Raw genomic sequence first — 57,494 nt, 5'->3', positions numbered from 1 at the left:
CATCGTCCTGTTTGGACTGTTGTGCACTTCTGCGCCCCATGTACCAGCCATACGCTGCGGCAACGGGCAAAAGCAGAAACAACAACTCCAGCATAAATGATTATTCCTTCACCGCAGGAACACCGGCTTCCGCAGGCGTAGCGCTGGCTGGCGCGATCTGATGCTCCAGACGCTTAATTTTACGCTCAGCGCGCGCCAGAGAGACGCGAACGCGTAGCCAGAAAAGACCGCAGATCAGCCAGCCGATAGCAAAACCGGCAGCAAAAAGCACGGCCAGCAGCGTCGAAATACGGAACTCACCCTGCGCGAGGAGATAGTTGAACGTGACCACCTGGTCATTCTGCGCGCCCAGCGTCACTGAAATGACGAAGATGGCTAACACCAGTAAGAAAATAAGAAAATATTTCACATGACTTCCCGTTCTGTGGGTTGCGCGAAAAAATCCCGCGTTCAGCCCTATAAAGTACCATTTTCGCCGCAGCGGTGAAATGGAAATGCATGACACCAGTACAGGATATGCGGCCTGACAGGGGTAATATCAACATTATTCCGGCGCTGCCGCCCTTTTTTTAATATCCTGCGCCTCTTCTCCCGGCGGCGATAGCGGGCCGCAGAACCGCTGGGCAAGCCAGGTCGCCAGGGTCACCAGCAGCCAGGAAATCAGCGTTGCGACGATCAGATCCTGCGGCCAGTGCATGCCCAGCGCCAGGCGGCTGCCCATCACCGCCGTCGCCCACGTTAGCAGCAGCGCCAGGGTGACCCAGCGACGCCGCGGCCACAGCAAACCAACGCCGAGCAGCGCCCAGCTGGCAGCGAACATCGTATGGCCAGATGGGAAAGCGAAGCCGGTCTCTTTTTGCCAGTGCTTGCGCAAAAATCCGGGGATTTGCTGCTCTTGCGCCAGCTGCTCATGCACCAGTTTAGCGCGTTCTTTGCGTTTCAACGCGTAGAATTGCGTGACCGGCACCTGCTGCGTCTGCTCCAGCCAGATGACAAAGGGACGAGGCTCCTGAACGCGGCCTTTAATCCACGTCTTCATTCCCTGCCCAACCAGTATCGCTGCGGCCAGAATGAGAAACAGCATTATCGCCGCTCGCAGACGAAAACGCAGGCACCACAGAAACCAGGCGCATAAGATAACGTGCGTAATGATGCCCCATGGCTGCGTCACCGTTTCGGTCACCCAGTACAGCAGCTTCATCGTCCCTGCCGACAGCCCGGGATGCCATTTCCAGCCCGAAATCCAGATCGCAGCAGGCATGATTAATAACAGGGCCGCGCCAACGGCGGTTCGTCTGGCAATCAACAGCATCTCGTCTCCTTATTCATTAACCTCAATATCATAACGGAAAGTAGTTCGTTTGTGCGCTTTGCGCGCAGGTAACCCTACGCAATTAGGAGAACGTCGCGCCATTGTGGCAAAATAGCGGCAAACAGAAGCACAGTCAGGTGCTGATAGAATCTGGAGAATCACATGCAGCTTAAACGTGTGGCAGAAGCCAAACTGCCAACCCCATGGGGCGATTTTCTCATGGTGGGTTTTGAAGAACTGGCAACCGGGCAGGATCACGTCGCGCTGGTATTTGGCGATATTTCGGGGCAATCCCCGGTTCTGGCTCGCGTACACTCTGAGTGTTTAACGGGCGACGCCCTTTTTAGCCTGCGCTGTGATTGCGGATTTCAACTGGAAGCGGCGTTGTCGCATATTGCCGAAGAGGGGCGCGGCATTCTGCTGTATCACCGCCAGGAAGGGCGCAATATCGGTCTGCTGAACAAAATCCGCGCCTACGCGTTACAGGATCAAGGCTATGACACCGTGGAAGCCAACCATCAGCTGGGCTTTGCCGCCGATGAACGCGACTTCACGCTGTGCGCAGATATGTTTAAGCTGCTCAACGTCGACCAGGTACGCCTGTTGACCAACAACCCGAAGAAGGTCGAAATTCTGACTGAAGCGGGAATTAACATTGTGGAACGCGTGCCGCTGATTGTGGGACGCAACCCGAAAAATGCCCACTATCTGGATACTAAGGCTGCCAAAATGGGGCACCTGCTGAGCAAGTAATTCCGTTGAAAAATGAAGGGCCAGCCTGTGCTGGCCCCTTTTATATCAGACGCGGGTTTACAGCATATTGCGGATCACATAGTGCAAAATACCGTCGTTCTGATAGTAGGTCAGCTCAGTCGCGGTATCGATGCGGCAGCGGCATTCAATCACTTCCTGCCGGCCATCCGCACGCGTCAGCGTGACCGGCACCGTCATACCGGGCTGCAGAGCCTGCAGGTTGCTGATATCTATCCGCTCCTCGCCGCTCAGTCCCAGCGTTTTACGCGTCACCCCCTGCGGGAATTCCAGCGGTAAAATCCCCATTCCAATCAGGTTGGAGCGGTGGATACGCTCGAAAGACTCGGCAATCACCACCCTAACGCCGAGCAAACGCGGTCCTTTAGCCGCCCAGTCGCGGCTGGAGCCGGAACCGTACTCTTTGCCTGCGATCACCGCCAGCGGCGTGCCCTCCGCTTTGTAGAGCATAGCGGCATCGTAAATAGCGATAGGTTGGCTATCAGGAAGATGACGGGTCATCCCCCCTTCCACGCCGGGGACCATTTCGTTACGAATACGAATATTGGCAAACGTCCCGCGCATCATCACCTCATGGTTGCCGCGACGGGAGCCGTAGGAGTTAAAATCAATGCGTTCGACGCCGTGATTTTGCAGATAACGGCCCGCGGGGCTGTCGGCTTTAATGCTGCCCGCCGGGGAGATATGGTCGGTGGTAACCGAGTCGCCCAACATGGCCAGAATGCGCGCGCCGTGAATATCCTCTACCGGTTTAGGCTCAACGCCCATCTCATCAAAGAACGGCGACAGGCGAATGTAGGTGGAATCATCCTGCCAGTCGTAGGTATCAGAGCGATCCACTTTAATCGCCTTCCACTCGGCTGTCCCTTCAAACACTTCGGCGTACTCTTTACGGAACATCTCCGTTGAGACTTGCTCTACCGCCTGCGCGACTTCGATTCCGCTCGGCCAGATATCCTTCAGATACACCGGCTGACCATCTTTACCCGTCCCTAACGGCTCACGGGTCAGGTCGAGATTCATATTCCCCGCCAGGGCGTAGGCAACCACCAGCGGCGGCGACGCCAGCCAGTTGGTTTTTACTAGCGGATGAATACGTCCTTCAAAGTTGCGGTTGCCGGAGAGCACAGCCCCGACGGTCAGATCGCCCTGCTTGATTGCGCGCTCGATCGGGTCCGGCAGCGGTCCGGAGTTACCGATACAGGTGGTACAGCCATAGCCGACCAGGTTGAAGCCCAGTTCATCAAGATACGGCGTCAGCTTTGCGTGGGCCAGATAGTCGGAAACGACCTTCGACCCGGGAGCCAGCGACGCTTTAACCCACGGCTGCGGCTTCAGCCCCCGCTCAACGGCTTTTTTGGCCAGCAAGCCGGCGGCCATCAGGACGCTGGGGTTCGACGTGTTAGTACAGGAGGTAATGGCGGCAATCACCACCGCGCCGTCAGGCAGCGAATACTGCTGTCCGTTCAGCGTGTAGTCAATTGGCCGTTTATCTTTCTGCGCGTGATTAACTTCCAGCTCGGTGCTGGCGGCAAAGGCCTGGGGCACATCGCCGAGCGCTACGCGGTCCTGCGGGCGTTTCGGCCCGGCCAGGCTGGCTTCAACGGTTCCCATATCCAGCGCCAGCGTGCTGGTGAATACCGGTTCATCTCCGGGCTGACGCCACATACCCTGCGCTTTCGCATAGGCCTCTACCAGCGCCACCTGCTCTTCGCTGCGGCCGGTCAGACGCATATAGTCAAGCGTTACCGCATCGATCGGGAAAAAGCCGCAGGTCGCGCCATACTCCGGCGACATATTGGCAATCGTCGCGCGGTCCGCCAGCGGCAGAGAATCGAGGCCATCGCCGTAGAATTCAACAAACTTACCCACAACGCCGTGTTTACGCAGCATTTGGGTGACCGTCAGGACCAGGTCCGTCGCGGTAATGCCTTCACGCAGCTTGCCGCTCAGCTTGAAGCCAACAACGTCCGGGATCAGCATGGAAACCGGCTGACCGAGCATGGCGGCTTCCGCTTCGATACCGCCGACGCCCCAGCCCAGAACGCCTAAACCGTTAATCATCGTGGTATGGGAATCGGTGCCGACCAGGGTGTCGGGGAAAGCCACCCACTCGCCGTTTTGCTGTTCGCTCCACACCGCCCGGCCAAGGTATTCGAGGTTTACCTGGTGGCAAATACCGGTACCCGGCGGTACTACGCTGAAGCGGCTGAAAGCCTGTTGTCCCCAACGTAAGAAGACATAGCGCTCATGGTTACGCTCCATCTCAAGCCGGACGTTTTCTTCAAAGGCATCATCATCGCCGAAACGGTCTACCGTAACCGAATGGTCAATGACCAGGTCGACAGGAGAAAGCGGGTTCACTTTGGCGGTATCGCCGCCCAGGCGTTTGACCGCTTCGCGCATCGCCGCCAGGTCCACCACGGCAGGAACCCCGGTAAAGTCCTGCATCAGGACGCGCGCCGGACGGTAGGCAATCTCCCTGTCGGCATGGGCATGCTTCAGCCATCCGGCCAGGGCATGAATATCTTCAGCGGTCACGGAATCGCCGTCCTGCCAGCGCAGCAGGTTTTCCAGTAGCACTTTGAGCGATTTGGGCAAGCGCGAGAGATCGCCCAGTTGTTTAGCGGCCAGCGGTAAGCTGTAGTAATGCCAGGTTTTATCTTTAACCTGGAGCGTATCCTTACTGGCTGCTCGTAGGGTTGACGACATAGCTCCTCCTTTACCTTAGGGATAGCATCCCCTGATCCTCCTCAGGGTCATTATTAAAGATAACACATCTTTGATGTAACATTTTGATAACAACCCAAATTGCTAAAATAGGCGTAACGCATTAAGACAGGAAATTTGAATAATGAGGGCGGATATATTGAGAGGGATTGAAGAAGTCAGGTTTGCGTCGGCGAGCGCGTCGTATTAGTACACGAGTACAAAGAAAGACTAATCGCCATTATTCTGGCGATTAGTCCAATAGAGAAAATTTATCGAGCGAGTCTAAAAAGGGAAAAATTATATCCTCCTTATTACCGCTATTTTATCAGATACAAATAATTCTCAATAATTCACTTGTCATAAAACTAACATAACTGCTGTGACTGGAAGGTGCTCTAGCTTAGTAACCAAACGTTGCAGACAACCAGAGCAATGACGCTCCAGAACATCGCAAGCCCAAGGATAACGGCGCTCCAGGCCTTACTTCTCAAAACTGGATCTATCTCAGTCTTGTCACGTTCCTGTGACATCGCAAACTTCATATAATCGATATCACTAATCATTTTTTCACCACCAATCGCTAATAATTACTAACCACAGATAAATCTTAATTATGGATTGACTATTAATCCAGTGAATTCGCTTTTCAGCAGATATCTTTCATCATTAATTTGATCGCGGCAGGTATATTTGCAAATGTGGTACGAGGAGTTAACAAAAATTGTGATTCAGACGAGGTTTAGATATTCCATTTCAGGCCATTATAGGCTTTGGCATCCCCGAGAGGATGCCATTATTTTTTCTGTGGTTATTTTTCCGGTAATTTAATATCTTTGAACATCGCTTCAATATCTTCATTTGAGCGCAAGGCAACGGCGGTATCGACCACATCCCGGGTCAGATGCGGCGCAAATCGCTGAATAAAATCATACATATAGCTTCGCAAGAAGGTACTGCGACGGAAACCTATTTTCGTGGTGCTGTGGCTGAAAATACCATTGGCGTCCAGCTTCACCAGGTCCGGGTCGGAAACCGGATCCACCGCCATACTGGCAATTACCCCTACCCCAAGGCCCAGACGCACGTAGGTTTTAATCACATCGGCGTCGGTGGCGGTGAAAACGATGCGCGGCGTTAAGCCGGCGCGATTAAAGGCGGTATCCAGCTCGGAGCGGCCGGTGAAGCCGAAGGTGTAAGTCACCAGCGGATACTGCGCCAGCTCCTCAATCGATACCGACTCTCGCGACGCCAGCGGATGCTCTGGCGTGACGACCACGGAGCGGTTCCAGTGGTAGCACGGCAGCATCACCAAATCATCATAAAGATGAAGCGCTTCGGTCGCGATAGCGAAGTCAGCATTGCCTTTCGACACCGCCTCGGCGATTTGCGTTGGCGACCCCTGATGCATGTGCAAGGAGACGCGGGGATAGCGTTCGATAAAGCCTTTGATAACGCCCGGTAGCGCGTAGCGGGCCTGGGTGTGGGTAGTTGCTACGTACAGCGACCCCTTATCAGGCCAGGTATGCTCACCCGCTACCGATTTTATCGCATCGACCTTCGACAGGACCTCGCGAGCGATGCGTATGATCTCCTGGCCTGCAGGCGTGACCTGGGTCAAATGTTTGCCGCTGCGGGCGAAAATCTGAATTCCCAGCTCATCCTCCAGCATGCGAACCTGCTTGCTGATGCCCGGCTGTGAGGTGTACAGGCCTTCGGCCGTGGAGGAGACGTTCAGATTATGGTTAACAACCTCAACGATATAGCGGAGCTGCTGTAGTTTCATGGCTGATATCCGATAGCACGTAAAATAAACCCGCTTAATACATTTTACGCTCAGGTCACTTGGCGGTGGACGGGCTAGCCCGAACCTCCCTGCGACTCGCCGTGTTGGCGCCACAACGTATCCTGATGACGGTGATGTATAAGACGATAAGATAATAAAAAAGGGATTAGCTATAACCACTATATCATTTATATCTACAGTGTATAGATACTAACAAAAAATAATAAGGCGGTTATAAGGCGAGAGGAGGAACAGAGTAATATCTTGGATATCAACAACATGTGATGTCAAAAAAGGGCCGCGGCGCGGCCCTTTTATCAGATGATAGCAGTTACTTCTTTGCTTCAGTCCATTTGCCATCTATATAGAAAGCTGACCAGCCGGTGGCTTTGCCATCTTTCTCTGAGGCAACGTACTGCTGCTTAGTTTTACGGCTAAAACGCACCATCGTTTTGTTGCCTTCCGGATCCTGCTGCGGCGCATCGGCCAGATAGCGCAGCTTCTCTGCCAGACGGTCGCGGAAGCGGTACAGTTCTTCCACCAGCGGCGCGCGGGTTTCGCGCGATTTCGGGAAGGTGTTGGCGGCCAGGAAGACGCCCGCCGCGCCATCGCGCAGAACAAAGTAAGCGTCCGATTTCTCGCACGGCAGCTCCGGCAGCGGCACCGGATCTTCTTTCGGCGGCGCCACTTCCCCGTTACGCAGGATCTTACGGGTGTTTTTACACTCGTCGTTGGTGCAGGCCATATACTTACCAAAACGCCCCATCTTCAGGTGCATTTCGGAGCCACATTTTTCACACTCAACGATCGGGCCGTCATAGCCCTTGATGCGGAACTCGCCCTCTTCGATCTCGTAGCCATCGCAGGTCGGGTTATTACCGCAGACGTGCAGCTTGCGCTTCGGATCGATGAGGTAGCTGTCCATCGCCGTGCCGCATTTTTTACAGCGGCGTTTAGCGCGCAGCGCGTTGGTTTCAGCGTCATCGCCTTCCAGCACGTTGAGCACTTCGTTTTCCGGCACCAGGTTAATGGTGGTTTTACAGCGCTCTTTTGGCGACAGCGCGTAGCCCGAGCAGCCGAGGAATACGCCGGTGCTGGCGGTACGGATCCCCATCTTGCGCCCGCAGGTTGGGCAGTCGATGGTGGTCAGCACCATTGGGTTCGGCTGCATGCCGCCCTCTTCCGGATCTTTCTCTGCCGTCTGCAGCTGCGAGGTAAAGTCTCCGAAGAAGCTGTCGAGGACCTGCTTCCACTCGGCCTGATGGTTAGCCACCTGGTCGAGGCGGTCTTCCATCTGCGCGGTGAAATCATAGTTCATCAGATCGCGGAAGTTCTCTTCCAGACGATCGGTGACGATTTCGCCCATCTTTTCCGCATAGAAGCGGCGGTTTTCCACCCGCACGTAGCCGCGATCCTGAATGGTCGAAATGATCGACGCATAGGTGGACGGACGGCCGATGCCGCGTTTTTCCAGCTCTTTAACCAGCGAAGCTTCGCTAAAACGCGCCGGCGGCTTGGTAAAGTGCTGCGCAGGGGTCAGCTCGACCAGGCTCAGGCTGTCGCCCTTATTGACCATCGGTAAAGTACGGTCTTCATCGCCTTTACGCAGAGCTGGCATTACTTTGGTCCAGCCGTCAAAGCGTAGGGTACGGCCGCGGGCTTTCAGTTTGAAATCGCCGGCTTTCACCGTCAGCGTGGTGGAGTCGTACTGCGCAGGCGTCATCTGACAGGCGACAAACTGGCGCCAGATCAGCTGATACAGTTTCTGCGCATCAGATTCCATATCTTTTAACGTTTCGGCCAGCACGTTGACGTCGGATGGACGAATCGCCTCGTGCGCTTCCTGCGAGTTTTCTTTGCTGGCGTACTGATTCGCGCTCTCCGGCAGATATTTCTTACCGAAGTTGTCGCCAATGTAGCCGCGCACCATGCTCAGCGCGTCCTGGCTCAGGTTCGTCGAGTCGGTACGCATATAGGTAATGTGGCCCGCTTCGTAGAGACGCTGCGCCATCATCATGGTTTTCTTCACGCCGAAGCCAAGACGCGTGCTGGCGGCCTGCTGCAGCGTGGAGGTGATAAATGGCGCGCCCGGCTTGCTGCTGGTCGGCTTGTCTTCACGCTCCAGCACGCTGTAGCTGGCTTTCTCAAGCAGCGCGACCGCCGCCATGGTTTCATCACGGTTTACCGGACGGAACGGCTTATCGCCGTTATGCGTGACCTGCAGCGGTAACGCATCGCCGCCAGGGGTCGTGGTGCTGGCGTCAACTTCCCAGTACTCTTCCGGAACGAACGCTTTAATTTCGCGCTCGCGCTCGACCACCAGACGCACCGCAACCGACTGGACGCGGCCTGCTGACAGACCGCGGGCAATTTTTTTCCACAGCAGTGGAGAGACCATGTAGCCCACCACGCGATCCATAAAACGGCGCGCCTGCTGAGCGTTGACACGGTCAATATTCAGTTCGCCCGGCTTTTCGAAAGCCTGACGAATCGCATTCTTCGTGATCTCGTTGAACACCACGCGGCTATAGCGCTGTTCATCACCGCCGATAACTTCCCGCAGGTGCCATGCGATGGCTTCCCCTTCGCGGTCAAGGTCGGTTGCGAGATAGATGTGGTCAGCTTTTTCCGCCAACTGTTTGAGTTCAGAAACGACCTTTTCTTTACCCGGGAGTATTTCATAGTGCGCATTCCAGTCATGCCACGGGTCCACGCCCATACGGTTGACCAGAGCGCCGCGTTCATCCTTCTTAGGCTTTTTAGCCCCTTTGGTGGAGGTAGAGTCGGCGCTCTTTTTGGAAGCTGAGCCACTGGTCGGCAAATCGCGGATATGACCGACGCTGGACTTAACCACGTAGTCATTACCCAGATACTTATTGATCGTTTTGGCTTTTGCCGGGGACTCAACGATAACGAGAGCTTTACCCATATTCACCTTTACCTAATTTGATTCATCCAGGAATACATCGCACATTGATTCACCATCCACTGGCGACACGTCACAACCTATGTTGCGTCGTTATCGATGGATATCAACCCCTTGCACCGGTTTCGCATCCATAAAACCAGATAGCTGAGTTTGCTGGCTTTTTCTCGCCAGGCGACATAGCACGAATAATTTTTGGCCGAATGTCAAGCAAATCTGTTGCCAGATCGCTGAAAGCGTCACACTGTACCTGATAAAATTCGTTACGCAACTTTATTAGCATGCAAAAGCAAATCCCGCCACTAAACTGATGTTTATTAGGCTTCTGCGATTACCCCTGCAAGATCAATGGAAAATTTGCCCCTCGCCGCCGCGCGGCGTAGACTAGCCGCGAAGAAACACAGGAGGCATTTATGCAAGGTACAACCCAACCCATCGATCGCCAGACGCTTCTGGAAAAAGCCAACAAACTCATTCGCGAACATGAAGATACGTTAGCCGGGATCGAGGCCACCGACGTCGTTCAGCGTAACGGCGTGCTGGTGTTCAGCGGCGAGTTCTATCTTGACGAGCAGGGTCTGCCAACGGCGAAGAGTACGGCGGTATTTAATATGTTTAAATACCTCGCACACGAGCTGTCTGATAAGTACCACCTGGCGGATTAACCGCTGCCTGCAGGGCCATGACAACAACGCGAGGCCGAAGCCTCGCGTTGTTTGTTTACATCAGCGGCTTTTGCCCGCGCTGCCACCAGCGCAGCAGAAGTTTATCGGCGCTTTCCGCCGCGCTGCCGGTAAACCGCTCGAGCATTTTCTTACGCTGCTGATAGCGCACGCTGATAACCTCGTGCTTATCCATCAGCCCCAGCAGAAGTTCATCGCTGGTTTCCACCGCGTCCACAAGGCCTTTTTCCAGCGCCTGAACGCCGTACCAGTGTTCACCCGTCGCTACCTGCTCGATATCCAGCCCGGGGCGCATCTGGTGGACAAAATCTTTGAATAGCCGATGAGTATCGTTGAGGTCTTCGCGAAATTTCTGCCGCCCTTCTTCGGTATTTTCACCCAGCATCGTCAGGGTGCGTTTGTACTGCCCGGCCGTATGCAGCTCAATGTCGATATCTTTATTTTTCAGGAAGCGATTGATGTTGGGAATTTGCGCCACAACGCCAATAGAGCCCAGGATAGCAAAGGGTGCACTGACGATTTTGTTCGCCACGCAGGCCATCATATAGCCGCCGCTGGCCGCGACTTTATCGACCGCGACCGTTAACGGGATCTGCTTGTCGCGCAGGCGCTGCAGCTGTGAAGCCGCCAGGCCGTAACCGTGAACCACGCCGCCTGGGCTTTCAAGGCGAATGACGACCTGGTCGCGCGCTTTTGCCGCCGCCAGAACGGCGGTGATTTCTTCGCGCAGGCTGCTGACTTCATGGGCATCCATACTGCCTTTAAAATCCAGCACCCAAACGCGCGGCTTGACGTCCGGCTCCGGTGTGCCGAGCTTCGCCCGCGCCTTTGACGCCTTTGCTTCCTGCTTGAGCTTTTTCTTTTGCGCTTTATGCCACAGCTTCTGCTGCGGCCCATCGAGCAACGAAACCGCCAGCTCTTCCTTCATCTCCTTATATTGCTCGCTAAGATTGGTGACCCGCAGCTCGCCGCGCTGTTTTTTGCGCTGAGTCAGGTTAACAATAATGGCGACGATAACCGCAATTGCGACAACGATGGTCGCGATTTTGGCCAAAAACAGGCCATATTGAGCAAGTAATTCCACGTTTTCACCTTGTGTAAACCGCTGACGTTGGCGCACAGTGTACATCAGCCGTCGGCGAGAAGTCTTTGTGCTTTGTGTCGCACGCGAGGCGCCTTCCTGTTTTTTTCAGCGACGATGAAATCGTTGCAAGATATTAATTCCGCGAAGAGTTTCCGCTTCGCCGATTGCAATAGCGGGCGCTTTCAGGCATAAAGCGCAAAAGTGAGATACCGAACAGCAAGCGCGATCGTCAGCAGATCGCCCGAGGAGTCGCCGTGCACTATCAACCGCAACGTCACCTGTTACAGGACCGCATCATCCTGGTTACCGGCGCCAGCGACGGCATTGGCCGTGAAGCCGCCCTGACCTATTCCCGCTATAGCGCCAGCGTTATCCTGGTCGGCCGCAACGAAGAAAAGCTGCGCAGCGTCGCGCACGAAATTCAGCAGGCGGGCGGCATTCCCGCCCGCTGGTTTACTCTCGACCTGTTAACCTGCACGCCGCAGGAGTGCCAGCAGCTGGCGCAGAAAATAGCCATCCACTACCCGCGCCTCGACGGGGTGCTGCACAACGCGGGTCTGTTGGGCGACGTGTGCCCGATGGATCAACAAAAGCCGGAAGTATGGCAGCAGGTGATGCAGGTGAACGTGAACGGCACCTTTATGCTCACCCAGGCGCTGCTTCCTTTATTACTTAAATCCGAATCGGGTTCGCTGGTCTTTACCTCTTCCAGCGTCGGCCGCCAGGGACGCGCGAACTGGGGCGCGTACGCCGCGTCGAAATTCGCCACCGAGGGCATGATGCAGGTGCTGGCCGAGGAGTATCAGAACCGTCATCTGCGGGTCAACTGCATTAACCCAGGCGGCACGCGCACCAAAATGCGCGCCAATGCGTTCCCGACGGAAGATCCGCAAAAATTGAAAACCCCCGCTGATATCATGCCGGTTTACCTGTGGCTGATGGGCGACGACAGTCGTCGCAAAACGGGAATGACCTTTGACGCCCAGCCGGGCCGCAAACCAGGAATCGCACAATGAGTGATGAACGCCACCGCGAACGCCAGCAGCGGGTAAAAGATAAAGTTGACGCTCGCGTCGCCGCCGCGCAGGAAGAGCGCGGCATCGTGATCGTCTTTACCGGCAACGGTAAAGGCAAAACCACCGCCGCTTTTGGCACCGTCACCCGCGCCGTCGGGCACGGTAAAAAAGCCGCCGTCGTGCAGTTTATTAAAGGTACCTGGCCAAACGGCGAGCGCAACCTGCTTGAGCCGCACGGCGTTGAGTTTCAGGTGATGGCGACCGGTTTTACCTGGAATACGCAGGATCGCGAAAGCGACACCGCCGCCTGCCTCGCGGTCTGGGAGCACGGGCGCCGCATGCTGGCTGATGAAAGCCTCGACCTCGTTTTGCTGGACGAGCTAACCTACATGGTGGCTTATGATTACCTGCCGCTGGAAGAGGTGCTTACCGCGCTGCGCAACCGCCCGGCGCACCAGACGGTGATTATTACCGGCCGCGGCTGCCACCGTGAGATTACCGAACTGGCCGATACCGTCAGCGAGCTGCGCCCGGTGAAGCACGCCTTTGACGCCGGAATCAAAGCGCAGATGGGGATCGACTACTAGCCGTCAGCCGCTTGAGCAGCGCATGATTCAGCGGCAGGCACAGGCAATCCTCCCCCAGCGCCAGTTCGCTTTCGCGCATATTTTGCCGCGAGACGAAGCGCTTGCGGTATTCGGTTGGCGTGACGCCGCAGTATTTATTAAAGGCGGCGATCAGATACTTGTGTTCCTGAAAGCCGCAGCTGTGGCTAATCTCCGTGATCGGGGTGCGGGTATCGCGCAACAGGGTGCGGGCTTTATTTAGCCGCACCAGCGTCAGATACTCTTTAAAATTATACCGGCTCACCTTTTTGAACAGCCGCGAGAACCAGGAGTAGCTCATCCCGCTATGGCAGGCGACCTCGCTCAGCGTCAGCGGCTGATCAAAGTGTTGATTGATAAAATCAATGCCTTTTTTGATCATCGCCTCGTCGCGCAGCGAGCTTTCGGCCCGCCGCGTCGGCTTTCCGGCGGAGACGACCGCATCCAGCAGCAGATAAATCGCCGCGATACGCTGAAACGGCGCGTGGTTATCGATCAGCTGTTCCAGTAGCTTCGCCAGCCGCTGGCGTACCTCGCTGTCTGCCGGAGAGTAAGGTCGTCCGCAGGTACTCCAGTCCAGCTGCGGCGAGGGATGAAGTTCATCAAACAGGCCGGGTGAAAACTGTACGGTGAGCAGTTGGCTGCCCGCCTCCTCGGCGCTCAGCGAATGGACCTCTTCGGCATTGATATACAGCATGTCTCCCTGCGCCAGCTCCAGGCTTTGCTGGCCGACGACGAGGGTAAATCGCCCCGCCAGCACGGTAATCAGCTCCGGAGCCGGATGCCAGTGAGGCTCGCAGTAGCGAACCTCCGCGGCAAACACGTTCAGCTTCTCCGCGTCAAAGGCAATCAGCTCGTAGCCGCTGTTCGCCGTTTGTCGTCCGCTCTGGGTGACCGAGCGAGGGTGAGTCACTGAAAAAGGAAACATGCGCACTCTCCTGTCATTGGCAATGATGAGCGCCGGCCAGCACGGCGTTAAGCTCGTCGCGTTCGATATCCAGCGCCAGGAATTCGGTCAGCGCAATCAGCAGCCCGCAGAACAGATCCGGCGCCAGGCGAATCAGTTTTTCACGCACCTGCTCCGCCGGCATCTGGCTCTTATCGGCAATCAGCTTCACTACGCGAGCAAAGGCCTCCGGCTGCTGGATCAGCTGTTGTAGAGAGTTATCATCGCGCAGCGGGACGTACCGCTGCGGACAATCTACCTCAATCTCCGCGATCAACGGCAGATCCCGGGATGAGGCGCCGACGCGAACCTGCCAGATGCCCGGCGTCACGACCCAATCACCCAGGCCCGGATGATAGCAGGCCAGCTCGCCAATGGGCAGCTGCAGGCTCACGCGACGGGTCTCTCCGGCGGCCAGCGCCACTTTGCTGAACGCTTTTAATGACTGCACTTCGCGAATCAGCTCCCCCTTCGGCGCGCTAACGTACAGCTGGAAGATCTCTTTGCCCGCATACTCTCCGCAGTTGGTCAGGTCGAACGACACGGTAAGCGTCTCGCCTGCGCCTGCACGGCAGGCTGACAGCGCGATATTATCGTACGCAAACCGGGTATAGCTTAAGCCAAAGCCAAACGGAAACTGCGGCGTCATACGACGTTTATCATAATAGCGATAGCCGACAAAAAGCCCTTCTCCGTAATGATGACGCAGGTTTTCGCCCGGATAGTGCAGCCAGGCCGGCGTTTCCTCCAGGGAATTAGGTACCGTTACCGTCAGTTTGCCGCAGGGGTTACGCTGGCCGAAGAGGATTTCCGCCACCGCGCGCCCCATCCCTTGCCCGGCAAAGAACGTTTCCAGCAGCGCTTTGCACTCGCCGAGCCACGGCATCACCACCGCATCGCTATTCGCCAACACCACCACGATATTCGGCTGGACCGTCGCCACTTCGCGAATTAACCGTTCGTGCACCGGCAGAATATGCAGATCCTGACGATCGCCGTTTTCGCCATCTTCGCCTACGGCGGTGCTGACGAAGATCACCGCCACGTCGGCCTCCTGCGCGACGCGGCAGGCCTGCGCCAGCGCCTGTTCATCGCAGCGCAGATCGTCCGGCGCGCCTACGGCCCAGGAGACGCTGAAGTCGTCGCCGGCGAGGTCGAAAATTTCATCCAGCGGCCGATCGAGCAGATACGGCACCGTGGTCGCGCATCCGGACCCCTGGATCACCGGCTCCTGAGCCGGTTTACCCAGCACCGCGACGCGCGGCGTTTTCTCCGGACGCAGCGGCAGCAGATTATCTTCATTTTTCAGCAAGACAATGGATTCACCGGCAAGCCGCTGCGCCAGCGCGTGGTGCGCCGTAAAATCGGCTCGCGTTTGCGGGCGGCGATGGCGCTGGACCTTGTCGAGCAGTTCCAGCATGCGGAGACAGGCGCGGTCCACCACCTCCATCGGCACCTCTCCGGCTTCAATCGCCGCCAGCAGAGTTTGTTTATCGCGGCGGGTTTCGGGCATCGCCAGATCGTTACCCGCCATCAGCGATGCGGGGCGATCTTTAATACCGTACCAGTCGGACATCACCAGCCCTTCATATCCCCACTCATCGCGCAAAACCTGAGTGAGCAAAAACGGATCCTGGGAGGTTTGCATGCCGTTAAGACGATTGTAGGAAGACATCACCGTCCACGGCCGGGATTTCGCAATCGCGCGCTGGAAACCCGCCAGATAGATTTCCCGCAGCGCCCGTTCTTCAATAATCGAATCCATTTCCGTGCGGCGGTACTCCGAGTTGTTCGCCGCAAAGTGTTTCAGGCTGGCACCAACCCCCTCCTGCTGCAGGCCGTTGATCAGCGCAGCGGCAATATCGCCGCTGACCACCGGGTCTTCGGCGTAATATTCATAGCCTCGCCCGGCCAGCGGCGTACGGCGAATGTTAATCCCCGGCCCGAGCAGAATCCCGACGCCCATTTGCTGACACTCCCGCCCCAGCGCTTCCCCCATCTGATGCACCAGCTCCACGTCCCAGCTGCAGGCCAGGCTGGAACCATTAGGAAAGCAGGTCGCCGGTAGCGAAGTGCTGAATAGCGCCTCACTCCCCCCTTTCGCGGCGGGCTCTTCCGCGCTGGCCTGGTCTGCGGTTTGGGTGATGACCGAGATAAAATCATCCATGCTCCACTTTTCCCGGCCATCAATCTGCGCGCTGCTGTAGCGCACGCCGTAGGTGCCGTCGGTCATAATGATATCTTCGATACCGTGCTGCGGCAGCGAGGCCGTCCGCCACAGGCCGCTGCCGGTCAGCAGCGCCACTTTTTCTTCCGCGCTCATCGCGGCGAGGGTGGTGTTAAAATCGTTATTCATCTCTCTGGCTCCCTGAGGTTAAAGCGCGTTCTGTTTGCGCAGGCTGATTTTTTGCACAATATCGCGATAGGTTTTTTCATCCAGCGAATAGCAGGCGACAAACAGTGCGCTGAGCGCAAACATCGCGCCGGGAAATAGCGTCATCAGTACGTTAATGCCGTTAATCGCGCTGGCGGTAATGTTGCCCGCGTCATAGTGGTAATAGTCCAGCATCCAGCCCGCGCAGCCGCCGCCGATGGCCATCGCTATTTTGGTGATGAAATTAAAGAAACCGTAAATTGCGCCTTCGGTGCGCACCCCATGGTGCCACTCGGCATATTCCACGGTATCGGCAATCATTGACCACATTGAAACAAAGCCCATCCCCAGCGTAATACTGTACAGACACACGCCAGTCATGATCAGCCAGATATTGTCGCCAGCGATAAAATATTGCATCAGTACGCCCGCAATGCCGATCAACAGCGCCACCAGCGTCATTTTCTTTTTACCTATCAACGCAATGATTTTTTCCGAAATAACGGTACCGACAATATAAGCCGCCGACTGAATCATAAAGAAGGTGGAGGTAAAGCCTTCGCTACCAATTATATATTTGATAAAGTAAATAGCGATCGCCATCCACACGGTATAGGCAATATAAAAAAAGACGGTGAACATGGAAAGGTTAATTAGCGGCGCGTTGCCTGCCACCGCCTTCAACATTTCCCTCAGCGTTGGCGCCGGAGTCTCTTCCTCTTCTTCACCAACGCGCTCTTTGGTCATCCCGAAGCAGGCAAGGAACAAAAATGTCGCCAGCAGCGCAAAGCAAGAGACGGCGAAGACGTACCCCAGCTGTTTATCGCTAAACGGGGAAATCAGCCTGTCCGCGGTAGTGGACACAATCAGATAGCCAACAATCGCCAGGACAAACCGGTATACCGACAGCGATGAGCGGGAGGCTTCATGCTGGGTTAAACGGTTGGTCAGCGCCGAATAAGGCGTATTTACCGCCGTATAGGCCAGGCAATAAATAGTATAGGAAATCAGTGCGAAGTAGAATTTGGCCTCACCGCCGAAAGGCACAAAGCAGAGCACCGTTAAGAAGCCGAGCGGAATTGAACCATACAACAACCAGGGTCGAAGCTTACCGTAGCGGCTGTGGGTTTTATCGATGGCAAAACCAATCAGAATATTAAATGCCGCATCAACCACGCGGGCAATAACAAAGATCAGGCTCGCCTGTACGGCGCTAATGCCGTAAATATTGGTATAGAAAAAAAGTAAAAACAGAGAAACGAAGCCGAAGGATAAATTAGAGGCGAAATCGCCAAAACCATACCCTATTTTTTCTTTAACGCCGATAACCACATAGCTTGCCGAAAGTTTTCCTGCTGTTTCCATTTTAGGCTACCTGTTAATGTAATCAGTGGCCTCAGTATATGGCGTCGCCTGGCGCACCGCTTTGCGTTATTTGTCCGGGCATTTCCTGTTTTTTGTCTTTATGCAGAAGTGTGAAAGGAGTCACAGGAGGGAGAATTCCGGCGGTGACCGCCGGAACTGGAATAATTAACCGTTACCGTTATTACGGCTGCTGGAACGACGGTTGTTATTATTATTGCTCACCTGGCTGTGGCGCTTAACCGCGCGGCGAATCTGATTCGCCTTCATGCGACGGCGATCCTTTTCGACGGCGACCTTAGAGGTGGTTTCCGGCGTAAGCTCAACCAGTTCGCGCAGGTAGTTGGTTTGCGCCAGGTCCAGCTCGGTGTAGCCGCCGCGCGGCAGGCCTTTCGGCAGCAGAATATCGCCGTAGCGCACGCGGATCAGGCGGCTGACCTGTACGCCAACGGCTTCCCACAGGCGGCGAACTTCGCGGTTACGGCCTTCGGTCAGCGTGACGTTGTACCACTGGTTAATCCCTTCTCCACCGGTAAACTTGATGGTTTTGAACGCCGCCGGGCCGTCTTCCAGCTGCACGCCGCGAGAGAGCTGGCGCAGCTTATCATCATCTATCTGGCCAAATACGCGCACCGCGTATTCACGTTCCACTTCGCGGCTCGGGTGCATCAGGCGGTTCGCCAGTTCACCGTCGGTGGTAAACAGCAGCAGGCCGCAGGTGTTGACGTCAAGACGACCGACGGCAATCCAGCGCGCGCCGCGCAGCTTTGGCAGACGATCGAACACCGTCGGTCGCCCTTCCGGGTCGTTACGGGTACAGAGTTCGCCTTCCGGCTTGTAGTAAGCCAGCACGCGACAAATCTGTTCCGCAGACTCTTTCACCGAAATCAGATGACCGTCGATGCGAATTTTTAAACCCGGGACAATTTCAACGCGATCGCCAAGCGTGGCGATTTTGCCATCGACGCTGACGCGGCCAGCTTCGATTTTGGCTTCGATTTCACGGCGGGAGCCGTGGCCAGCGCGGGCCAGCACTTTTTGTAATTTCTCGCTCATTGAGCTTCCTTAAGGTGTCGCCTTCCCAGGCGTCTGGTATACTTCGAAAAACAGGGCGCGAGGAAAAATGAAACCTAACACCCTGTTCTGTAAAAATTTTTTGCATCAGCGCGTGCCGTTATCTATGTTGCTACAGCAGACATAACAGAGACACGCCTTCTCGCGTGGGCGAACATGGTACACGAACTTTAAGATGAATGCTTCTTTGCGTTACGAGCATAGCACAACTTACCGCGCACCTCCGTCCGGGCGCATGGCGCGCTGATGGAAGCCAGGTAGCACAATAGGGTCTTTTGCAGAGGATGAACCATCAAAAGGCGCGCGGCATTACGCCGCGTTAAACGGCGGCAAATAAAAGCGGCGAGCGGGTATTCATTACATGACGATTCCTTCCATGGAAACAGACGTCATTACAGGAACGGCGTTACGTCCCCCACGCCTTCACGCACCACAACCGGCGCATCTTCAGTGAGGTCGATAACCGTGGTCGGCTGCTGGCCCAGATAGCCGCCGTGAATAATCAGGTCAACCTGCTTCTCCAGACGATCTTTGATCTCTTCCGGGTCGGATTCGGTAAAGTCGCTTCCCGGCAGCATCAACGAAGTGGAGAGCATCGGCTCGCCCAACGTTTCCAGCAGCATTTGCGCAATCGGGTTGGACGGCACGCGCATACCGATGGTCTTACGCTTATCCTGCAGCAGACGGCGCGGAACTTCTTTGGTGCCCTTGAGGATAAACGTGTAGTTACCCGGGGTATTGTTTTTAATCAGACGAAAGGCCACGTTATCAACGAATGAATAGGTCGACAGTTCGGACAAATCGCGGCACATCAGGGTGAAGTTGTGGCCGTTTGGCAGATTACGGATCCGGCAAATCCGCTCCATCGCGCCTTTATCTTCAATTTTGCAGCCTAACGCGTAGCCGGAGTCGGTCGGATAGACGATGACCCCGCCTTTACGCACAATGTCCACCGCCTGGTTAATTAACCGCGCCTGTGGATTTTCCGGATGGATATAAAAAAACTGGCTCATACTTCCCTCTCAATTTTGTTCTACGGCCACTTCCCAACTGCGCCAGATCCCTTCCACGCCCGCGGGTAGCCAAAGTTTGCGGCCCAGTTCGATCCACGGGCAGGGCTGATGAAAATCAGACCCCTGCGAGGCATCCAGGCCATACTGCACGGCGTAAGCGGCAAGCTGTGCGCGCTCGTGAGGCGCCTGCTGACACTGCGCCACCTCCATCGCATCGCCCCCCTGCTCGCTAAAATGGGCCAACAGCCGTTTTAACCACTTGGCGGAGAGATCGTAGCGCCCGGGATGGGCAATGACCGCTTTACCGCCAGAATGATGAATGACATCAATCGCTTGTTTTATTGTACACCACTGAGGCGGAACGTAACCGGTTTTCCCGCGCGCCAGATACTTCTTAAATACGTCAGCCATATTGTTGGCATAGCCGGCCTCCACCAGAAAACGGGCAAAATGGCCGCGCGTCACCGCACCGCCGTCCGCCAGCTTCAGCGCCCCTTCCCAGGCGCCAGGGATCCGCGCTTTTTCCAGCCGCTCGGCGATCTGCTGACCCCGCATCTGGCGACGCGCTTTCTGTTCATCGAGCAGCGCGGTCATCTCCGGATGGTGGATATCGATATTCAGCCCGACAATATGAATTTCATGATTTTCCCACAGCGTGGAAATTTCCACCCCGGTTATCAGCGCCAACGGTAAACCAGCACGTTCAATTTCACGCTGAGCCGCGGGAATTGCCGCCACGGTATCGTGGTCGGTAATCGCCAGGGTGCCGACGCGCATCTGGTGGGCGCGATGGACAAGTTCTTCTGGAGTCAGACGCCCGTCAGAGGCGATGGTATGGCTGTGCAGGTCGTAAATCACTGCGTAATTGGTGTTGCTCAAGATGACTCCTGCTGGACATGAACCGGTACCCGTCATACTTTAAGTCACAGGCAGATTGACTGTGGTTCTGCAGCTTAAGTGATTAAGGATAGTAATAAGCGCATTATCATACCGACTGATAGAGAAAATCTGCAAACAGGGGTTGACTTTAATCCCTCGGACTAGTTAACTAGTACGCAAGTTCACATGAAGGGGTATCAACAATGAAAACGCAATTCATCACTCTGCACGGCTGGTGGCGCACCTCCTGTTATCGGGCGGCGTGATCGCGTTTTGCACTCAGCATACAGATACCCGGCCCGCCAATGAGCGGGCTTTTTATTGGACAAATTATTATAGCGAACAGGCGACAACAATAATGCAAACATCAAAACCGGCACTCGAGCTTCTCACCAGCGACGCCATCTATCGGGAAAACCCCACGGCGCTGTTCCACCAGCTATGCGGCGCGCGTCCAGCCACCCTGCTGCTGGAATCCGCGGATATCGACAGTAAGGATGATTTAAAGAGCCTGCTGCTGGTGGATAGCGCGCTGCGCATTACCGCGCTAGGTGACACTGTCACTATTCACGCATTTTCCGCCAACGGTACGGCGTTACTCGAACTGCTGGATAGCGCGCTGCCATCCGGCATCGATAACCAGCGTCAGCCAAATAGCCGGGTATTAACCTTCCCGCCGGTCAGCGCGCTGTTGGATGAAGATGCTCGCCTGTGTTCACTTTCGGTATTCGACGCTTTTCGCCTGCTGCAGGATCTGATAACCGTCCCGCAGGAGGAGCGCGAAGCGATGTTCTTCGGCGGCCTGTTCGCCTATGACCTGGTCGCTGGCTTTGAAGACCTGCCGCCGCTGGAGAGCGACACCGCCTGCCCGGATTACTGCTTCTATCTGGCGGAAACGCTGCTGGTTATCGACCATCAGACCAAAAATACCCGTATCCAGGCGAGCCTGTTCACGCCGCTGGAAAGCGAAAAACAGCGTCTGCTACAGCGGCTCGCTCAGCTTCGTCAGCAGCTAAACGAGCCGCCGGCGCCGCTGCCGGTGACCACGGTTGCCGAAATGAGCTGCGACTGCGATCAGAGCGACGAAGAGTACGGCGCCGTCGTGCGTAAAATGCAGCGCGCCATCCGCGCGGGCGAGATTTTTCAGGTCGTGCCGTCACGCCGCTTCTCGCTGCCCTGCCCGTCGCCGCTGGCCGCTTATGATGTGCTGAAGAAGAGCAACCCGAGCCCGTACATGTTCTTTATGCAGGACAACGATTTCACCCTCTTCGGCGCGTCGCCGGAGAGTTCTCTCAAGTACGATGCCACCAATCGCCAGATTGAAATCTATCCCATTGCCGGTACCCGCCCGCGCGGCCGCCGCGCGGATGGTTCGCTGGATCGCGATCTCGACAGCCGCATTGAGCTGGAGATGCGCACCGACCATAAAGAGCTCTCCGAGCATCTGATGCTGGTCGACCTTGCGCGTAACGACCTCGCGCGCATCTGTACGCCGGGTAGCCGCTACGTCGCCGACCTGACCAAAGTCGACCGCTACTCCTTTGTGATGCACCTCGTCTCCCGCGTGGTTGGCGAGCTGCGCCGCGATCTTGACGTGCTGCATGCCTACCGTGCCTGTATGAATATGGGCACCCTCAGCGGGGCGCCGAAAGTGCGCGCCATGCAGCTAATCGCCGCCGCTGAAGGCAAACGCCGCGGCAGCTACGGCGGCGCGGTGGGCTACTTTACCGCCCACGGCGACCTCGATACCTGCATCGTGATCCGTTCCGCCTACGTGCAGGATGGCGTCGCCACGGTGCAGGCCGGCGCCGGTATCGTGCTCGACTCCGTTCCCCAGTCAGAAGCGGATGAAACCCGTAATAAAGCTCGCGCGGTGCTGCGCGCTATCGCCCAGGCCCACCACGCGAAGGAGATTTTCTAATGGCCGACATCCTGCTGCTCGATAATATCGACTCTTTTACCTATAACCTGGCAGACCAGCTGCGTTCGAACGGCCATAACGTGGTGATTTACCGCAACTCCGTCCCGGCGCAGGCGCTGATTGAGCGCATCGGCACCATGAAAAACCCGGTACTGATGCTTTCTCCGGGGCCGGGGACGCCGAGCGAAGCGGGCTGCATGCCGGAGTTGCTGACCCGCATGCGCGGCAAGCTGCCGATTATCGGTATCTGCCTCGGCCATCAGGCGATTGTCGAAGCCTATGGCGGCTACGTCGGTCAGGCCGGTGAAATTCTTCACGGGAAGGCATCAAGCATTGAGCACGATGGCCAGGCGATGTTTGCCGGACTGAGCAATCCGCTGCCGGTCGCCCGCTATCACTCGCTGGTGGGCAGCAATATCCCGGCCGGACTCACCATCAACGCCCACTTCAACGGTATGGTGATGGCGGTGCGTCACGACGCGGATCGCGTTTGTGGCTTCCAGTTCCACCCTGAGTCAATTCTGACCACCCAGGGGGCACGCCTGCTGGAGCAAACCCTGGCCTGGGCGCTGCAGAAGCTGGAGCAGACCAACACCCTCCAGCCGATTCTGGAAAAACTGTACCAGGCCGAAACCCTGAGCCAGCAGGAGAGCCATCAGCTGTTCTCTGCGGTGGTTCGCGGTGAAGTCAAACCCGAGCAGCTGGCCGCCGCGCTGGTGAGTATGAAAGTACGCGGTGAGCATCCGCAGGAAATCGCCGGCGCCGCCACCGCGCTGCTGGAAAACGCCGCGCCGTTCCCGCGTCCGGATTATCCGTTTGCCGATATCGTCGGTACCGGCGGCGACGGCAGCAACAGTATCAATATTTCGACCGCCAGCGCGTTTGTAGCCGCCGCCTGCGGCCTGAAGGTCGCGAAGCACGGCAACCGCAGCGTATCGAGTAAATCCGGTTCCTCCGACCTGCTGGCGGCGTTCGGTATCAACCTGGATATGAATGCCGATAAATCTCGCCAGGCGCTGGATGAACTGGGCGTTTGCTTCCTGTTCGCACCGAAGTACCACACCGGTTTCCGCCACGCGATGCCGGTCCGTCAGCAGCTTAAAACCCGCACCCTGTTTAACGTGCTTGGGCCGCTGATCAACCCGGCTCATCCGCCGCTGGCGCTGATTGGCGTCTATAGCCCAGAACTGGTGCTGCCGATTGCGGAAACCCTGCGCGTGCTGGGCTACCAGCGCGCTGCGGTGGTGCATAGCGGCGGTATGGATGAAGTGTCGCTGCACGCGCCGACGGTGGTCGCGGAACTGAACCATGGCGAAATCAAGAGCTACCAGCTCACCGCCGCCGACTTTGGCCTGACGCCTTACCATCAGGAGCAGCTGGCAGGCGGCACGCCGGAAGAAAACCGTGACATTCTTACGCGCTTGCTACAAGGTAAAGGTGAAGCCGCTCACGAAGCCGCCGTTGCCGCCAACGTCGCCATGTTGATGCGTTTACATGGACACGAAGACCTGAAGGCCAACGCGCAGCAAGTCATCGATGTGCTGCATAGCGGAGCGGCCTATGACAGAGTGACCGCATTAGCGGCAAGAGGGTAAAAAATGCAGACCGTTTTAGCAAAAATCGTGGCCGACAAAGCGATTTGGGTAGAAGCCCGCAAACAACAACAACCGTTAGCCAGTTTTCAAAATGAAGTGGTACCGACGCAGCGCAATTTTTACGATGCCCTCGCCGGAACCCGCACCGCGTTTATTCTCGAGTGCAAAAAGGCCTCACCATCAAAAGGCCTGATTCGCGAAGATTTTGACCCGGCTGCCATCGCCGGCGTCTACAAGCACTACGCCTCGGCTATCTCGGTGCTGTGCGATGAGAAATATTTCCAGGGCAGCTTCGATTTCCTGCCGATGGTCAGTAAGGTCGCGCCGCAGCCGATTCTCTGTAAGGACTTCACCATCGATCCTTATCAGATTTACCTGGCGCGCTACTACCAGGCCGACGCCTGTCTGCTGATGCTTTCAGTGCTGGATGATGAGCAGTATCGCCAGCTCTCCGCCGTCGCGCACAGCCTGAACATGGGCGTGCTGACCGAAGTGAGTAATGAAGAGGAGCTGGAGCGCGCGATTGCGCTGAAGGCGAAAGTGGTCGGCATCAACAACCGCGATCTGCGCGATATGTCGATTGATCTCAACCGTACCCGTACCCTGGCGCCTAAGCTCGGTCACGATGTCACGGTGATCAGCGAGTCCGGCATCCATACCTACGCGGAAGTGCGCGAACTGAGCCACTTCGCCAACGGTTTCCTGATTGGCTCAGCGCTGATGGAGCACGCCGATCTCAACGCCGCCGTGAAGCGCGTGCTGCTCGGCGAGAATAAGGTCTGCGGCCTGACCCGCCCCCAGGATGCCCAGGTGGCGTATGAATCCGGCGCGGTCTACGGCGGCCTGATTTTTGTCCCGACGTCGCCGCGCGCGGTGAACGAGGCGCAGGCGCAAGCGGTGATCGCCAGCGCGCCTCTGAGCTATGTCGGCGTATTCCGCAATACCCCGGTGGCGGAAGTGATCGCCCGGGCGGAAAACCTCGACTTAGCCGCCGTACAGCTGCACGGCAGCGAAGACCAGACCTATATTGATACCCTGCGCGCCGAACTTCCACCGAAGGTGCAAATCTGGAAAGCCCTCAGCGTAGGTGAAACGCTACCGCCGCGCGATCTGCGCCATGTCGATAAATACGTTCTCGACAACGGTCAGGGTGGCACCGGCCAGCGTTTCGACTGGTCCCTGCTGCAGGGCCAGGACCTGCATAACGTCATGCTGGCAGGCGGCCTCGGCGCCGATAACTGCGTAGAAGCCGCCAAAAGCGGCTGTGCCGGACTCGATTTTAATTCAGGCGTAGAGTCGCAGCCGGGTATTAAAGATGCCGACAAGCTGTCCTCTGTGTTTCAAACGCTGCGCGCATATTAAGGAGCAACAATGAGTACTTTACTGAACCCCTACTTTGGCGAATTCGGCGGAATGTACGTTCCGCAGATCCTGATGCCCGCCCTGCGCCAGCTGGAAGACGCGTTCGTCAGCGCGCAAAAAGATCCGGCATTCCAGGCCGAATTTACCGACCTGCTGAAAAACTACGCCGGTCGTCCGACGGCGCTGACCAAATGCCGCAACCTCACTGAAGGCACCCGCACGACGCTGTATCTGAAACGTGAAGACCTGCTGCACGGCGGCGCGCATAAAACTAACCAGGTGCTCGGCCAGGCTCTGCTGGCGAAACGGATGGGCAAAACGGAAATTATCGCCGAAACCGGCGCCGGTCAGCACGGCGTGGCCTCAGCCCTCGCCAGCGCCCTGCTCGGCCTGAAGTGCCGCATCTATATGGGCGCGAAGGATATCGAACGCCAGTCGCCGAACGTTTTCCGCATGCGCCTGATGGGGGCGGAAGTGATCCCGGTTCATAGCGGCTCTTCTACGCTGAAAGATGCCTGCAACGAGGCCCTGCGCGACTGGTCCGGCAGCTACGAAAAAGCCCACTATATGCTCGGCACCGCCGCGGGTCCGCACCCGTTCCCGACCATCGTGCGTGAATTCCAGCGCATGATTGGCGAAGAGACCAAAGCGCAGATCCTCGAGAAAGAAGGTCGCCTGCCGGATGCGGTTATCGCCTGCGTCGGCGGCGGATCGAACGCCATCGGCATGTTCGCCGATTTTATCGACGAAACCGCTGTTGGCCTGATTGGCGTGGAGCCGGCAGGTCACGGTATTGAGTCCGGCGAGCACGGCGCGCCGCTTAAGCACGGTCGTGTGGGCATCTACTTCGGTATGAAATCGCCGATGATGCAAACCGAAGAAGGCCAGATTGAGGAGTCCTACTCCATCTCCGCCGGGTTGGATTTCCCGTCAGTGGGCCCGCAGCATGCTTATTTAAACAGCATTGGCCGCGCCGATTACGTGTCGATTACCGATGACGAAGCGCTGGAGGCCTTTAAAGAGCTATCACGCCATGAAGGGATTATCCCGGCGCTGGAATCCTCCCACGCCCTGGCGCACGCGCTGAAAATGATGCGTGAAAACCCGGAAAAAGAGCAGCTGCTGGTGGTTAACCTCTCCGGCCGCGGCGATAAAGACATCTTCACCGTACATGATATTTTAAAAGCGCGAGGGGAAATCTGATGGAACGTTACGAGACGCTGTTTGCACAACTGAAAGATCGCCGGGAAGGCGCGTTTGTTCCCTTCGTCACCCTCGGCGATCCGAATCCGGAACAGTCGCTGAAAATTATCGATACGCTGATTGAAGCCGGTGCCGACGCGCTGGAGCTGGGCATTCCTTTCTCCGACCCGCTGGCGGATGGCCCGACCATTCAGGACGCCACCCTGCGCGCTTTTGCCGCCGGGGTGACGCCCGCGCAGTGCTTCGAAATGCTGACGGCGATTCGCCAGAAACACCCTACCATTCCTATCGGCCTGCTGATGTACGCCAACCTGGTGTTCAGCCCCGGCATCGATGAATTCTACGCCGCGTGCGAACGCGCGGGCGTCGATTCCGTGCTGGTTGCCGATGTCCCCGTGGAAGAGTCCGCGCCGTTCCGCCAGGCCGCGCTGCGCCACAATATCGCGCCGATTTTCATCTGCCCGCCCAATGCCGATGACGATCTGCTGCGCCAGATAGCCTCTTACGGTCGCGGTTATACCTACCTGCTGTCGCGGGCGGGCGTGACCGGCGCGGAAAACCGCGCCGCGCTGCCGCTGCATCATCTGATTGAAAAGCTGGCCGAGTACCACGCCGCGCCGCCGCTGCAGGGCTTTGGCATCTCGGCGCCGGAGCAGGTTACCGCCGCGATTGAGGCCGGCGCGGCCGGCGCAATTTCCGGCTCCGCCATCGTCAAAATCATCGAGCGGAACGTGAATGACCCGCAGGCCATGCTGGCGGAACTCAAGGCTTTCGCCCGAAGCCTGAAAGCCGCCACTAAAGCGGCTTAACGTGCCTGCCGTCCGGCCCCGGGCCGGGCGGTTATTTCAGCTGTAAGCTGTCGGCGTATTTACGCGTCAGGCGAAACAGCGCCATCACCTCTTCTTGCGTCCATCCGGCCAGCACCTCATTCATCAGCCGCGTTCTTGCTCCCGCGATACGATCGATCATCGCCTGCCCCGCTTCGCTGAGCGTCACCTCGCTAATCCGGCGATCTTTTGCATTGGGCTGCTTGAGTACCAGCTGCTGCGCTTCCAGCTTCTTCACCTGCCTGCTGACGGTGGTGTAATCGCGACCGAGGCTATCCGCCAGTTCAACGACCCCAACGGGTCCCCTGCGCCCTATTGCCACCAGCAGCGGGAAGAGGATCCGATCGAGCTGGACCCCAGCCGCCTGCAGTATCTGCTCGTCGCGCATCGGCTGGTTCATCACGCTGATGATATCGAGCAGCGCGCCGTGAAAGCCGCTGATGTCGTAATTATTATGTGCATCTTGCATATATTGGTTAACCGGGTATAGTGCTGTTATCAGATACGTGCATTTTACACATAACTATCCCACAGGGGGAGAAGACGATGAAAGCAGCCGTGGTTTTTGACCTGCAGCAGGGGCCGGTGTGGTCCGATTTTCGCGATCCGCAGCCCGGTGAGCATCAGGCGTTAGTCGAGGTTCGGGCAGCCGCCATCAGTCATGTAGTGAAAGGCAGGGCCTCCGGTAAGCATTATAGTTTCGATGGCCGCCTGCCTTTTGTCCCGGGTATTGACGGCACCGGTATCTTACCCGGCGGAGAGCGCGTCTATTTCGCCTTCCCCGTCGCGCCCTGGGGCAGCATGGCGCAACGGGCTCCCGTCGCCTTAAACCACTGTCTGCCGCTGCCGGATGCGCTGGACGATATCACCGCCGCGGCAATGGCTAATCCGGGGATGTCGGCCTGGGCGGCGCTGGTCAAACGCGCCGGGATGAAAGCCGGGGAAACGGTACTGATCAACGGCGCCACCGGCAGCGCCGGGCAGCTGGCGGTACAAATCGCCCGTTTTCTCGGCGCCAGAAAAGTGATCGCCTGCGGGCGAAACGTGGAGAAGCTGGCCGCCCTCGGCGCTGATGAAACCGTTAACTTAAGTCAGGATGAGGCGGACTTACGGACGCAGTTTGCCGGGCTGGCGGCGCAGCAGATTGATGTCGTCGTCGATTATCTGTGGGGACGTAGCGCCGAACTTTTGCTGCCAGCGCTGGCAAAACACAGCCCAGGAAATGCGCCGGTACGTTTTATTCAGGTCGGTTCCCTTTCCGCCGCCGATATCTCTCTCAATGGCGCGGTGCTACGCTCCTCGCCGCTGCAGCTGATGGGCAGCGGAATTGGCAGCCTTTCTGTGCCCCAGCTGCTGGCCGCCACCGGGGAGATGCTGCAGGCCGCCGTCGCCGGCGGATTGACTATCGCCACGACTCCCCGGCCGCTTCGCGAGGTCGCCACGGCGTGGCCGCAGGACGACAGCCAGAAACGCACCGTCTTTGTCGTCGATTAAAAAAATCGCTTCTGCACAAAAGTTGGGGTTGATATCTTAAATGAGAAATATTATCTTTCTCATTACTGAATAGTTGAGCAAACAGCTCAGGTATTCGGTACGACATTGCTCACATTGCTTCCAGTATTTTTGCCCGCACTTGTGCGGGCTTTTTTTATGGTTGTCGACACACTCTGCGCACCAGCTGCCTTAGCCAGCGATGTGCCAATTCATGCTCGTGGCGAGGATGCCACATTTGTGACACCGTTATCTCCGGCGTACTCACCGGGAGAGGAAAAGCGACCATCTCTTTTCCCGCCGCGCTCTGCAGGCAGGAGGCCGGGACAACGGCGATGAGCTGAGAATCCCGGGCCACGGCCAGCGCGGCGGAAAAACCAGGCACCACCGCGGCAATCCTGCGGCGCATGCCACACGCCGCCAGCGCGTCATCAACCGGCCCGCGTATCAACCCGCGACGGGAGGTAATGACGTGCCCCACGGAAACAAATTGTTCCCGCGACATGTCGGCAAAGGCGGCCAGCGGATGGTTTTTGGCCAGCGCGACGACAAAACGATCGCGAAACAGCGCCTGCAGGCGGATCTCCGGCCCCATATTTTTCAGTACGCCAATTTCCAGGTCCACCCGCCCCTCGCGTAAAAATCGGGCATCTTTCTCCGGCTTAGCGACAAACTCCAGCGTCACGCCCGGTGCTTCCCGCGCGGCGGCGTTCACCAGCGCCGGGCCAAAAGCGTCTATAAATCCCTCATTGGTACGCAAAGTAAATTGCTTCTCGAGGGTCGATAAACTCAGCGGCGCAGGCGAAGCGTTGAGCACCGCGCGCATCTCGGAGACAACGTTTTTTGCCCGCGCCTGCAGACTTTCTGCGTGCGGAGTCAGCACCATGTTTCGCCCGGCTCTGACCAGTAGCGGGTCGCCGGTGACCTGCCGTAGGCGCGTCAGCGTGCGGCTCACGATCTCTCACAAACGACGCCGCTGCACCATCTGGCCGAGGCTTATCCTGGACGGGTGCGCATTGAGGCGCTGAATATTTGTGATAGCGACGGGATCGCGGCGCTGCGCAATGCGCTTGCCGATAGCGTGCTGGATATGCTGTTCGTCAATGCGGGCACCACCAACCGCGATCCCACACAAACCATCGGCGAGATCGCGACGGAAGAGTTTATTCACGTCATGCTGACCAACGCGCTCGCGCCGATGCGGGTCATAGAAAATCTGCAGGCGCTGGTGCTGCCGCAGGGGCTGATTGGCGTTATGTCTTCAGGACAAGGCTGTTTGAGCAATAATACCGGCGGGCAGCGCGAGCTGTATCGCGGGAGCAAAGCCGCGCTGAATATGTTTATGCGCAGCTTTGCCGCCCGCCCTGCCAGCGTATCGCATCCGATGGTGGTCATGGCGCCGGGGTGGATCCGCACGGCTCTTGGCGGCGAGAGCTCCCCGCTCACCATGGCGGAGACCATCCCCTCGCTGGTGAACGTGCTGCTGGAAAAACAAAATCGTCCCGGATTAGAGTATCTGGATTATCGCGGATATCACGTGCCGTGGTGATAAGTCTATGCGTATTAATGGCCTGCAGACGGGTTCATGGCAGTCAATTTTCGCTTTTTACTGGGCAAAGCTGCCATCATCTAAATATAACCGACCGGGACATAATAATGCAGGGTATAAATGGGCCGGTCGTTTCCTAAAGCAATATTTTCCTGAGGGACAAAACGTTCGATATCATAACCTTCACGTCGATACAGCCCCAGTTCAGGAAGGTATTTCAGATACACATGATTCGAAAGAAAAATAAATTCTTCCCATGAGCCACTAAATTCAAGACCAAGGTATAGCCCACGTTTAGCGACCCGTATCTCACGAAAAGAAGCCACCCGCGAATTAAACGGTGTGCCGATGAATCCATTGATCGCTGTTTTATATATATTGTGCGCAGCGGGAGAACATGCAGAGAGAATGTAGATATCGCGGTCTGCGCCTGTCGCGCCGCCGGCAATTTTTCTCCGGGTGACCTCTTTTCGCGTAGCGATATCATCAGTCAGAGATAGCGTATAGTTGAATCCATATCCAGCAAACGACTGCTCTTCAAGAAAACAAAGGTAAGGTGCCGGTACGCCGCCGCCCTGCGGTGCCACTTTCTGATAAAGTAACGACATATCCCAACAGGTCGAATCCCGGTACGCTCCGGGACTAAGCCCAAAGGTTTTTTTAAACTCACGGGAAAAGGTTTGATGAGAATCAAAGTGCAGTAAACAGGCAATCGATGAAATTGATTGCTGAGTCAGCTTTAGCTTACCGGCGGCAAGCGTCATTCTGCGCATGCGAATATATTTCCCGACGGGAAGGCCGGCCTGCTCATGGAACAGGTTATAAACAAAACGCCGGGAATACCCAACCCCACAGGCGATATCATCAACGGACGGATTGATTGTCAGGCGGGATTCAATCCACTCCACCACCTCATTAAAAATTGCCCGTTTCATTGCTTTTAAGAATACCCTGATCAATTCATCCTCAGCCAAAATCTTACCAGTAAAGCAATACGGACACTAAGCTTTTCGTGCACGACAAAAATAAATAAAAACGATCTCAGTTAAAAAACCCAAAAAGGCTTATTATCTATTTGAAAGATAAGATTTTTCCTATGAAAAATATCTGAATTCTCATTTTCTATAGAAATATTGCTTTTTAAAAAACTCTACAATATCTTATTTGCAGTTTGTTAAACCACTCATTACCGTTAGACCTCTTAGTTTTACGTATGGCCATCATCAGGCCCTGACACTATTTTAATTCTGATTTATTTATTCATAAGCATGTGAATCTTTATTTATGATAACCATTTTAATCAATACCAAAAATATCTACACCCGATATGCCATCAAGCAGCTGATGCAGGAAAGCGTAGCCCACGAGGAAAACCTCATTTTTGTAGATAGCTACACCCCCGGTAACATCGCAGAGGCTCACATCATATTCACCGAAATGGCACCCGGAGAAATATTTTTATGTCATGATGAGTTGAAATATAAAACCACGAAAAGCTTACTATTTATTATTCAGGAAAGGGAAAATCAATGTTCGGAAAGTGAACTCCCCAACTGTACTAAAGATTGTTTGTTTTTATATAAAGGTGATTCGCTTCCGGCGATAAGAAATAAAATAAAACTTCATGTTTATGCATTCACCTGGACGGACAATGAAACAGGATATCGCCCGCAGACTAGCCGCTGCATTAACTGTCCCTGTAAATCGCTTACCCAGGCGCAGTCAAAGGTCGTCTATGCCCTGAGTCTTGGGCTTAACCAGCTGGAAATCGCAAATAAATTGAACATTAACTATAAAACAGTGTATTCTCACAAGAAAAATGTCATGCATGACTTTAAGATTGAAAGCAATACCGATCTTAATAAGTTTCTAAACGTGCTAGAGAAAAGAAAACAGTTTATGACCTAGCGTCACGATCGTCAGAAGTATAAAAGCAACGAAACACATTACGTCGTCTTCTGATCTCATTAAAATAAGCCACGCCATTGTATACGGAAATAACCAATAGCAAGATGGAGATAAATAAAAGAAGTAAATTACTCATAAAACACCCTGGATATAAAAGAAAAGACATTTACAGGCAGAGGCATCATAGAGCACGGCGTATTATTCCAACAAGCCATTTGCTTTTATTTCAGAATCGATGGTGTCGCGGCAAGAGTTTTCTCATTAAACGTGCAGCTCAAATAACATAGCATTAGAAACCAGATGTTTAATAACTCTCCAAACGGAACAACCGTACCAATAGCCTTAATAAAGGCCAGCGCATGTCGCACGAACATCCTTACTCCCCGATGGCGGGGCGTTACCCTCCCGTTGCGCATAGTGTGGGCTAGTCATACGTTTTTCCGGGCGTTCCTGAGCTAAAGCCAGGCAGGGGTGATATTATTCAAGCCAGAAAATACAGGCACAACGTCAACCGGGAGCGATTTATGCACGAGGAAGTACCACTGAAATATTACGACATTGCGGATGAGTATTCGACGGAGTCCGCCGAGCCCGTCAGCGAGTCAGAACGTGAGCCCCTGGCGCGCTATTTTCAACTGCTGATTACGCGGCTGATGAATAACGAAGAAATCAGCGAGGAGGCGCAGGGAGAGATGGCCATACAAGCGGGCATCGATCGGCAGCGCATCGATGATATCGCGGTATTCCTGAATAAATGGGGTAATGAGTAGCGGTTGACGCGGACGTTCCGCGGAGTGCTTGCGGCAAATGACGCATCGACAATCGCAGCTGCGGACTTCGCGTCGGGACGTGCAATAAAGCTGGTCATTGCGACCAGCTTTACCTGAGACTTTAGAACCGGTATCCGGCAGAGAACATAAACACCCACGGATCCAGACGAATACTGTCGTGCTGCTGCGCGCCCGCCAGCTTATAGTTGGCGGTGGTGTCGATATCCATGTACCACACCGACATGTTAATCAGCCAGTCGCGGTTAATCAGATAGTCCATCCCCACCTGTCCTGCCGCCCCCCAGGAGTCTTTCAGGCTCAGATCGGATATGCCGGTCTTTTTACCCGTATCGTTCACGCTCTCATCGAAGAAGGTCGTGTAGTTGATACCCGCGCCAATGTATGGACGCAGCTTGCTGCTGGAGTCGCCAAAATACCACTGCGCCATGAGCGTCGGCGGTAAATGGTGAACGGTCGCAATATTGCCGGTTGCCGCGGTCCCGACTTTATGGCGGAACGGCGTGGCGGCCAGCAGTTCAACGCCGATGTTATCCGTTGCCATATAGGTGAACGTCAAACCCAGTTGCGTATTATTGCTGACGTTAAAGCCCCCCAGGCTGCCTAACGTGCCGCCCGCGCCTTCGGTCGGTCTGACCGTTGCCGAACCCGCGCGAATAAAAAATTCACCGGCTTCATGCGCCCAGACGCTGCTGCCGGAAAGACTGCTCAGAATAACAACCGCCGCTGCTAACTTTTTCATACCCACTTCCTCATTATGGTTATTCAGCGCCAGAATATACCTACATTGAAGTATGTTTGATCCAACATAGATCACATTAAGTGGGCAAATTTAACATTTATTGATCCAGATTAATTTTCACTTTCTCAATACAATCAGTGAGAAGCGTGTCGTATCAAATTTCTTCCTTTATGACACTCAAAGCAGCGCGTCGCTGATTTCCTCTTCTATTTACAAAGATATACTTAGCCTGCAGGAGCAGAGACTGCTACCCAGCCGCGATTTGCGGTACAATCGCCGGCTAGTTAACACCTGCAATACTCAAGGAGAATGCATGTCTATCACGGCGAAGTCCGTCTACCGTGACACCGGGAACTTTTTCCGCAATCAGTTCGTTACTATCCTGCTGATTGCGCTGCTATGCGCGTTCATTACGGTAGTACTTGGCCATGCCTTTTCACCCAGTGAAGAGCAGCTGTCAATACTGAGCCAGGGCGATAGCCTGGCGGGTAGCGGCGGGCTGTTTGAACTGGTCCAGAGCATGACGCCGGAGCAGCAGCAAATCCTGCTGCGCGCGTCTGCGGCCTCCACCTTCTCAGGACTGGTAGGTAACGCCATTCTTGCCGGCGGCGTTCTGCTCATGATTCAGATGGTCTCCGCCGGCCAGCGAGTCAGCGCCCTGCGTGCGATCGGCGCTTCTGCGCCGGTGCTGCCAAAGCTGCTGCTGCTGATCCTGCTGACGACGTTTATCGTGCAGATGGGAATGATGCTGGTGGTGGTGCCGGGCGTCCTGCTGGCTATCGTGCTCTCTTTCGCACCGGTTATGCTGGTGCAGGATAAAATGGGGATTTTCAGCGCCATGCGTAGCAGTATGCGTCTGGCCTGGGCCAACGTACGTCTGGTGGCGCCGGCCATTATCGGCTGGCTGCTGGCGAAAACGCTGCTGCTGCTGTTTGCCTCCAGCTTCGCGGTCCTGACGCCAAACGTTGGCGCGGTGGTAATAAATACCCTCAGCAATCTTATCTCCGCATTGTTGCTGATCTATTTATTTCGCTTGTATATGCTCATTCGTAACTAACCTAATCCGGGGCGGGTGCTCCCTGCCCCAACCTGAACGACGGAATCGATGTATGAAGCAGTTTCTGGATTTTTTACCGCTGGTAGTCTTCTTCGCATTCTACAAGCTTTATGATATCTACGCCGCGACGACCGCGCTGATTATCGCTACCGCCATCGTGCTGATTTACAGCTGGGTGCGCTATCGTAAAGTCGAGAAAATGGCGCTGATTACCTTTGTGCTGGTGGCCGTATTTGGCGGATTAACCATCTTCTTCCATAACGATGAGTTTATTAAATGGAAGGTGACGGTTATCTACGTGCTGTTTGCCAGCGCGCTGCTGTTTAGCCAGTGGGTGATGAAGAAGCCGCTGATCCAGCGCATGCTGGGTAAAGAGCTGACGCTGCCGCAGCAGGTGTGGTCGCGTCTGAATCTGGCCTGGGCGGTGTTTTTCATCCTTTGCGGACTGGCGAATATCTATATCGCTTTCTGGCTGCCGCAGAATATCTGGGTCAACTTCAAGGTCTTTGGTTTGACCGCCCTGACGCTGGTATTCACCCTGCTGAGCGGCGTGTATATCTATCGCCATATGCCGCAGGACGACAACCACTAAGCTGGCTTTCCCACGGCACGCCGGACGGCGTGCCGCGTTCTTCGCTTTTCCCCTCTCCGCATAAATCGCTTCAGCTGAAACGATTCGTAATGTAAGCTGTTTCTCACAGGAGATGGCATTCCTCCTTGAACCGCCATGTGGCTAATGATGCCTGCTTTTTATTCCCGGACCGGGAATGGGCAGGCATATCTGAATTGCAGGCACCGCGTCCGGGAAGGTTAATCTTCTAAGGAACTGACGATGCGTGCAAACCGCTTTTCATCACTCTCTCTGCTTTTCTTCCTCGGAAAATGGCTGCTCCTCGCCTTTATCATCGCGGTGCTGGCAGGTACGGCATCGGCGTTTTTTCTTTTCTCACTGCAGTGGGCCACGGCAACGCGTGAAGCTCACCGCTGGCTTATCGGGCTCCTGCCTTTGGCCGGTTTTGCCGTCGGCTGGCTCTACCTGCGCTACGGCACCCGCGTGGAGGCCGGCAATAACCTGATTCTGGAAGAGATTCACGACCCTCAGCGCATCATTCCCTTGCGCATGGCGCCGCTGGTCTTTTTCGGCACCGTTGTTTCTCATCTGTTTGGCGCCTCCGTCGGGCGTGAAGGCACGGCGGTGCAGATGGGTGCCTCGATTGCCGACCGTTTTACGAGCCTTTTCCGTCTTAACGACGATGCCCGGCGAATGATACTGATGGCCGGGATCAGCGCCGGTTTCTCTTCGGTTTTCGGTACCCCTCTCGCCGGAGCGCTATTCGGGCTCGAGGTCCTGGCTATCGGACGGATGGACTACAGCGCCATTCTTCCCTGTCTGTTTGCCGCGATTATCGCCGATCGGGTCGGCATCATGTGGGGCGTGCAGCATACGCACTACTTTATTACCGGCTTTCCCACGCTGACGCTCTGGACGCTGCTGGCCATCATTATCGCCGGCTGCTGCTTTGGCCTCGCGGCACGCATTTTCGCCGACAGCACGCATGCGGTCGGCGCCTTGATGAAAAAACGGATTCACTACGCGCCGCTGCGGCCGTTTATTGGCGGACTGGCGATTGCCGGCGCCGTCTGGCTGCTGCACGGAGAGCGCTATATTGGCCTGGGCATACCGGTGATAGTAGACGCTTTCCAACATCAGCTGGCGCCGTGGGATTGCTTCGGCAAACTGATCTTCACCGTTGTCTCTTTAAGCAGCGGATTTAAAGGTGGCGAAGTCACCCCGCTGTTTTACGTCGGCGCGACGCTGGGCAATGCGCTGGCGCCGCTGCTGCATATGCCGCCAGGTTTTCTGGCCGGGATAGGTTTTGTCGCCGTCTTTGCCGGCGCGGCGAATACCCCCATCGCCTCGACGCTGATGGCGATTGAGCTGTTTAGCGCGGAAATCGGTGTTTACGCGGCGCTGGCCTGCGTGGTGGCATGGCTGGTCTCGGGCTATACCGGTATTTATCGTTCCCAGCGCATAGCCTGCCTGAAACAAAGCTATGTCCCGACCGGCATCAGACTGGCTGAGCTCCCGGCGTGGTACCAATCGCAAACAGGCCGTCAAAAAACCGACAACGAAACCCCCACCTCCTGACGAACGCGCCCGGAAACCGGAGGGTTCAGGCTCGCCGGTTTCTTCATGATATCTACCACATGCCGGAAAGTTGCGGCAATTGTGAGGATTTAATGGAGATTAGCGTCGCTTTATTGAAACGATAATGATTATCATTGATATTCTCGATCTCAATTTTTCATGATTTGATATGGATATTTATAATGAGAACGCAGAAAAATCACATAGCAACCCCCCTGGCCCTGGCCATTGCAGGCTTACTCAGCCCAGGGGTCTTCGCCGAAGAGGTGGAACAGGATACGGAGACCATGGTGGTTCATGGCACCGCCGAAGAGGCGCTGAAGCAGCAGCCGGGCGTCTCGATCATCACTGCGGAAGATATTGCTAAAGATCCCCCGGTTAACGATCTCTCAGAAATCATCCGTAAAATGCCCGGCGTCAACCTGACCGGCAACAGCGCCAGCGGCAGCCGCGGCAATAACCGTCAGATCGACATTCGCGGAATGGGACCGGAAAACACGCTGATTCTTATCGACGGAGTGCCCGTCACCTCCCGCAATTCAGTGCGCTATAGCTGGCGCGGCGAGCGCGATACCCGCGGCGACAGCAACTGGGTACCGCCGGAAATGGTGGAACGCATTGAAGTTCTGCGCGGCCCTGCCGCAGCGCGCTACGGCTCAGGCGCCGCGGGCGGCGTCGTCAATATCATCACCAAACGCCCCACCAACGACTGGCACGGCTCGCTTTCGCTGTATACCAATCAGCCGGAAAATAATAAAGAAGGCGCCACCAACCGGGCTAACTTCAGCCTCAACGGACCGCTGGCGGGAGATGCCCTGACCATGCGTTTGTACGGCAACATTAACAAAACGGAGCCCGATGCCTGGGATATTAACCGCGCGCAAAATGGCTCTTACGCGGCGGGCCGCGAAGGGGTACGCAACAAAGATATTAACGCCCTGCTGTCGTGGAAAGTTACGCCGCAGCAGATCCTGGATTTTAGCTACGCCTATAGCCGCCAGGGCAATATTTATGCCGGCGATACGCAGTACAGCAACAGCAATATGAGCCCAAATGGCCTGGTGGATACGCTGTACGGTCAGGAAACCAACCGGCTATATCGGCAGACCTGGGGCCTGACCTACAATGGGATCTGGGACTGGGGCCAGTCGAAGGCAGGCGTCTACTACGAAAAAACCAACAATACCCGCCTGCAGGAGGGCACCACCGGCCGCGTTGAAGGGATGATCAACAGCGATGTCTATGACACCAGCCGCCTGGAGTCGTGGCGCTCAACCGCAGAGGTGAATCTCCCCTTCAACTGGCTCGCTGAACAGACCCTGACTCTGGGCATGGAGTGGAATCGCGATGAGCTAAACGATCCGGCGTCCATGCAGGCCACCACCACCACGGATGCTCTCCCCGGGATTTCGGGCGATCCTTCACAACGCAGCCCTAAAAACAGCGCCACCCTGACCGGTATTTATCTGGAAGACAATATCGAAGCGACCCCGGGCACCAATATTATCCCAGGTCTGCGCTTCGACTATCATAACGACTTCGGCAGCAACTGGAGCCCGAGCCTGAACCTGTCGCAGGATCTGGGCGATATGTTTAAGGTCAAAGCGGGCATCGCCCGGGTATTTAAAGCGCCGAACCTGTATCAGTCGAGTGAAGGCTATCTGCTTTCTACGCGGGGTAACGGCTGCCCGATAAGTATTGCCGATGGCAACTGCTATCTGTTGGGTAACCCGGACCTCGATCCGGAAATCAGTATCAACAAGGAGATAGGCCTTGAGTTTAACCTGAACGGTTACAACGCCGGCGTCACCTGGTTCCGCAACGACTACAAAAACAAAATCGTCTCCGGCACCGAGATACTGGGTAATACCGCGACCGGAGCGAATATCCTGCAGTGGGAGAACGGCGGGAAAGCGGTCGTCGAAGGCCTTGAAGGCACGCTGCTGGTTCCGATCATTGTCGATACGCTCAGCTGGCGCACCAATGCCACTTATATGATCAAATCGGAAAACAAAGATACCGGAAACCCGCTGTCCGTTATTCCGAAATACACCATCAATACCCTGCTTGACTGGCAGGTGACCAGCAAGTTTTCGGCGAACGTCAACTGGACTCTGTACGGTCGGCAGAAACCGCGGGAATATGCGGAAATTCGTACTGAAAACGGCGTACTGGCCACCAATGAAGTGGGCTCCTATTCCGTGGTTGGTATCGGCGGCAACTATCAGCTAATGAAAGACCTGCGCCTGAACGCCGGGATCAGTAACCTGTTCGATAAGCAAATTTATCGTGAAAACGAAGGGGCTTCGACCTATAACGAACCGGGTCGCGCCTATTACGCTGGCGTCACGATCTCCTTCTAACCCCTCACGCCCGCTATCGCGGGCGTATTCCCTATTCTCTCAGCGTCATTTTCATAGTAGCATCCGCCTGATCATCTTTGACTAGTACAGAGTATAGAATGACAACAACAGATCTTACGCCGAAGGGCGAATTGGTATTACGCACCCTGGCGATGCCGGCGGACACCAACGCTAACGGCGATATTTTCGGCGGCTGGCTGATGTCGCAGATGGATATTGGCGGGGCGATTATGGCCAAAGAGATTGCCCACGGTCGCGTCGTGACCGTGCGCGTCGACGGCATGACTTTTTTACGCCCGGTCGCGGTCGGCGACGTGGTGTGCTGCTACGCCAGCTGCGTGAAGCGCGGCAATACGTCGATAACCATCAATATGGAAGTGTGGGTCAAGAAGGTGTCGTCTGAACCCATCGGCCAGCGCTACAAAGCAACCGAAGCGCTGTTTATCTACGTCGCGGTAGATAATGAGGGTAAACCGCGCGCCCTTCCCGCCCAGTAATTCTGCCGGCCCGGCGCTTCCGGGCCGGTCTTTTACAGAAAGCCGAGTAAAGAGAAGAAGAAGTAGCCCAGCACAATAATAATAACCGGCAGGACGTATAGCGGAAAATACTGCACCAGGATGGTATGGCGCGGCACCACAACGCGTTCAGAGATTTGTTCGCGCGTCAGCCCTTCGGCCCCTTTCGCCTGCTCCAGAATCAGCTGATCCTCAACGCCCTCGCGCAGAAACTTCGCCTGGCGCCCCATCCGCGCTCCGGAGGCCTGTAGCGCCATGCCGACGAACACCAGAATATAGATAACCCAGAAGCCGATATTCATACCGTGCTTAAAGTCCGGCAGCGGCGAGTTGTACCAGAAGAAATTCAGGAACGGCGTATTGAAACGCATCATCTCAATCATCACATGAGCAAAGTCCATCATCACCGCGTCAATGCCCGGTTTTTTCTCACTGTGCTCGTACATAAACTTCAGCACGGAGATCAGCGTCGAGATAACCGCCGGGATAAATACCACCCACCCCAAAATACGTTTAAGTACTGCAACGCGTCCAGCTTGTTGATACGTCATGGGTTCCCCTTGTTAAGACGCCTGTCTACCCTAAGTCTACCTTCGTCGGCGAATTTCGCCCAATAATGCGCGGTATGATATACCATGAGTGCCGATTCGTTATCTACTTACGCTACAGGAGAGGGACTTATGTCAGCCAGGCGCCAGATTCACGCCGCGATTTTTGATATGGATGGTTTACTGATTGATTCTGAGCCGCTGTGGGATAAAGCGGAGCTGGAGGTGATGGCAAGCCTCGGGGTGGATATCAGCCGCCGCCATGAAATGCCCGATATCCTGGGGCTGCGCATCGATTTAGTCGTCGATCTGTGGTTTGCCCAGCAGCCGTGGAAAGGCCCGGATCGTGCCGAAGTCACCGCGCGGATCATCAACCGCGCCATCCAGCTGGTGGAAGAAGCGCGTCCGCTCCTCCCCGGTGCGCGGGAAGCGGTGGCGATGTGCAAAGCCCAGGGGTTGAAAATCGGCCTGGCGTCGGCTTCGCCGCTGCGGATGCTGGAAAAAGTCCTCACCATGTTTGAACTGCGCGATCAATTTGACGCCCTCGCTTCCGCCGAAGGGCTGCCGTTCAGCAAACCGCACCCGCAGGTCTATCTGGACTGCGCCGCCAGACTCGGCGTCAGCCCGATGCACTGCGTGGCGCTGGAAGACTCGGTTAACGGCATGATTGCCAGCAAAGCGGCCCGAATGCGATCTATCGTCGTACCGGAAGCGGAAAACAGCCGCGATCTGCGCTTCGTACTGGCGGACGTGAAGCTTGCCACCCTTGAATCCCTCACTCTGAGCGACCTGCTCGGTTAATCCTGCCGCTGATGATGAGATAGCGGCACCGTCTCATCATCACAAAATTAAAACAGCGTTTCATTTTTATTTGTTTTTTCTTCTCCCGCCCTCTATGCTTGTCTCAACGGCGTTATTTAACGCGTGAAATCAGCATACAGAGGTGCATATGGTACTGAACGCCTTTGACCTTACGGGCAAGGTCGCTATCGTGACGGGTTGTGATACCGGACTGGGCCAGGGAATGACGCTGGGCCTTGCGCAGGCCGGGTGCGATATCGTCGGCGTGAATCGCCGGATCCCCCATGAAACCGCAGAGAAGGTTCAGGCGCTGGGCCGACGCTTTACCGCTATTCAGGCCGATCTGAGCCGGCAGGATGAGATTGAAACCATTGTCGATCGGGCCGTGGCCGCCATGGGCCGGGTAGATATTCTGGTCAACAATGCGGGAACCATCCGTCGCGCCGATGCGCTCTCCTTTAGCGAAAAAGACTGGGACGAAGTGATTAACCTGAATCTGAAGTCGGTGTTCTTTCTTTCACAGGCGGTCGCCAGGCAGTTTATTCAGCAGGGTGACGGCGGGAAAATTGTTAACATTGCCTCAATGCTCTCCTTTCAGGGGGGGATTCGGGTACCCTCCTACACCGCGTCAAAAAGCGGCGTACTGGGCATTACCCGCCTGATGGCCAACGAATGGGCGGGGCATCGCATCAACGTTAACGCCATTGCCCCGGGATACATGGCTACCAACAATACCCAGCAGCTGCGTGAAGACGCCGAGCGCAGCAAAGCGATTCTCGATCGTATTCCGGCCGGGCGCTGGGGCGTGCCGGATGACCTGCAGGGGCCGGTCGTTTTTCTCGCCTCCCGGGCGGCGGATTACATTAGCGGCTTTACGCTGGCGGTAGATGGCGGCTGGCTGGCACGCTGATGTTTTTGTGACAAAGAGTTACACCGTCACCTCTTCCGCACACTGTATAAAAACCCTATACTGTATGAATTGACAGTTTAGGGTGTTTATCATGACGGCGGAAGGCCACCTCCTCTTCTCTATCGCCTGTGCGGTATTTGCGAAAAACGCGGAATTGACCCCCGTGCTGGCTCAGGGCGACTGGTGGCACATCGTTCCTTCCGCCATCCTGACCTGTCTGCTGCCGGATATCGATCACCCTAAGTCGTTTCTCGGTCAGCGATTAAGCTGGATATCAAAACCGATAGCGCGCGCCTTTGGCCATCGCGGCTTCACCCATAGCCTGCTGGTAGTCTTTGGCGCGGTCGCGATTTTCTCATTGAAAGTACCGGAAAGCTGGATAGTGCCGGCAGATGCGGTTCAGGGCCTGGTTCTTGGCTACCTCAGCCATATTCTCGCCGACATGCTCACCCCGGCAGGCGTTCCGCTGCTCTGGCCCTGCCGCTGGCGTTTTCGCCTGCCCCTGCTTGCACCGCGCAAGGGTAACCAGCTGGAGCGCGCGCTGTGTATGGCGCTGTTTATCTATGCCGTATGGATGCCGCAAAACGTTGCCGAAAACAGCGCCATTCGCTGGTCATCGGACATGATTAATTCTTTGCAAACCACCTTTAATCGCTTAATTAGCCACCAGGCTGGACGATAAACCAGCGAATTATTCAATTGGTTATAATCAATTCCATTTGAATATAAGTAACGAATAACGCCTTCTGCTACCCTTGCCGTCATAAGAGCTGGTTATTGACCAGCCCGGTAATAAAAGATATCAGGAGAACGGGGATGAACTTTCCATTAATAGCGAACGTAGTCGTGTTCGCGGTTTTACTGTTGGCGCTGGCCCAAACCCGCCATAAACAGTGGAGCCTCGCTAAAAAAGTGCTGGTCGGTCTGGCGATCGGCGTTGTCTTCGGCCTGGCGCTACAGCTTATCTATGGTTCCGACAGCCCGGTGCTGAAGGATTCTATCCAGTGGTTCAATATCGTCGGTAACGGCTATGTTCAACTGCTGCAAATGATCGTCATGCCGCTGGTTTTCGCCTCCATTCTGAGCGCGGTCGCCCGTCTGCATAATGCCTCGCAGCTGGGTAAAATCAGCTTCCTCAGTATCGGAACCCTGCTGTTCACCACGTTGATTGCGGCGCTGGTCGGGGTGCTGGTCACTAATATGTTTGGCCTGACCGCCGAAGGGCTGGTTCAGGGCAGCGCGGAGACCGCCCGCCTCAACGCCATTCAGAGCAATTACGCCGGTAAAGTCGCGGACCTGAGCGTCCCGCAGCTGATCCTCTCTTTCGTACCGAAAAACCCGTTTGCCGATCTGACCGGCGCGAACCCAACGTCGATTATCAGCGTGGTTATCTTCGCCGCGTTCCTCGGCGTCGCGGCGCTGAAATTGCTGAAAGATGACGTCGCCAAAGGCCAGCGCGTACTCACCGCCATCGACACGCTGCAGAGCTGGGTAATGAAGCTGGTGCGCCTGGTGATGCAGTTAACGCCGTACGGCGTGCTGGCGCTGATGACCAAGGTGGTCGCGGGCTCTAACCTGCAGGACATCATCAAGCTCGGCAGCTTCGTTATCGCCTCCTATATTGGTCTGGGCATCATGTTCGTGGTGCACGGTCTGCTGCTGGCGGTCAACGGCGTGAGTCCTCTGAAGTACTTCCGTAAAGTCTGGCCGGTATTGACCTTCGCCTTTACCAGCCGCTCCAGCGCGGCGTCTATTCCGCTGAACGTGGAAGCGCAAACGCGTCGCCTGGGCGTGCCGGAGTCTATCGCCAGCTTCTCCGCATCGTTCGGCGCCACGATCGGGCAGAACGGCTGCGCGGGCCTCTATCCGGCGATGCTCGCCGTGATGGTCGCCCCTACCGTCGGTATTAACCCGCTCGATCCGCTGTGGATTGCGACGCTGGTGGGCATCGTGACCGTCAGTTCCGCCGGGGTCGCGGGCGTGGGCGGCGGCGCGACCTTTGCCGCCCTGATCGTCCTGCCGGCGATGGGCCTGCCGGTCACGCTGGTGGCGCTGCTGATCTCGGTTGAGCCGCTGATTGATATGGGCCGTACCGCGCTGAACGTAAGCGGTTCCATGACCGCCGGTACCCTGACCAGCCAGTGGCTGCGTCAAACCGATAAAGCTATTCTCGATAGCGAAGAAGATGTGGAGCTCGCGCACCGCTAAGCGGGCCCGCACTTCAGGTTATTAAAACAAAAACCGCTGATTTTCAGCGGTTTTTTTATTGTGCCCTGCACATTCAGGCGTCGATTTCACCTTCCTGCCTCATTTGCGTCGCCCAGCGCTGCGCCGCTTCCGGCACGTTAAACGGCGGGGAGCGACGAAAATGTTCGTCTATCAGTACAAAAGCAACGTATTTACCCCGTAAAACCCAAACGTCGCGAAAACCATCCATTTTGACGGCGTGTTCCGGCGGCGCAGGCTCGACTCGCGGCACGTAGCTAATGACCTGACGATTTTGTTGGCGAAGTGGTTTCATCACAAATAGATTCACTAAACACAGCGGGAAACAGAAACCCCTATCATAGCCGAAAAAGCCCCCTTTCGTCGCCCCCAGCTTGCGGCCCTTTAGTAGTAAAACTCTTATAAAAATATATTCTTGAAATGATGTTCTACAATTAGAAGGGTTTTGGTTTAGCAACGACCATTTTCAGCAATGAAAGCAGGAGCGAGCAATGTCTGATAAACACCATAACCCGCAACCCCATCAATCACCGGTTCACGACGACCGGGAAGCAAAACCAGGTCTGGATGCCTTAGCCCCCGAAGATCAGAACTGGCGGCCCACGCCGCATCCCACCGCCCCAGGTGAAGAGCCGACCGCCCCGGGCAGTATGAAAGCCCCGGATACGCGCAGCGAAAAGCTCGATGCCCTTGAAAAACAGCGTAAAGGCGGCGAGGATTTTGCGCTCACCACCAATCAGGGCGTACGCATCGCAGACGACCAGAACTCGCTGCGCGCGGGCAAACGCGGCCCCACGCTGCTGGAAGATTTTATCCTGCGCGAAAAAATCACCCATTTTGACCACGAGCGTATTCCTGAGAGGATCGTCCATGCCCGCGGCTCCGCTGCGCACGGCTATTTCCAGGCGTACAGCGATTTAAGCGATATCACCAAAGCGGCTTTCCTCTGCGATCCGCAGAAAAAAACGCCGGTCTTCGTCCGGTTTTCCACCGTTCAGGGCGGCGCAGGCTCCGCCGATACGGTGCGCGACATCCGCGGCTTTGCCACCAAGTTTTATACCGACGAGGGCATCTTTGACCTGGTCGGCAACAACACGCCGATCTTTTTTATTCAGGACGCGATCAAGTTCCCTGATTTCGTCCACGCGGTCAAACCCGAGCCGCACTGGGCTGTCCCGCAGGGGCAAAGCGCGCACGACACGTTCTGGGATTACGTCTCACTGCAGCCCGAAACGCTGCATAACGTGATGTGGGCGATGTCCGACCGCGGACTGCCCCGCAGCTACCGCACGATGGAAGGGTTCGGCATCCACACCTTCCGCCTGATTAACGCGGAAGGTAAAGCCACCTTCGTACGTTTTCACTGGAAGCCGGTCGCGGGCAAAGCCTCCCTGGTATGGGACGAGTCGCAAAAGCTGACCGGTCGCGATCCCGATTTCCACCGCCGTGATTTATGGGAAGCGATTGAAGCCGGCGATTATCCTGAGTACGAGCTGGGCTTACAGCTGATCCCGGAAGAGGACGAGTTTGCTTTTGATTTCGATCTGCTGGATCCCACCAAGCTGATTCCGGAAGCGCTGGTCCCGGTGCAGCGCGTCGGTAAGATGGTCCTCAATCGCAACCCGGACAACTTCTTTGCCGAAAACGAACAGGCGGCCTTCCATCCAGGGCATATCGTTCCGGGGATAGACTTCAGCAACGATCCGCTGCTGCAGGGCCGACTCTTCTCCTATACCGATACGCAGATCAGCCGCCTCGGCGGGCCAAATTTCCATGAAATCCCGATCAATAAACCCACCTGCCCGTACCATAATTTCCAGCGCGACGGCATGCACCGGATGGATATTGATACCAACCCGGCAAACTATGAACCTAACTCCATCAACGATAACTGGCCGCGGGAGACGCCGCCGGCCGCTAAACGCGGCGGCTTTGAATCCTATGCCGAGCGGGTTGACGGGGAAAAAATTCGCCAGCGCAGTCCGTCGTTTGGCGAATATTACTCGCAGCCCCTGCTGTTCTGGCGTAGTCAGACGCCTATTGAGCAGCAGCATATTATCGACGGATTCAGCTTCGAGCTGAGCAAGGTCGTCAGGGAGTGGATCCGCGAGCGGGTGGTCGATCAGCTGGCGCATATCGACCTGCAGCTGGCTCAGGCGGTGGGTAAAAATCTGGGTATTGAGCTCACCGACGAACAGCGCAGCATCACGCCGCCGCCGGATGTTAACGGTCTGAAAAAGGATCCTACGTTAAGCCTGTACGCTATTCCCAGCGGTGACGTAAAAGGCCGGGTGGTAGCGGTACTGCTTAACGATCGTCCGGTCGCCAAAGAGCTCCTGACGCTGCTCAAGGCGCTCAAAGCGCACGGGGTGCATGCCAAACTACTCTATTCCCGAATGGGGAAAGTGCAGGCCGATGACGGTACCGAGCTGCCGGTGGCCGGGACCTTTGCCGGGTCGCCATCGCTTACCGTGGACGCGGTCATTGTTCCCGGCGGCGATCTGCAAAGCCTGAGCAACAACGGTGATTTCCACTACTACCTGCTGGAAGCCTATAAACACCTGAAGCCGATTCTGCTGGCAGGCGATGCCCGGCAGTGCAAAGCGCCGCTGCAGGTTGCCAGTCAGGGGGAAGAAGGCATCGTTGAGACGGACGCCATCGATAATGCGTCGGTGGATGCGCTGATTACCCTGATGGCGGCGCATCGGGTGTGGTCGAGAAGCGCCAAAATCTCCGCGATCCCGGCGTAAAAAAAGCCCGGCATTTCTGCCGGGCTTCTCACTTCTCTTTACTTACACATCGCGATAGGTGCCGAGCCGGTAGCCGCGCTCGGCAATCGCATACTTCAGCGACTCGGCAGTGAGCACGTCCAGTTCGGTCAGGCGCGGGTAGCAATAGGCGCTACCCATAATCGTGTTATCAACGAACGCCGGGTGGCACATCACCTCCAGCGATCGCTCATCACGCTGGATAGAGGCATCCAGGGTTTGCAGAAACAGCGCTTCCGAAACCCCTTCCCCGTAAAACTCGCTGGTAAACCCGTCGCTGCTGCGCGCCGCATCCTGCGCTAAACCTGACAGCGTCGCCAGTTGCCGATCGATCCGTAGCGCCACCCCCTTCTCGCGCGCAAAGGCCGCGACGATGGGGTAAATCTGCGCAATCATATGCACATGGTGGTGGCTGTCGATATGCGTCGGCTCATGGCCAAACAGCTCGACAAAGCGTCGGTACTGGCACTCCAGCTCGTGCGCGATCTCATCCAGCGGCAGGCTATCCTCTTCCGCCATCTGCCAAATCCACTTACCGAGACGACCTTCGCGGGTTAAGCCCTGCATCGCCGACAGCGGTTCGCCCAGCGTCAGGACAAAGTGCATCCCCACCGCCAGCTCAGGGACGCAGCGGCTAAGCTGGGCAGCGTGGCCGATCGCCGCGCCGTTGACCAGCGCCGTCGTGGAGGTGACCAGACCGTTCTTGCAGGCTTCGATAATGCCGTAGTTTTGCCCTTTGCTGAGGCCAAAATCATCGGCATTGACGATTAACACGCGTTCCATAAGCCGCTCCCGTTACTGTTTCAGTTTTTCGATAGTCGCCGCAAAGTTTGGCAGCCACTGCTCGTGCGCAAGGATCATCTCACGCGCCAGCTGTTCGGCGTCACGATCGGAGTGGATCAGCGGGCTCAGGTTAAGCGCCAGCAGCACGTCATCCAGTTTACCGCTGATTGCCGCTTCGCTGGCCGCGACTTCAAAGCCTTTAATGGTGTAAATCAGTCCCAGCACTTTTTCGTCGAAATGCGTGATGCGCGGCGTCGGTTTCGCACCGTCGCGACCCAGCGTACAGGTCATCTCGACCGCCCAGTCGGCCGGGATGTTATCCACGTGGCCATGGTGCGGCACGTTCACGTAATGTTCGGCCTGCTTATCATTATAAATGGCGTTAATCACTTCACAGGCCGCGTCGGAGTAATACGCCCCGCCGCGCTGTTCCAGCTCTTTTGGTTTAACGTTCAGATCCGGATCTTTGTACAGCTCAAACAGCTGTTTCTCAACCTTCTGCACCACCTGCGCGCGGGCGCCGCCTTTGTAGTACTCGCCCATTTCAATCGCCAGCATCTCTTTTGGCTTAAAGTAGTAGAGCAGATAGGAACAAGGGATCAGGCGCAGCGAACGGAGCAGCCCTTCGCTAAACGGCAAATCAAAGATATTTTTCACCGAGTTTGCGCTCAATCGACCCGACGCCACGCCGTCAAGCAGCTCGTCAAAGCGCGAAACGCCGTTGACCAGCACATCCCGCACGAACACCAGATGGTTCAGACCAAACAGATCGATATTGAGCTCATCGCTCGGGCTCAGCTTCAGCACATCGGTGATAAACATCTTCATGCCGATAGGAATATTGCACACGCCGATAAAGCGCTTAAAGCCGGTATGACGATAAACCGCCTCGGTCACCATGCCCGCCGGGTTGGTAAAGTTAATCACCCAGGCGTTCGGACAGACTTCCTGCACATCTTTCACAATGTCAAAAATGACCGGAATGGTGCGCAGACCTTTAAACAGTCCGCCCGCGCCGTTGGTTTCCTGGCCTAAATAGCCGTGGCTCAGCGGAATACGCTCGTCCTTTTCGCGCGCCTTAAGCTGGCCGACGCGCAGCTGGGTGGTGACGAAATCTGCGCCTTCAAGCGCCGCGCGGCGATCGAGGGTCTTGTAGACTTTCATCGGGACGCCGGCTTTTTCCACCATGCGCTGGCACAGCGCGTGGATAATATCGAGCTTTTCCTGCCCTTCCGCGACGTCCACCAGCCACAGTTCGCTAATCGGCAGTTCATGATAACGCTTCAGGAATCCTTCCAGTAATTCCGGGGTATAGCTGCTGCCGCCGCCGATAGTCACTACCTTCAATTTCTGGCTCATCTTTTTCTCCCTTGCGGATAGCGCGTATGCGGCACCCGCTCTCCGTTTAAATACGGACAGTTAATTTGAATATTTAGACCGCGCGGACTATTCCGCGCCCGGTTAATTAATACTGGTGAGGTGTTTCCGATAGCTGCTGGGGGTAAAAGAAGTCAGCTTCTTGAATGTTTTAATAAACAGACTTGGGCTACTGTACCCCGACTCATAGGCGATATCGGTCACCGAGTAGTTGGTTATCTCCAGCTGTTTTTTGGCGAAGTTGATGCGAATATCGTTAATCATCTGCATCGGCGTTTTGGCGTAATAACGCTGGGTGGCCCGGGTTAAGTATTCCTGAGTTTTCCCGGAAAGCTCGACCATATTTTCCAGCGCCCCCTCGCCAAATTTAAGCTTATCGTGCATTCCCTCAACGGTATTTTTTAACCATTGCGGAATAACGTCTTCCGTAGGCTCTTCACGATAATGCCGCAAACGATTCAGGGTGTAAAAAGACACCAGCTCGATAAATTCGTCGAATTCAGTTTCGCGAAAATTCAGTGATGCAATAACCGACTCAATATAACTGAGAAAAGTACTTTTAACGGCATAGACCTGTGAGGCGACCAGACCAAACGGCAGCAGCGGCAGATAGTGTTTCTCAAAGAAACTTTTGCTGATGCCAACGTTAAGAATGCGCGTCGCACCAAATTCATAAAAACTCTGGTGATGCGACCCCATTGGGATGAACACAAAATCCCCGCGCTCCAGCAGCACCCGCTTGCCATTAATAACCTGATAATAGCGCCCGGTTAAAACGATGGTGTACTCGTAGTAATCATGCTGGTGAAGCCCGCTTACGCTCTCCGTTTTGTTATAGATGACCACATGAAAATTCTTGCCGTTAAAGAGTTGTTGCTCCCGGGCGGTACTGATTTCAGTGGTCATCATCTTTGGCTGCCTCATCGTGTCGATGACCTATTGTACCTTCTCGTGCAGCTCAATCAATTCGGCAACCAGCTCACGAGCCAGCATTGAGGTCATCAGATGATCCTGCGCATGAACCAGCACCAGGCTCACCTTCATTTTGCCTTCACCCTCATCGCTCTCAATCAGCTGCGTCTGCACAAGGTGCGCTTCGCTCAGCGCCATGCGCGACTGTTCCATCATCGTTTTCGCCGCCTCGAAATCTCCCTGCTTTGCCTGCTTCAGCGCGGCATAAGCCAGGCTGCGCGCTTGACCGGAGTTGATAATCAGCCCCATCACCACCTCTTCGAGGTCGTTTACCGCGGTCTCTTCTGCTGCGATGTTATCCAGATCAAACATAATGACTCCCTTATTTCCAGGACGGTACGGGAAATCTCCCGTACCGCTCAATGTTAGAATTTCAGTGCGTTAGCGATATCTTCTTCGCTCTCTTCCTGCTCAATGACGCCCTGCGCTTTGTTGGAAATCACCACAAACGGCAGGTAGACCAGGGTGGACACGGCAAGGTTGAACAGGGCCAGCAGCAGAGCGGCTACGCTACCGTTGGTGTTAAAGAAGGCGCCTAAACCGGTCGGCATGGTCCACGGCGCGATATTGGTAATCGGCGGGATGATGCCCAGGGTATAAGCCGTCATGGTGATAGCCGCCAGCAGAGGCTGAATCAGAATGAAGGGGATAAACATCACCGGGTTCATAATGATCGGCAGACCGAACAGGATTGGCTCGTTAATCTGGAAGATGCCTGACGGCAGCGCCAGTTTCGCCACCTGACGATGATCCTCACGACGTGAAGCGATAAAGATGGCGATGATTAAGCCCAGAGTCGCGCCGGTACCGCCAAGGAAGATGTAGGAATCCAGCATCGGCTTGGCCCACATATGGAAGCTCTTACCGGCGGCCAGCGCGGCCTCGACGGAACCGTACTGCTGGTAGGTTGCAATGTTTTCCAGCGCCCACGGCGTCATGATTCCGCTATCCAGCGCTGACAGCGCCAGCGACCCGTGTACGCCGAAGAACCACAGCAGCGAGGTGAAAATGACGTATGCCCAGCCTACGACGGCGCCCATTGAAGCCAGCGGCGTGGAGATAGTGTCCATGATGATCTGGTGGAAGTTAGTCCCCCAGTGGGTCAACGCCCAGGAGATAATCCCCATAATCGAGAGGATGATAAAGGCCGGGATAACCGCAGAGAATGAACGGGATACCGAGGCCGGCACGCTGGACGGCAGCGTGATCACCCAGTTGCGATGCACGATAAAGGTGAACATCTCGGCAACGACCAGACCGATGACAATACCAGAAATGATATTGGCGCCGCCTAACCAGTTCGCACCCACGGCGTAGGCTTCACCGACGCTATAAGGCGTGACGGTCATAAATGCCGCAACGGCCAGTAAACCTGCGGCCATCGGGTCTACTCTCCGCTCCTCAGCTAAAGCGGAGCCAATAAAGAAAGGCGCCATGAGCGACATAATGCCAAGCGTACCGTTATAAACGTTACCGCCGATAGCTTTAAAACCGTTAAGCGTTTCTATTGTAGACGCATCCAGACGGATGCCCATTGAATAAAAGAATGAGCCGTCGCCAAAGCTCAGAAATACGTTGTTAATTAAAACAAACATCGCCCCGGCTAGCGTCAATGGCATTAACTTAATAAAGCCGTTTTTAATTGCATTGACGTGGGGCTGCCTTCCTATTCTGACGGCAAAAGGCAGGAGTACCTTTTCAAGCGAGTCAATCACTTTACTCATAATAAATACCCTTTAAGGCCGCAATATAATCATTGCGGCAATGATAGATGAAATTACTCTTTGACGGGAAAATAAACTCTGGGTATTTCGGACAGCGAGCAGCTAAAACACACCCTCACGAAATTCTAACCGCTGCTATCCGAAATATGTCGAGTTTTAAAATAAAATTATTGTGCAGCAGCTTTCTTAATGGCCGCAACGGCCGCTTTCAGAACACCTAAACCATCGATCTTACCGTACAGAACAGAATCAATGACTTCTACGGGTTTATTTGGCAGTAAACGCTGAATGTCCGGCAGCATATAGGAAATTTGTGGGCCTAATAATACGACATCCGCATCAGGTCCTTTTTCACCGGCTAAGGTCTCCGGAAATGCTTCAATAATCACCGGCACTTCATACTTCTCGGCCTGGGCACGCATTTTCGATACCAGCAGTGATGTCGACATCCCAGCAGAACAGAACAGGTAGATATGTTTCTTTTCCATGAACGCTTCCTCAATTTGTGTGACCCGGTCCTCTCTGCAGCATTGATGCCTGAGAGGCGGTAAGAGATGTTTCTTTGAATTAGTATTGTTTATGCATTGAGTATACGGCATCGATCGACAGCAGGATAATTCCTCCTTGAACAGAATTGTCTCTCATTGACCTCGCGTTTTGACTGCCTTCACATTTCCCTCAAATAATTCGCGCAATTAAATAAGCATCAGAACTCATAAAAAAACCCGACCAATGGTCGGGCTTTCGTAGGAATCAGCACTATGGCGGGGCGTTACTTACTGTTGCGTGGGTCGGTATCGTACTCGGCGCAGGTCTGATAGCCAGAATTCATCACGCGGCCGGTTTCATCCAGCGCAACGAAGTAGGTTTCAATTTTACCATCGCGTTGACCCAGGATATATGTCTGGCAGGTACCGCGCGCGTGGATCATGGTGACTTCTGATGAAGGTTTACCGGCAATTTGCGCAACCTGCGCGCGGGTCATGCCTTTCTTAACGTCTTTTACCACGGGTTGAGTAAACTGATCTTTCGTACGGTCGTAGGCCGTACACCCTGCCAGCAGGGTCAATACTGCTGCTGCGCCCAGAAATCCTGCAAAATGCTTGTTCATATACCATCCTCTTTTTTTTGGCGTGTTAATAAGCCTGGAATAAATATCGTTATTTTTCAAGCCGAAGGTGGAAATGAAGCGAAATTAAGAGCTTTCCAATAATAAATCCCCTCTTGTTGAGGTTGCCTGCTTTTGCTTCACTCAAAATTGTGATCCTTGTCGTTTTACCGGCAAAGAGGTAGGTTAAACCACTGCTGATTGGCAAACAGATTCACTTCCCGGAGGGCGCAATGACGCTACAACAAGAGATTATTCAGGCGCTGGGCGCAAAACCCCAGATCGATGTCGAAGCCGAGATACGCCGCAGCGTAGACTTTTTGAAGGCCTATCTTCAGAGATACCCTTTTATTAAATCACTGGTCCTCGGCATCAGCGGCGGCCAGGATTCAACGCTAACCGGTAAATTGTGTCAGTTAGCCATCAACGAACTGCGTGCCGAAACCGGTGACAGCAGCCTGCAGTTTATTGCCGTGCGCCTGCCCTACGGCGTGCAGGCGGATGAGCAGGACTGCCAGGACGCTATCGCTTTTATTCAGCCGGATCGCGTATTAACGGTCAATATCAAAGGCGCCGTGCTGGCCAGCGAACAGGCGCTGCGCGAGGCCGGGATTGAACTTAGCGACTTTGTTCGCGGTAACGAAAAAGCCCGCGAACGCATGAAGGCGCAGTACAGCATCGCCGGAATGACCCACGGCGTCGTGGTGGGTACCGACCATGCGGCGGAAGCCATTACCGGATTCTTCACCAAATACGGTGATGGCGGTACGGATATTAACCCCATCTTTCGCCTTAACAAACGCCAGGGCAAACAGCTGCTGGCCCAGCTAGGCTGCCCGGAGCATCTGTATAAAAAGCTGCCGACCGCCGATCTTGAGGACGACCGCCCCTCCCTGCCGGACGAAGTGGCGCTGGGCGTGACCTACGAAAATATTGATGATTATCTGGAAGGCAAAGCGCTGGATGAGAAAATTGCGAAAACGATTGAAGGCTGGTATTTGAAAACCGAGCATAAACGCCGACCGCCGATTACGGTCTTCGACGACTTCTGGAAAAAGTAATTCGCCTCTCCCCCCTCCGCCCCGACCCGTTTCGGGGCTATTTTTTATCCTTTTCGCCTCTTCCTTCGGCTGCTATACTGGATAAATAACCAGCATCAGGAGCAAAAGTGGCAAGAAGGCAATCCGCCCCGCGTCTCGAATTTGAAGCGGCGGCAATTTATGAGTATCCCGAACATCTGCGTCCGTGGCTTGAGGCTTTGCCCAGGCAGCCGGGGGTGTATCTGTTCCACGGCGAAAGCGATACCCTACCGCTCTATATCGGGAAAAGCGTGAATATCCGCAGCCGGGTGTTGTCGCATCTGCGCACGCCCGACGAAGCGGCGATGCTGCGCCAGTCCCGGCGCATTACCTGGCAACGAACGGCGGGAGAGCTGGGCGCACTCTTATTAGAGGCACAGCTCATTAAAGAACAGCAGCCGCTATTCAATAAGCGTCTGCGGCAAAACCGACAGCTATGTTCATTACGCCTGGCTGACGCCCGTCCGCAGGTGGTGTACGCCAGCGAGCTGGATTTTTCCCTGCAAAGCGATCTCTATGGTCTTTTTGCCAACCGCCGCGCGGCGCTGCAGGCGCTGCAAAAAATTGCCGACGAGCATCGCCTGTGCTACGGATTAATGGGCCTCGAGCCGCTCAACCGCGGGCGGGCCTGCTTTCGTTCGGCGCTCGGCCGCTGCGCGGGCGCCTGTTGCGGAAAAGAGAGCGTTGAAGCACACCAGCAGCGTCTGGTCGACAATATGCAAAAGATGCAGCTGGTATGCTGGCCCTGGGCCGGGGCGATCGCGCTGGAAGAGAGCAGCGAGGATATGACCCAATACCACATTATTCAAAACTGGCTTTGGCTCGGCGCGGTAGAGTCTCTGTCGCAGGCGTCATCACTCACGCGCCTGTCGGCCAAATTTGACCATGACGGTTATAAAATATTGTGTAAGCCGCTGCTCAGCGGCCGCTATAAGCTCCATCCTCTGTGAGGCGAATGTCGGCCCCGATGCGCTATCGGGGCAATTACCAGCCGCCGCCGCCGCCGCCGCCCGAGCCGCCTCCGGATGAACCGCCTCCGGAGGAACCGGAGCCGCTGTAACCGGAACCTGATGATGAACCGCTCCCTGAATTGCTATCCGGCGTTGACATAGAGGCGGTTCGGCAGGCTTCGCTGAAGTGGTGGACGCTTCCCCAGTCGGCGCCGGCAAACGCATGCGACACGGCGCCTGTACTACTCAGGTAGTGGGCAAAGGTATTTGCCCATGTTTTCCCTACGCCAAGCGCCAGGGCAACCGGCAGCAGCGCTTCAAAATGGGAAATCATCTGCTCAGGCGGATAGATAATCTGATAACGATGCTTTTCTGCGGTGCCCAGATAGCGCATCAATCCTTTCGCGATAGCCAGTTCATCAAGCCCGCGCTGCGTATAGCGAGGCGTTTTCCAGGCAACGAAAACGCACAGCACCAGCGCGGCCATAAGCGCGCCAATATATCCTGACGGAAGCTGGGTGATGGGCAGTATACCAAAGAGAAAAATCCCGCCTCCCAGCGTCGCGAAGGGGCCGAAGATCGCTAAAAAAAAGAGCGGCACCGGCCCCCAGGCACGCCACATTTCCCGCGGGCGGCATATAAAGCGCAGCAAACAGGCGAGCATCGCTCCGCCAATCAGCATAAAAACCGCGGCCGGTATCGTCAGCAGCGCGGCCTCCGTATTAACCCAAAGACCGCAGGCCACCGGCACCAACAGCGCAATGTAGATGCAGCGCCGCAGCGGCTGCCCCCATTTGCGAAATAATTTATCCCGCTGCGCTTCACAACGCTTTTCCTGCTCTTCACGCGCTGTCTGCATCGGTCGCTGATGGGCCTTGCTGAGATCGATATTTTTTTGTTTACCTTTAAAGAGCGTACTTAATAGCTGCCTGTCATCATAGTTTAATTGCCGGTTTCCCTCGACGGGCAAACGGGTCAGCCGCTGTTTTACGCCGGCGTTCGCAAGCCACGGGTTAGGGGTGTGTTGACTGTCCCCGCTGACCGCCATTCCGCGTTTAGCCACCAGCGCTAATAAATCGCTACTAAAAGCCACATCATCATATTTACGCCGGGTGATAAAACGCAGGAAGCCCGGAGACATGCCGGGAGGAGGCGAATAAAGCGCAACGACCGGCGGCATTTTTAGCCCGGCTTTGGTGACGTTTTTTCGCCACCACATCAGGTAATAAGCGGCCATCAGCAGCAGAGGTAGCCAGACCACGCTGGTTTTTAGGGTGGGGATAAGGAGATGCACCAGCGGCAAAGCGGCCTCCGGCGCCGGAGCGTCGGCAAGGATCGACCGAGGCCAGGTATAGACTACGGTCAGCCCCTCCCCCCGCGCCAGAGGCCGCAGGGTGCGGACGCTACCGTCAGGAAGCACCTGCGCGTTGTGTTCTTTCGCCCCTGCGACGCCGGTATAAACATCAAGCGATCGCACTCTGGCGTCCTTAGCGTCGGCGTTGAGATTTCCGGCGGCGTCCGGCAGTTCAAGACGAAAGCTCGCCTTGCTGATAGGCCACGCCCAGTCATTGCCCGTCACGTTCCAGTAAAGCTCATCCCATTCGGGGAAGCGGCTGAAATGGTTGCTGACTTGATAGCGAATCTCGTAGTTATAGATCCCTGGTTTCAGGACCCGTTCGCCGCTGCCAATGCGTACCGTCAGGTTTTTTTCTGCTTCATCAAGGCTAAACGGCTCAGGCACGCCATCGCGCGACACCGACTCGATCGCGTAATACACGCGAAAGATCTTGCCGTCCTGGCGGTTCCAGGTCAGGGGCAGCGTACGGAAAATCCCCCGCCGAATCTGTCTGCCCAGAGAAAGTACTTTGATATTTTCCCGCATCTCCATGCTACCGTCCGGGTTAAAGCGCGCCCGGGCATCGAAAGAGAGGATATGTTCATACGCTGGAATAGCGCCAGCGGGAAGCTGAGAAGCATCCTTAATGATGATCATGTCGCCAGCGGCAAAAGCCGCGCTGATGTTCAGAAGCAGCAGCAGGACGAGGGTATGCAGCCCCCGAACAAGTAAATTCGCCATTTAATCACGCCATCCGCGGTGATTTAGCTTCTTCTGGTGAGTCCAGCTCGAAGAAAACTTCCGTTTTAAAATTAAACAGTCGCGCCAGCAGCAGGCTGGGGAAAGACTCGACCAGGATATTGAAATCGCGCACCGTACCGTTGAAGTAGCGGCGAGCCATC

The 57,494-nt window shown here is 55.6% G+C and carries 53 protein-coding genes, 1 pseudogene, 1 riboswitch and 1 other annotated feature (2 of these 56 only partly in view); of the genes and pseudogenes, 25 read left to right on the top strand and 29 right to left on the bottom strand.

The features are described 5' to 3' along the window. From lapB to pgpB, 3 genes are all read right to left on the bottom strand, one after another. Positions 1-94, bottom strand: partial view of a lipopolysaccharide assembly protein LapB gene (gene lapB / locus ABLU88_RS01115; protein ID WP_004850164.1) — the beginning only. 1,076 nt of this gene lie to the left of the window's left edge; only the first 94 of its 1,170 coding nucleotides appear in the window; it begins with the start codon at positions 92-94; its stop codon lies beyond the left edge, outside the window. A gap of 6 nt (positions 95-100) precedes the next feature. Next, positions 101-409, bottom strand: coding sequence for a LapA family protein (locus ABLU88_RS01110; protein ID WP_014229014.1), 309 nt, complete (start codon positions 407-409; stop codon positions 101-103). Positions 410-544: 135 nt separating this feature from the next. Beyond that, complete coding sequence (pgpB, locus tag ABLU88_RS01105) at positions 545-1,312, bottom strand: phosphatidylglycerophosphatase B (protein ID WP_025106988.1); 768 nt, start codon at positions 1,310-1,312, stop codon at positions 545-547. 162 nt (positions 1,313-1,474) lie between these two features. Between pgpB and ribA the strand changes: the two genes are divergently transcribed. Further along, a complete protein-coding gene (ribA, locus tag ABLU88_RS01100) occupies positions 1,475-2,065 on the top strand; it encodes a GTP cyclohydrolase II (protein WP_004121245.1) in 591 nt (196 codons plus the stop codon). Between the two features lie 57 nt (positions 2,066-2,122). On the opposite strand, the gene acnA is transcribed toward ribA, so the two are convergent. The 4 genes from acnA to topA form a co-directional block, all read right to left on the bottom strand. Then, complete coding sequence (gene acnA / locus ABLU88_RS01095) at positions 2,123-4,795, bottom strand: aconitate hydratase AcnA (protein ID WP_025106987.1); 2,673 nt, start codon at positions 4,793-4,795, stop codon at positions 2,123-2,125. Between the two features lie 395 nt (positions 4,796-5,190). Then, entirely contained in the window at positions 5,191-5,358 is a 168-nt protein-coding gene (locus ABLU88_RS01090) for a YmiA family putative membrane protein (protein WP_004121247.1), read from the bottom strand. A 245-nt stretch (positions 5,359-5,603) separates the two neighbouring features. Next, positions 5,604-6,578 carry an HTH-type transcriptional regulator CysB gene (gene cysB / locus ABLU88_RS01085; protein WP_004121248.1) on the bottom strand — a complete coding sequence of 325 codons (975 nt, stop codon included), beginning with the start codon at positions 6,576-6,578 and terminating at the stop codon, positions 5,604-5,606. A gap of 331 nt (positions 6,579-6,909) precedes the next feature. Then, positions 6,910-9,507: a type I DNA topoisomerase gene (topA, locus tag ABLU88_RS01080; RefSeq protein ID WP_014229012.1), complete on the bottom strand. Its 2,598-nt coding sequence runs from the start codon at positions 9,505-9,507 to the stop codon at positions 6,910-6,912. A 410-nt stretch (positions 9,508-9,917) separates the two neighbouring features. On the opposite strand from topA, the gene ABLU88_RS01075 reads away from it, so the two are divergent. Further along, on the top strand, positions 9,918-10,169 hold the full coding sequence (locus tag ABLU88_RS01075; RefSeq protein WP_004101388.1) for a YciN family protein: 252 nt from the start codon (positions 9,918-9,920) through the stop codon (positions 10,167-10,169). Between the two features lie 55 nt (positions 10,170-10,224). On the opposite strand, the gene sohB is transcribed toward ABLU88_RS01075, so the two are convergent. Further along, on the bottom strand, positions 10,225-11,271 hold the full coding sequence (gene sohB, locus ABLU88_RS01070; RefSeq protein ID WP_025106986.1) for a protease SohB: 1,047 nt from the start codon (positions 11,269-11,271) through the stop codon (positions 10,225-10,227). A gap of 254 nt (positions 11,272-11,525) precedes the next feature. Here sohB and ABLU88_RS01065 point away from each other — a divergent pair, with 254 nt between their 5' ends. Together ABLU88_RS01065 and cobO are read left to right on the top strand one after the other, a co-directional pair. Next, complete coding sequence (locus ABLU88_RS01065; RefSeq protein WP_014229011.1) at positions 11,526-12,287, top strand: YciK family oxidoreductase; 762 nt, start codon at positions 11,526-11,528, stop codon at positions 12,285-12,287. Beyond that, positions 12,284-12,874, top strand: coding sequence for a cob(I)yrinic acid a,c-diamide adenosyltransferase (cobO, locus tag ABLU88_RS01060; RefSeq protein ID WP_004850148.1), 591 nt, complete (start codon positions 12,284-12,286; stop codon positions 12,872-12,874). Before ABLU88_RS01065 ends, cobO begins: the two co-directional genes overlap by 4 nt. Here the strand turns inward: cobO and ABLU88_RS01055 are convergent. The 6 genes from ABLU88_RS01055 to rnm form a co-directional block, all read right to left on the bottom strand. Further along, on the bottom strand, positions 12,846-13,820 hold the full coding sequence (locus ABLU88_RS01055) for an AraC family transcriptional regulator (RefSeq protein ID WP_275050493.1): 975 nt from the start codon (positions 13,818-13,820) through the stop codon (positions 12,846-12,848). The genes cobO and ABLU88_RS01055 overlap by 29 nt on opposite strands. 13 nt (positions 13,821-13,833) lie before the next feature. After that, positions 13,834-16,194: a glycoside hydrolase family 3 C-terminal domain-containing protein gene (locus ABLU88_RS01050; RefSeq protein ID WP_275050494.1), complete on the bottom strand. Its 2,361-nt coding sequence runs from the start codon at positions 16,192-16,194 to the stop codon at positions 13,834-13,836. 18 nt (positions 16,195-16,212) lie between these two features. Beyond that, positions 16,213-17,577, bottom strand: coding sequence for a glycoside-pentoside-hexuronide (GPH):cation symporter (locus ABLU88_RS01045; RefSeq protein ID WP_014229008.1), 1,365 nt, complete (start codon positions 17,575-17,577; stop codon positions 16,213-16,215). A gap of 165 nt (positions 17,578-17,742) precedes the next feature. Beyond that, positions 17,743-18,630, bottom strand: coding sequence for a 23S rRNA pseudouridine(2605) synthase RluB (rluB, locus tag ABLU88_RS01040; protein ID WP_004121268.1), 888 nt, complete (start codon positions 18,628-18,630; stop codon positions 17,743-17,745). 410 nt (positions 18,631-19,040) lie between these two features. Then, a complete protein-coding gene (locus ABLU88_RS01035) occupies positions 19,041-19,661 on the bottom strand; it encodes an L-threonylcarbamoyladenylate synthase (protein WP_004850139.1) in 621 nt (206 codons plus the stop codon). 9 nt (positions 19,662-19,670) lie between these two features. Then, positions 19,671-20,540 (bottom strand): RNase AM, encoded by an 870-nt coding sequence (rnm, locus tag ABLU88_RS01030; protein WP_224260283.1) that lies wholly within the window; start codon positions 20,538-20,540, stop codon positions 19,671-19,673. 227 nt (positions 20,541-20,767) lie between these two features. Beyond that, positions 20,768-20,863 (top strand) — a sequence feature (Trp leader region). Between the two features lie 35 nt (positions 20,864-20,898). Between rnm and ABLU88_RS01025 the strand changes: the two genes are divergently transcribed. Genes ABLU88_RS01025 through trpA form a run of 5 tightly spaced genes read left to right on the top strand, consistent with a single transcriptional unit; the run spans position 20,899 to position 27,430 of the window. Continuing rightward, complete coding sequence (locus tag ABLU88_RS01025) at positions 20,899-22,461, top strand: anthranilate synthase component 1 (protein WP_014838210.1); 1,563 nt, start codon at positions 20,899-20,901, stop codon at positions 22,459-22,461. Further along, positions 22,461-24,056 (top strand): bifunctional anthranilate synthase glutamate amidotransferase component TrpG/anthranilate phosphoribosyltransferase TrpD, encoded by a 1,596-nt coding sequence (gene trpD / locus ABLU88_RS01020; RefSeq protein WP_004850135.1) that lies wholly within the window; start codon positions 22,461-22,463, stop codon positions 24,054-24,056. Before ABLU88_RS01025 ends, trpD begins: the two co-directional genes overlap by 1 nt. A gap of 3 nt (positions 24,057-24,059) precedes the next feature. Further along, positions 24,060-25,418 (top strand): bifunctional indole-3-glycerol-phosphate synthase TrpC/phosphoribosylanthranilate isomerase TrpF, encoded by a 1,359-nt coding sequence (gene trpCF / locus ABLU88_RS01015; protein ID WP_025106981.1) that lies wholly within the window; start codon positions 24,060-24,062, stop codon positions 25,416-25,418. Between the two features lie 9 nt (positions 25,419-25,427). After that, on the top strand, positions 25,428-26,621 hold the full coding sequence (gene trpB / locus ABLU88_RS01010) for a tryptophan synthase subunit beta (RefSeq protein WP_004850131.1): 1,194 nt from the start codon (positions 25,428-25,430) through the stop codon (positions 26,619-26,621). Further along, a complete protein-coding gene (gene trpA / locus ABLU88_RS01005; RefSeq protein WP_032749463.1) occupies positions 26,621-27,430 on the top strand; it encodes a tryptophan synthase subunit alpha in 810 nt (269 codons plus the stop codon). Before trpB ends, trpA begins: the two co-directional genes overlap by 1 nt. Before the next feature lie 31 nt (positions 27,431-27,461). On the opposite strand, the gene ABLU88_RS01000 is transcribed toward trpA, so the two are convergent. Next, entirely contained in the window at positions 27,462-27,917 is a 456-nt protein-coding gene (locus ABLU88_RS01000) for a MarR family winged helix-turn-helix transcriptional regulator (RefSeq protein WP_046878276.1), read from the bottom strand. 77 nt (positions 27,918-27,994) lie between these two features. Between ABLU88_RS01000 and ABLU88_RS00995 the strand changes: the two genes are divergently transcribed. Then, positions 27,995-28,942, top strand: coding sequence for a zinc-binding alcohol dehydrogenase family protein (locus tag ABLU88_RS00995; protein WP_046878277.1), 948 nt, complete (start codon positions 27,995-27,997; stop codon positions 28,940-28,942). A 154-nt stretch (positions 28,943-29,096) separates the two neighbouring features. On the opposite strand, the gene ABLU88_RS00990 is transcribed toward ABLU88_RS00995, so the two are convergent. Further along, positions 29,097-29,894, bottom strand: coding sequence for a LysR family transcriptional regulator (locus tag ABLU88_RS00990; RefSeq protein WP_241181430.1), 798 nt, complete (start codon positions 29,892-29,894; stop codon positions 29,097-29,099). On the opposite strand from ABLU88_RS00990, the pseudogene ABLU88_RS00985 reads away from it, so the two are divergent. Next, positions 29,895-30,488, top strand: a pseudogene (locus ABLU88_RS00985) (SDR family oxidoreductase); the annotation flags it as partial. Between the two features lie 80 nt (positions 30,489-30,568). On the opposite strand, the gene ABLU88_RS00980 reads toward ABLU88_RS00985, so the two are convergent. Further along, positions 30,569-31,462 (bottom strand): helix-turn-helix domain-containing protein, encoded by an 894-nt coding sequence (locus tag ABLU88_RS00980; protein WP_224225757.1) that lies wholly within the window; start codon positions 31,460-31,462, stop codon positions 30,569-30,571. Positions 31,463-31,772: 310 nt separating this feature from the next. Between ABLU88_RS00980 and ABLU88_RS00975 the strand changes: the two genes are divergently transcribed. Together ABLU88_RS00975 and ABLU88_RS00970 are read left to right on the top strand one after the other, a co-directional pair. Then, a complete protein-coding gene (locus ABLU88_RS00975) occupies positions 31,773-32,396 on the top strand; it encodes a LuxR C-terminal-related transcriptional regulator (RefSeq protein WP_025106977.1) in 624 nt (207 codons plus the stop codon). 524 nt (positions 32,397-32,920) lie between these two features. Continuing rightward, entirely contained in the window at positions 32,921-33,166 is a 246-nt protein-coding gene (locus tag ABLU88_RS00970; protein ID WP_014228996.1) for a YmjA family protein, read from the top strand. A gap of 121 nt (positions 33,167-33,287) precedes the next feature. Here ABLU88_RS00970 and ompW read toward each other — a convergent pair whose 3' ends face one another. Beyond that, on the bottom strand, positions 33,288-33,926 hold the full coding sequence (gene ompW, locus ABLU88_RS00965) for an outer membrane protein OmpW (protein WP_004121296.1): 639 nt from the start codon (positions 33,924-33,926) through the stop codon (positions 33,288-33,290). A 313-nt stretch (positions 33,927-34,239) separates the two neighbouring features. On the opposite strand from ompW, the gene ABLU88_RS00960 reads away from it, so the two are divergent. The 5 genes from ABLU88_RS00960 (at position 34,240) to yciA (ending at position 39,992) form a co-directional block, all read left to right on the top strand. Then, positions 34,240-34,983: a YciC family protein gene (locus ABLU88_RS00960; protein ID WP_004850117.1), complete on the top strand. Its 744-nt coding sequence runs from the start codon at positions 34,240-34,242 to the stop codon at positions 34,981-34,983. A gap of 52 nt (positions 34,984-35,035) precedes the next feature. Then, the gene (locus tag ABLU88_RS00955; protein WP_004101360.1) at positions 35,036-35,575 is read left to right on the top strand and encodes a septation protein A; all 540 of its coding nucleotides are present in this window, start codon (positions 35,036-35,038) and stop codon (positions 35,573-35,575) included. 99 nt (positions 35,576-35,674) lie between these two features. Beyond that, positions 35,675-35,736: riboswitch (Fluoride riboswitch) on the top strand. A 79-nt stretch (positions 35,737-35,815) separates the two neighbouring features. Continuing rightward, entirely contained in the window at positions 35,816-37,132 is a 1,317-nt protein-coding gene (locus tag ABLU88_RS00950) for a voltage-gated chloride channel family protein (protein WP_348836105.1), read from the top strand. Positions 37,133-37,314: 182 nt separating this feature from the next. After that, a complete protein-coding gene (locus ABLU88_RS00945) occupies positions 37,315-39,495 on the top strand; it encodes a TonB-dependent siderophore receptor (RefSeq protein WP_348836104.1) in 2,181 nt (726 codons plus the stop codon). 98 nt (positions 39,496-39,593) lie between these two features. Further along, a complete protein-coding gene (yciA, locus tag ABLU88_RS00940; protein ID WP_004850109.1) occupies positions 39,594-39,992 on the top strand; it encodes an acyl-CoA thioester hydrolase YciA in 399 nt (132 codons plus the stop codon). A 32-nt stretch (positions 39,993-40,024) separates the two neighbouring features. Here yciA and ABLU88_RS00935 read toward each other — a convergent pair whose 3' ends face one another. Next, the gene (locus ABLU88_RS00935) at positions 40,025-40,561 is read right to left on the bottom strand and encodes a YniB family protein (protein ID WP_009653426.1); all 537 of its coding nucleotides are present in this window, start codon (positions 40,559-40,561) and stop codon (positions 40,025-40,027) included. 129 nt (positions 40,562-40,690) lie between these two features. Between ABLU88_RS00935 and hxpB the strand changes: the two genes are divergently transcribed. The 4 genes from hxpB to ABLU88_RS00915 all read left to right on the top strand — a co-directional run bounded on the left by hxpB (position 40,691) and on the right by ABLU88_RS00915 (position 44,477). After that, positions 40,691-41,359 carry a hexitol phosphatase HxpB gene (gene hxpB, locus ABLU88_RS00930; RefSeq protein WP_348836103.1) on the top strand — a complete coding sequence of 223 codons (669 nt, stop codon included), beginning with the start codon at positions 40,691-40,693 and terminating at the stop codon, positions 41,357-41,359. A gap of 148 nt (positions 41,360-41,507) precedes the next feature. Further along, entirely contained in the window at positions 41,508-42,269 is a 762-nt protein-coding gene (gene kduD, locus ABLU88_RS00925) for a 2-dehydro-3-deoxy-D-gluconate 5-dehydrogenase KduD (protein WP_014228989.1), read from the top strand. A gap of 91 nt (positions 42,270-42,360) precedes the next feature. Beyond that, positions 42,361-42,951, top strand: a complete 591-nt coding sequence (locus ABLU88_RS00920; RefSeq protein WP_004850102.1) for a metal-dependent hydrolase — start codon at positions 42,361-42,363, stop codon at positions 42,949-42,951. A gap of 134 nt (positions 42,952-43,085) precedes the next feature. After that, on the top strand, positions 43,086-44,477 hold the full coding sequence (locus tag ABLU88_RS00915) for an L-cystine transporter (protein ID WP_348836102.1): 1,392 nt from the start codon (positions 43,086-43,088) through the stop codon (positions 44,475-44,477). 73 nt (positions 44,478-44,550) lie between these two features. Here the strand turns inward: ABLU88_RS00915 and cedA are convergent, their stop codons facing one another. Further along, positions 44,551-44,805 carry a cell division activator CedA gene (gene cedA, locus ABLU88_RS00910; protein ID WP_071532283.1) on the bottom strand — a complete coding sequence of 85 codons (255 nt, stop codon included), beginning with the start codon at positions 44,803-44,805 and terminating at the stop codon, positions 44,551-44,553. A gap of 181 nt (positions 44,806-44,986) precedes the next feature. Here cedA and katE point away from each other — a divergent pair, with 181 nt between their 5' ends. Beyond that, on the top strand, positions 44,987-47,245 hold the full coding sequence (gene katE / locus ABLU88_RS00905; RefSeq protein WP_014228985.1) for a catalase HPII: 2,259 nt from the start codon (positions 44,987-44,989) through the stop codon (positions 47,243-47,245). A gap of 42 nt (positions 47,246-47,287) precedes the next feature. Here katE and chbG read toward each other — a convergent pair whose 3' ends face one another. The 7 genes from chbG to osmE form a co-directional block, all read right to left on the bottom strand. Then, positions 47,288-48,046 carry a chitin disaccharide deacetylase gene (gene chbG / locus ABLU88_RS00900; RefSeq protein WP_348836101.1) on the bottom strand — a complete coding sequence of 253 codons (759 nt, stop codon included), beginning with the start codon at positions 48,044-48,046 and terminating at the stop codon, positions 47,288-47,290. Between the two features lie 12 nt (positions 48,047-48,058). Further along, on the bottom strand, positions 48,059-49,405 hold the full coding sequence (locus ABLU88_RS00895; RefSeq protein ID WP_009653470.1) for a 6-phospho-beta-glucosidase: 1,347 nt from the start codon (positions 49,403-49,405) through the stop codon (positions 48,059-48,061). Between the two features lie 102 nt (positions 49,406-49,507). Next, on the bottom strand, positions 49,508-50,347 hold the full coding sequence (gene chbR / locus ABLU88_RS00890) for a transcriptional regulator ChbR (RefSeq protein WP_071532282.1): 840 nt from the start codon (positions 50,345-50,347) through the stop codon (positions 49,508-49,510). A gap of 12 nt (positions 50,348-50,359) precedes the next feature. Further along, positions 50,360-50,707, bottom strand: coding sequence for a PTS N,N'-diacetylchitobiose transporter subunit IIA (chbA, locus tag ABLU88_RS00885; RefSeq protein WP_004850090.1), 348 nt, complete (start codon positions 50,705-50,707; stop codon positions 50,360-50,362). Between the two features lie 53 nt (positions 50,708-50,760). Next, positions 50,761-52,119, bottom strand: a complete 1,359-nt coding sequence (chbC, locus tag ABLU88_RS00880) for a PTS N,N'-diacetylchitobiose transporter subunit IIC (RefSeq protein ID WP_025106969.1) — start codon at positions 52,117-52,119, stop codon at positions 50,761-50,763. Positions 52,120-52,286: 167 nt separating this feature from the next. Further along, positions 52,287-52,607 (bottom strand): PTS N,N'-diacetylchitobiose transporter subunit IIB, encoded by a 321-nt coding sequence (gene chbB / locus ABLU88_RS00875; protein WP_004101340.1) that lies wholly within the window; start codon positions 52,605-52,607, stop codon positions 52,287-52,289. Between the two features lie 284 nt (positions 52,608-52,891). After that, positions 52,892-53,230, bottom strand: coding sequence for an osmotically-inducible lipoprotein OsmE (gene osmE, locus ABLU88_RS00870; RefSeq protein ID WP_004850085.1), 339 nt, complete (start codon positions 53,228-53,230; stop codon positions 52,892-52,894). Positions 53,231-53,460: 230 nt separating this feature from the next. Between osmE and nadE the strand changes: the two genes are divergently transcribed. Both nadE and cho read left to right on the top strand, forming a co-directional pair. Beyond that, entirely contained in the window at positions 53,461-54,288 is an 828-nt protein-coding gene (nadE, locus tag ABLU88_RS00865) for an ammonia-dependent NAD(+) synthetase (protein ID WP_004850083.1), read from the top strand. A 107-nt stretch (positions 54,289-54,395) separates the two neighbouring features. Further along, the gene (gene cho / locus ABLU88_RS00860; protein WP_004850082.1) at positions 54,396-55,256 is read left to right on the top strand and encodes an excinuclease Cho; all 861 of its coding nucleotides are present in this window, start codon (positions 54,396-54,398) and stop codon (positions 55,254-55,256) included. Positions 55,257-55,290: 34 nt separating this feature from the next. Here the strand turns inward: cho and ABLU88_RS00855 are convergent, their stop codons facing one another. Beyond that, complete coding sequence (locus ABLU88_RS00855; protein WP_348836100.1) at positions 55,291-57,333, bottom strand: DUF2207 domain-containing protein; 2,043 nt, start codon at positions 57,331-57,333, stop codon at positions 55,291-55,293. A gap of 4 nt (positions 57,334-57,337) precedes the next feature. After that, a protein-coding gene (locus ABLU88_RS00850) for a LemA family protein (RefSeq protein ID WP_348836099.1) crosses the window boundary here: on the bottom strand, positions 57,338-57,494 show its end. Its footprint extends 386 nt past the window's final position; 157 of the gene's 543 nt are visible here — the last part of the coding sequence; its start codon lies beyond the right edge, outside the window; the stop codon is at positions 57,338-57,340.

Origin of the sequence: Klebsiella sp. GW_Kp182, from assembly GCF_040062275.1 — a bacterium.
Classification (GTDB): domain Bacteria; phylum Pseudomonadota; class Gammaproteobacteria; order Enterobacterales; family Enterobacteriaceae; genus Klebsiella; species Klebsiella michiganensis.
Note: the sequence above shows the minus strand (reverse complement) of the source record. Positions and strands in the feature narration are given on the sequence as shown.

Excerpts from the sequence above, each read along its gene's own strand:
- pgpB (WP_025106988.1), bottom strand. The coding sequence starts at position 1,312 with ATGCTGTTGATTGCCAGACGAACCGCCGTTGGCGCGGCCCTGTTATTA.
- ribA (WP_004121245.1), top strand. The coding sequence starts at position 1,475 with ATGCAGCTTAAACGTGTGGCAGAAGCCAAACTGCCAACCCCATGGGGC.
- acnA (WP_025106987.1), bottom strand. The coding sequence starts at position 4,795 with ATGTCGTCAACCCTACGAGCAGCCAGTAAGGATACGCTCCAGGTTAAA.
- ABLU88_RS01090 (WP_004121247.1), bottom strand. The coding sequence starts at position 5,358 with ATGATTAGTGATATCGATTATATGAAGTTTGCGATGTCACAGGAACGT.
- cysB (WP_004121248.1), bottom strand. The coding sequence starts at position 6,578 with ATGAAACTACAGCAGCTCCGCTATATCGTTGAGGTTGTTAACCATAAT.
- topA (WP_014229012.1), bottom strand. The coding sequence starts at position 9,507 with ATGGGTAAAGCTCTCGTTATCGTTGAGTCCCCGGCAAAAGCCAAAACG.
- ABLU88_RS01075 (WP_004101388.1), top strand. The coding sequence starts at position 9,918 with ATGCAAGGTACAACCCAACCCATCGATCGCCAGACGCTTCTGGAAAAA.
- cobO (WP_004850148.1), top strand. The coding sequence starts at position 12,284 with ATGAGTGATGAACGCCACCGCGAACGCCAGCAGCGGGTAAAAGATAAA.
- ABLU88_RS01055 (WP_275050493.1), bottom strand. The coding sequence starts at position 13,820 with ATGTTTCCTTTTTCAGTGACTCACCCTCGCTCGGTCACCCAGAGCGGA.
- ABLU88_RS01050 (WP_275050494.1), bottom strand. The coding sequence starts at position 16,194 with ATGAATAACGATTTTAACACCACCCTCGCCGCGATGAGCGCGGAAGAA.
- ABLU88_RS01045 (WP_014229008.1), bottom strand. The coding sequence starts at position 17,577 with ATGGAAACAGCAGGAAAACTTTCGGCAAGCTATGTGGTTATCGGCGTT.
- rluB (WP_004121268.1), bottom strand. The coding sequence starts at position 18,630 with ATGAGCGAGAAATTACAAAAAGTGCTGGCCCGCGCTGGCCACGGCTCC.
- ABLU88_RS01035 (WP_004850139.1), bottom strand. The coding sequence starts at position 19,661 with ATGAGCCAGTTTTTTTATATCCATCCGGAAAATCCACAGGCGCGGTTA.
- ABLU88_RS01025 (WP_014838210.1), top strand. The coding sequence starts at position 20,899 with ATGCAAACATCAAAACCGGCACTCGAGCTTCTCACCAGCGACGCCATC.
- trpD (WP_004850135.1), top strand. The coding sequence starts at position 22,461 with ATGGCCGACATCCTGCTGCTCGATAATATCGACTCTTTTACCTATAAC.
- trpCF (WP_025106981.1), top strand. The coding sequence starts at position 24,060 with ATGCAGACCGTTTTAGCAAAAATCGTGGCCGACAAAGCGATTTGGGTA.
- trpB (WP_004850131.1), top strand. The coding sequence starts at position 25,428 with ATGAGTACTTTACTGAACCCCTACTTTGGCGAATTCGGCGGAATGTAC.
- trpA (WP_032749463.1), top strand. The coding sequence starts at position 26,621 with ATGGAACGTTACGAGACGCTGTTTGCACAACTGAAAGATCGCCGGGAA.
- ABLU88_RS01000 (WP_046878276.1), bottom strand. The coding sequence starts at position 27,917 with ATGCAAGATGCACATAATAATTACGACATCAGCGGCTTTCACGGCGCG.
- ABLU88_RS00995 (WP_046878277.1), top strand. The coding sequence starts at position 27,995 with ATGAAAGCAGCCGTGGTTTTTGACCTGCAGCAGGGGCCGGTGTGGTCC.
- ABLU88_RS00975 (WP_025106977.1), top strand. The coding sequence starts at position 31,773 with ATGATAACCATTTTAATCAATACCAAAAATATCTACACCCGATATGCC.
- ABLU88_RS00970 (WP_014228996.1), top strand. The coding sequence starts at position 32,921 with ATGCACGAGGAAGTACCACTGAAATATTACGACATTGCGGATGAGTAT.
- ompW (WP_004121296.1), bottom strand. The coding sequence starts at position 33,926 with ATGAAAAAGTTAGCAGCGGCGGTTGTTATTCTGAGCAGTCTTTCCGGC.
- ABLU88_RS00960 (WP_004850117.1), top strand. The coding sequence starts at position 34,240 with ATGTCTATCACGGCGAAGTCCGTCTACCGTGACACCGGGAACTTTTTC.
- ABLU88_RS00955 (WP_004101360.1), top strand. The coding sequence starts at position 35,036 with ATGAAGCAGTTTCTGGATTTTTTACCGCTGGTAGTCTTCTTCGCATTC.
- ABLU88_RS00950 (WP_348836105.1), top strand. The coding sequence starts at position 35,816 with ATGCGTGCAAACCGCTTTTCATCACTCTCTCTGCTTTTCTTCCTCGGA.
- ABLU88_RS00945 (WP_348836104.1), top strand. The coding sequence starts at position 37,315 with ATGAGAACGCAGAAAAATCACATAGCAACCCCCCTGGCCCTGGCCATT.
- yciA (WP_004850109.1), top strand. The coding sequence starts at position 39,594 with ATGACAACAACAGATCTTACGCCGAAGGGCGAATTGGTATTACGCACC.
- ABLU88_RS00935 (WP_009653426.1), bottom strand. The coding sequence starts at position 40,561 with ATGACGTATCAACAAGCTGGACGCGTTGCAGTACTTAAACGTATTTTG.
- hxpB (WP_348836103.1), top strand. The coding sequence starts at position 40,691 with ATGTCAGCCAGGCGCCAGATTCACGCCGCGATTTTTGATATGGATGGT.
- kduD (WP_014228989.1), top strand. The coding sequence starts at position 41,508 with ATGGTACTGAACGCCTTTGACCTTACGGGCAAGGTCGCTATCGTGACG.
- ABLU88_RS00920 (WP_004850102.1), top strand. The coding sequence starts at position 42,361 with ATGACGGCGGAAGGCCACCTCCTCTTCTCTATCGCCTGTGCGGTATTT.
- ABLU88_RS00915 (WP_348836102.1), top strand. The coding sequence starts at position 43,086 with ATGAACTTTCCATTAATAGCGAACGTAGTCGTGTTCGCGGTTTTACTG.
- katE (WP_014228985.1), top strand. The coding sequence starts at position 44,987 with ATGTCTGATAAACACCATAACCCGCAACCCCATCAATCACCGGTTCAC.
- chbG (WP_348836101.1), bottom strand. The coding sequence starts at position 48,046 with ATGGAACGCGTGTTAATCGTCAATGCCGATGATTTTGGCCTCAGCAAA.
- ABLU88_RS00895 (WP_009653470.1), bottom strand. The coding sequence starts at position 49,405 with ATGAGCCAGAAATTGAAGGTAGTGACTATCGGCGGCGGCAGCAGCTAT.
- chbR (WP_071532282.1), bottom strand. The coding sequence starts at position 50,347 with ATGAGGCAGCCAAAGATGATGACCACTGAAATCAGTACCGCCCGGGAG.
- chbA (WP_004850090.1), bottom strand. The coding sequence starts at position 50,707 with ATGTTTGATCTGGATAACATCGCAGCAGAAGAGACCGCGGTAAACGAC.
- chbC (WP_025106969.1), bottom strand. The coding sequence starts at position 52,119 with ATGAGTAAAGTGATTGACTCGCTTGAAAAGGTACTCCTGCCTTTTGCC.
- chbB (WP_004101340.1), bottom strand. The coding sequence starts at position 52,607 with ATGGAAAAGAAACATATCTACCTGTTCTGTTCTGCTGGGATGTCGACA.
- osmE (WP_004850085.1), bottom strand. The coding sequence starts at position 53,230 with ATGAACAAGCATTTTGCAGGATTTCTGGGCGCAGCAGCAGTATTGACC.
- nadE (WP_004850083.1), top strand. The coding sequence starts at position 53,461 with ATGACGCTACAACAAGAGATTATTCAGGCGCTGGGCGCAAAACCCCAG.
- ABLU88_RS00855 (WP_348836100.1), bottom strand. The coding sequence starts at position 57,333 with ATGGCGAATTTACTTGTTCGGGGGCTGCATACCCTCGTCCTGCTGCTG.